Raw genomic sequence first — 54,191 nt, forward strand, 5'->3', positions numbered from 1 at the left:
GGCGCCCACGCCGCCGGCACCTGTCAAGTCCTCGGCCGGCAAGGGCCTGGGGATCGCCGCTCTGGTCATCGCCATCATCGCGTTGCTGCTCTCCGCGGTCCCGATCATCAACAACGCGGCCGCCGTACTGGGTTTCATCGCCCTGATCCTCGGCATCACCTCCCTCGTCGTGGCCGCCAAGAAGAACGGCGGCAAGGGCTTCGGCATCGCCTCCAGCATCATCGCCGTGGTGGCCATCGTGGTGGTTTTTGCCACGCAGGCCTTCTACACGGCCGCGCTCGATGAGGTGGAACGCTCCTTCAACGAGTCCATGGAGGAGGCGGAGACCGGCGTGCGGGATGCGGACCCAGCGGAGGTCGCCGCGGGTGCCTCGGCGGCCGCCGACGGCGATACCGCGGAAGCCGCCACTGACCAGGCGGACGTTACTCAAGAGGCGCTGACGCCAGGCGCCACCGCCGCGGTGGGCGACTACGAGGTCACCGTGGACGCGGTGAACCTCGACGCCACGGAGGACGTCGCTGCGGCCAATGAGTTCAACAGCCCCGCCGAGGGGCAATACGTGCTCACCGACCTCAGCGTCACCTACACCGGGGACGAGGAAGGCACGCCCTGGCTTGACCTCAACCTCGAGCTGGTCGGCTCGGACGCGCGCATCTATTCGACCACCACGTGCGTGGCGGTGCTGGAGAACAGTGCGATCGACCAGCCGAACCTCTCGGCCGGCGGCTCCTCCAGCTATCAGGCCTGCTTCGACGTCCCGGCGGAGGCCACGGAGGGCGCGCAGGTGCGCGTCGGGTCCACCTTCGACTTCTCGGGTGAGGACTTTAAGGTCTGGGCCGCGCAGTAGCGCAGCCGCTCAATCCATGTGGCGTCGTCGCGTGGTCCTTCCCACCGCGCGGCGGCGCCCTCAGCGCGAGCCCTCCGGCACCCGCCTCCTCTCACCAGAACGACCAAGATACCCCGTGGGGTATTATGGTGAGCAGTTATCCGCCACTCGACGACGGACAGTCATCAAACCTGAGGAGGCCTCATGTGCCGAGGAGTCACGTGCACAGAATGCGGAAAAACGACGTGGGCCGGCTGCGGTCAACACGTGGATTCCGTCAAGTCCGGCGTCCCCGCCAGCCAGTGGTGCGCCGGCCACCCTACCGCGCAGAAGAAGGGGTTCCTCGCGCGCCTGCTCGGGCGCTAAACCCTGAGGCGTGCGCCGCGCCGGAGCGCGGCGTCAGGCCGGGAACAGTGGCAGTAGCCCACCGAGGCTGACCACCACGCCCACCACCGTTCCGGCCAAGACCTGGCCTGGCGTGTGATGGCCGATGCGCACGCGGCTCCATCCGACGAGCGCGACCACGATCACCGCGAGGTGCGCCCCCAGCGGCAGCAGCAACACGCAGTACAGCGCGGCGAATGAGGCGACGGCCGCGTGAATGGAAAGCTTCCAGAACAGATTGACCGTGCCGACGATCAGCAGGCCGAGCAGGAAGAGGCCCACCTCGGCGACGACGACGGCGGGCGCCGCCGTCGCGGTCAAGACCCCGAGCCCGGTCAGGATGGACCCGAAGGCGATCAGCAGTAGCGGCCAGCGCTGCTCGCGCCGGGTGACATGCATGTCGCTCACCCGGCCGGACCAGCGCATCGCTACGAGCGCCAGCCACGGGATGGCCATCGTGAACGCGACGGCCACCAGGGTGGCAGGCCACGCCGTCTCAGGATGGCGCAGGGGGATGCTGACCAGAACCAGCGTGCCGAGGAGCGCCGGAGAGAACACGTGGGAAAGCAGCGTCGCCATCGCCGCCGCCCAGCGACCCCGCGCAGCCTGATGCGCCGGCTGCACACGGTGTGACTCAAGGCCCGGCGTCGCACTCATTCCCACAGCCTAGCGGCAGCGGACCGGACACCTCCGGGCAGGTCCACGGGCCGCCCGGTTGCGCCGGTCTTGACGTTCGGCCGCCGCACCAGCGAAGGCGCGGCGCACCCCTCACCCCGCTGCGCCCGTGAGCGGCGCGGGTTCGGCACTACACGCCGGGGCGCCCTCCAGCAGCCCCAGCAGGTGCCGAGCCGGCGCCTCCGCGCGCTCCGGCCCGGCCGTGACCACCGAGACCGTCCACTCGGGCGTCCCGGACCGCGGCAGCGCCAGCATCATGAGCCCTTGGGCCTGCGGCTTCATGGCCACGTGGCGCGGCACCACGGCCACCCCGAGGCGCCGGGCCACCAAATCCAGCAGCGTGTGCACGTCGTTGACCGTGCACCGCACCCGCCGGTGCACCCCGTTGAACTCGAACGCCGCGTCGGTCAACTCACGAATCCCCCACGACGGGCCGAAATCGACAAACTCCCGGTCCGCCAGATCCGCCCATTGCACGGCCTGCGCCTCCCGCGCACCGACCCCTTGGGCCGGGCCCGCCGGTACCGGCCGCCGCCCGGACAGCAGCTCGTGCCCCTCGTGAGCCAGGAAGACCAGCGGCTCCCGCCCGAGCTCGCGGTGGGTCAGGGACCCAAAGTGCCCGCGGGTGGCCACCAGCGCCACGTCCAGCTCGCCGTCGCGCACCATGGACATCAGCTCCTGCGATCCCCGCTGCGCAAAGTGCGTCTCCACGGCCGGGTGCCGCCGATGAAACCGCTCGAGCAGCGGGTTGATGTCCACGACGCCGAGGCACTGTTCGGACCCGATCCGCAGCGTGCCGGCGACGGCCTGGCTGGCCTGCACGACGGCGTCGCGCGCCGACGCCGCTTGCTGCAGCATGGCCCGCGCGTGCGGCAAGAGCGCCAGCCCCGCCTCGGTGGCCTCCACCCGCCGCGTCGTCCGGCGGAAGAGCTGCGCGCCCATCTCCTCCTCGAGCGTGCGGATGGCCGCCGAGAAACCGGACTGGGAGATCCGCGTGAGCTCGGCCGCGCGCGTGAAGTTCCGCTCCTCGGCGAGCGCCACGAGGTACTCCATCTGCCGCAGATCCATTGATCGCTCCTACTGCTCAGTGTTATCCATCAAAACTGTTGGACTTCTAAATGCCTGCTTTCTAGAGTGACACACGGCACTAGAACCCACCACGCGAGGAGTACCCGTGCACCACAGGACACTGCCCACCCGCCGGATCGGAGACCGCACCGTCTCGGCCCTCGGCCTCGGCGGCATGCCCCTGTCCATCGAGGGCCGCCCGGACACCGCGCAGTCCGTAGCGACCATCCACGCCGCGCTGGACGCCGGGGTCACCTTGATCGACACCGCGGACGCGTACCACCGGGACACTCGCGAGGTCGGGCACAACGAGGAGCTCATCGCCCGCGCCTTGCGCGAGTACGGCCCCGGGGCCGACGACGTCTTGGTCGCCACCAAGGGCGGTCACCTGCGCCCGGGCGACGGCTCGTGGACCAAGAACGGCCGCCCCGAGTACCTCAAGGAAGCCGCCAAGGCCTCGGCGCAGCGGCTCGGCGTCGAGGCGATCGGCCTCTACCAGTTCCACCGGCCGGACCCGGAGGTTCCCTACGAGGATTCGATCGGCGCGATCCGCGAGCTGCTGGACGAGGGCGTGATCGCTCTGGCGGGGATCTCCAACGCGAACATCGAGCAGATCGAGACGGCCGACGCGATCCTCGGCGGCCGGCTGGCCTCGGTCCAAAACCAGTTCAGCCCGCGCTTCCGCTCCTCCGAGGAGGAGTTGCGTCACTGCGCGGCCAAGTCCATCGCGTTCCTGCCGTGGAGCCCGCTGGGCGGCATCGCCCGGGCTGGAGAGCTGGCCCGCGACCACGCGGCCTTCGCGGAGGTTGCGGCCGAGCTGGAGGTCAGCGTGTATCAGGTGACGCTGGCGTGGGAGCTGGCGCTCGCACCCGTCGTCGTTCCCATCCCCGGCGCCTCACGCGCCGCCAGCATTCAGGACTCGGCCCAGGCCGCGCACCTGCAGCTCACGGAGGATCAGATGAACCGCCTCAGCGCCACCACCTCAGGAGAGAAATGAAGACCACGTCACTGCCCGGCGTCACCCTGCCGGCGCCCAACCTCATTCAGGGCCTGATGCGCATTCAGGACAAGTCCGACGATCAGGTGCGCGAACTGGTGCGCGCGGCCCGCGAGGCCGGGATCACGTTCTTCGATCATGCCGACATCTACGGCGTGGACACCCACGGCTGCGAGCGCCGGTTTGCCGAAGCCATGCAGCTCAGCGCCGCCGAGCGGGACCAGTACACGCTGCAGTCCAAGGCGGGAATTGTCCGCTCGGGACCCTACTTCGACTTCTCCTACGAACACCTGACCCGGCAGGTCGAGGGCTCGCTGCGGGCGCTCGGCACGGACTACCTGGACATCCTGCTGCTGCACCGCCCGGACGCCCTCATGGAGCCGGAGGAGGTGGCCCGCGCGTTTGATGACCTGCACGCCGCCGGGAAGGTCCATGCGTTTGGCGTCTCCAACCACACGCCCGGGCAGATCGAGTTGCTGCGCCAGCACGTACGGCAGCCGATCATCGTCAATCAGCTGCAGCTGTCCATCGCGCACGCGCCGCTCGTGACCCAGGGCCTGGCCGCCAACATGGCCCACCTCGAGCAGTCCGCCTCGCGGGACAGTGGGGTGCTGGATTACTGCCGGCTGCACGGAATCACGGTGCAGGCGTGGTCCCCGTTCCAGTCCGGCACGGCGGCGGGGCCGTTCCTCGGTTCACCGGCCTTTCCCGAGCTGAACGCGGTGATCGACCGCCTGGCCGCGAAGTACCAGGTGGCGCCGATCGCCATCGCCACCGCGTGGATCACGCGCCACCCGGCCGGGATGCAGGTGGTCCTCGGCACCACCACGCCAGAGCGCATCACGGCCGCCGCGGAAGGGTCCGAACTGCCCCTGACCCGGCCCGAGTGGTACGAGCTGGTCCGCGCCGCCGGCTACACGGTCCCGTAGAACCCATCAGCTACGCCGGGGCGCTCACCCGAGCCTAGAGCCCGGCGAGCAGCTCGCGGGCGGCCGCGGCCGGATCGGCCGCCTCGGTGATGGCGCGCACGACGACGATCCGCTCGGCCCCCGCCTCACGCACCTCGGGCAGACGCTGCGCGTCGATCCCGCCGATGGCGAACCACGGCTTCTTCGCCACGGCGGAGGCATAACCCAGTAGGTCCAGCCCGACGGCGGCCCGGCCCGGCTTGGTGGGCGTCTCCCACACCGGCCCCACGCAGAAGTAGTCGATGCCCGGGTCCTGATTGGCCGCGTTGATTTGATTGAGCGAGTGCGTGCTGCGGCCGATCAGCACCTCCGGGCCCACCAGCGTGCGCGTCTGCATGGTGGACAAGTCCCCCTGCCCCAGGTGCAGCACATCGGCGCCGGTCAGCACGGCAATGTCCGCGCGGTCGTTGACCGAGAATAGGGCGCCCGCCTCCCGCGCCACGCGCCCCAGGAGGTTCACGCGCTCGATCTCCGCGGCGGCCTCCATGGACTTGTCCCGCAGCTGGATGATGTCCACCCCGCCGGCGTACGCGGCACCCAGGAAGTCCTCGAGGTCCGCCTGCTCGGTGCGCGCGTTGGTGCACACGTACAGGCGGGCCGCGGTCAACCGCTCCAGCCGCTCCGTCCGCGTCAGCCCGCCCGGGGTCGCGCCGAAGCCGTCCGTCATGAGTGCCTCATCGATCTCAGCCATGTGTCTACAATAGGCGCGTTCCGTGGGAGCCCGAACCGGGCTGAGAGGGCGCCGAGGCAGGTAGGCGCCGACCACCACACCTGATGCGGGTCATGCCGCCGTAGGGAGGAAAATGCCGCACGTCGTCGTCGCGGGTGCCGGGATCATCGGCCTCGCCACCGCCGCCGAACTGCTACCCCGTGGGTGGGCCGTCACGGTGTGTGACCCGGCCCCGGCCTCGGGCGCCAGCCACGCCGCCGCGGGCATGCTGGCACCCGCCGCGGAAATGGTGTGGGGACAGAACGCGCTGTACCCGCTCATGATCGCCTCCGGGCGGATGTACCCGGACTTCTTGGCCCGCCTCGGCCACGCAGACGGCGACGCCGCCGATCTGGGTCACGTGCGTAACGGCACCCTCGTGGTCGGGGCCGACGCCGCGGACCGGGCCGCACTGGCGGACCTGACGGCCATCCAGCGCGCGGCCGGCCTGCCCGTGGAAACGGCCACCACCCGGCAGCTCCGCCGGCTCGAGCCCGCCCTCTCCCCCGCGATCTCCGGCGGCGTCCTCCTCCCCGAGGACCACCACGTCGACCCGCGCCGACTCACCGCGGCCCTGCTCCGGCACCTCGAGGCCCACCCCCGCGCCGAACTCATCCGCCGGGGCGTGTCCGCCCTCACGGGCACCACCACGGACGCCGGGCGGGCGACGGACGGCGTCGTCCTCTCCGACGGGCGGCGCCTGGCCGCCGACCAGGTGGTGCTGGCCACCGGCCTCGCCGCGCGCGAGCTGGCCGACCTTCCGCTGCGGCCCATTCACGGGGACATCCTGCGCCTGAAGCTGCCAGCGTCCAACCACCCGCTCATCACCCGGACGGTGCGTGCGCTGGTCAACGGGCGGCCCGTCTACGCGGTGCCGCGGGGGGACGGGATTGTCCTTGGCGCCTCCAGCCGCGAGGATTCCGGCGCGGGCGTACGCACCGAGTCCGTCCACGAACTCCTCGACTCCGCCCACCGCATCCTGCCCGGCGTGCTGGATTCCACGCTAGAGGAGGCCACTGCGCGGGCCCGCCCGGGCACCCCGGATGACGTCCCCCTCATCGGCCGCCGGGATCCCGGCCTCGTGGTCTCCACCGGATACTCGCGCCACGGGATCCTGCTGGCGCCGCTGGGGGCGCGGCTCACCGCGGACCTGGTCGCCGGCTCCCCGCCGCCGTCGACGGGGCACGACGACGCAGCGGGCCCGTCCCTCCTCCCCCTGACCGCCGAGGCGAACGTGGCGGCCCTGCTGGCCGCCGTCGCACCAGACCGCTTTCCCGCAACCGTGACCGCTAGGAGCACCCCATGAGCACCCCCCACCCACCGGAAACGGACGTGACCTTCACCCTGAACGGCGCCGAGCGCACCGCCGCGCCCGGCGCCACCCTGCGGGAGGTGATCGCCGCGGAGATCGGCCGCGAGGTGGGCGACGACGGCCGCCTGCCGGGCGGGCAGGGCACCGGTGTGGCCGCCGCCGTCGACGGCGAGGTCGTCCCGCGGGCCCGCTGGGTCACCACCGGCGTCGGCGGCGCCCGAATCGAGCTCGTCACGGCAACGCAGGGAGGCTGACATGAGCCAGCAACAGAACCTCATCATCGACGGCGTGGAACTTTCCAGCCGCCTCATCATGGGCACCGGCGGGGCCACGAGCCTGTCCACGCTAGAGGACGCCCTCGTGGCGTCCGGCACGGAGCTGACCACGGTGGCCATGCGCCGGTTCTCCGCGGAGACGGGCTCCAGCGTCTTCGCGATGCTGCAGCGCCTCGGCGTGCGGCCGCTGCCCAACACGGCCGGGTGCTACACGGCCCGGGACGCCGTGCTCACCGCGCAGATGGCGCGGGAGGCCCTGGAGACTCACTGGGTGAAGCTCGAGGTCATCGCGGACGAGGACACGCTGCTACCAGACCCCGTGGAGACGCTGGAGGCCGCGGAGATCCTCATCAATGACGGTTTCACCGTGCTCGCCTACACCAACGATGACCCGGTGACGGCCAAGCGGCTGGAGGACGTCGGCGTCGCGGCCGTCATGCCGGCGGGCTCGCCCATCGGCACCGGCCAGGGCGTGCTAAACCCCTTCAACCTCGAGACCATCGTGGCGCGGGCCTCCGTGCCAGTGATTCTGGACGCGGGCATCGGCACGGCCTCGGATGCGGTGCAGGCGATGGAGCTCGGTTGCGAGGCCGTGCTGCTGGCCAGCGCGGTGACCCGGGCGCACGACGCCGTCGCCATGGCTCACGCCATGCGCCTCGCCGTCGAGGCGGGCCGGCTGGCACGCGGGGCGGGCCGCATCCCGAAGCGGACGCTGGCCCACGCCTCCTCCCCGAGGGACGGGATGATCGCCATGGCGGGCAACCTGTTCGCCTAGGTGCGACCCACGGCCGACTCGCCATCCACAGCAAGTTTCACTGCGCCGTCGGTCCACAGCAACGCGGTCCACGCTGTCGCCCCCAAAACACCGGGCATAGCCTAACTGGATGACACTCGTCCCCCGCCACATCCAGGCTCCCGAATTCAATGTCAGACATCGGTACTACAATGGGGATATGAAGTCGATCAGCAAGAGAGACTTGAACCAGAAGACCGCCAAGGTGCTCGACCGGATCTCCGCGGAAAACGAGCCCGTTCTCATCACGGAACGTGGGAGGCCGCGCTGGCGGATCGAACCCGTCGACGGCCAAACGGACCTGTGGGAGAGGCTGCGCACCGAAGGCCGCCTCACGAGGCCCAAAACGGGCGAAGTCCTGTGGCCGACCGAAAATCCGGGCGACTACACGCAGGCAGAGGTTGGCATTCTCCTCGATTGGGCGAAGGGCGAGCACTGATGCGCTGGTACCTCGACTCTTCCGTGGCGCTCGACGTGGTGCTGCGTCCGCTTGGCCGCTCGGCCTCATGGATGAAGTCCAATCTGACACGAGGTGACGAGTTCGCTTCCTCGTCGCTGTTAAAACTCGAAGCTGCCCGTGTTCTACGCCGAGAGAACCTAGCCCTACAGTCCGCGGATCACGTGCTGCGCAACGCATCGTTTTTCGGCATCGACGACGGCGTCCTCCGGTTCGCCGCCGCCATCGAGCCGCACGTCAAGTCCCTCGACGCCATCCACCTGGCGACCTGCTCGCTGCTCGGTTCCACCGTGACCATGGCCAGCCATGATCGACAGATGCTGGCCGTCGCGGAAGAGCTCGGTCTCGACGTGCACGATCCGCGCACCCCTTCTTGACCTCGTATGAGCACCCGGATGCGCATTTCGTGGGAGGGCACCGATAGCCTGAACCCGTGTCCACGGTCCGCGCAGCCCTCACCGTGCTCCGGCTGCTTCAGGAGAGCCCGGCGTCGGCCCTGCTGCGCACCGACACCGCGCCGAGGGACGGAATGATCACCATGGCGGGCAGCCTGTTCAGCTAAGCCGCTTGCCAGAACGTGGTCCAGCCCACTCTTCCTTGCTCCACGTGAGCGAGGTACTGTGACGCATATCAACACTCAGTGCGCGCCCGTGGACGCGCTCGGCCGTGAGGATCACGATGAATTTGCCAGCCCTTCCCACCCGGCTTCTTGCTGAATTCCTAGGAACCTTCGTCCTCGTCTTTGGCGGCTGCGGCAGCGCCATCTTTGCCGCCCAAGTGATGGACACGGACGCCGGCGTCAACCTCGGCATCGGGTTCGTCGGCGTGGCCCTCGCGTTCGGCCTCACCGTGCTGGTGATGGCCTACGCCGTGGGGCACATCTCCGGCGGGCATTTCAATCCCGCGGTGACGTTGGGCGCCGTTCTCGCCGGCCGCGCCGAGGCCAAGGAAATCTTCCCCTATTGGGTGGCCCAGCTGGTCGGGGGCACGTTGGCCGGAGCCCTGCTGCTCCTCGTCGCCATGGGCAAGGAGGGCTTTGACCCGGTGGCCTCCGGGTTCGCCACCAACGGCTACGCCGAACGCTCCCCGGACGGCTACTCCCTCGTGGCCGTCCTGTTGGCGGAAATCATCCTGACGGCGGTGTTCCTCTACGTCATCCTGGGCGCCACGGACCGCCGCGCACCGGCCGGGTTCGCGCCCATCGCCATCGGCCTGGCCCTGACACTGATCCACCTGATCTCCATTCCCATCAGCAACACCTCCGTGAACCCGGCGCGCTCGCTCAGCGTCGCGTGGTTCGCCGGGCCGGATGCGCTCGGCCAAGTCTGGGTGTTCATCGTGGCCCCACTCATCGGCGCGGCGATCGCCGGAATCACCTACCGGATGCTCTTCCCGGACCAGCACGAGGTCTCCTGAGCGGGCGCTGGCCGGGCACCAGTGTTCCTCCGGCCACAGACGGCTGACGGCACCGCGCGGCAGGAGTAAGGTGCGAGGCACAGGGGCTCACGCCCTTTTCTCGTACCGAAAGGTTCAACATGGTCACGGTTGCAGAGAACATGGTTGCCACGCTGCGCACCAACGGCGTCGAGCGCGTTTACGGGCTCCCCGGCGATTCGCTGAACGGCTTCACGGACGCGCTGCGCAAGGACGGCACCATCGACTGGGTGCAGGTCCGGCACGAGGAAGCGGCGGCCTTCGCGGCCGCTGCGGAGGCGGAAATGACCGGGGACCTCGCGGTCTGCGCCGGCTCCTGCGGCCCCGGCAATCTGCACCTGATCAATGGACTGTTCGACGCGCAGCGCTCCCGCGTCCCGGTCCTCGCGATCGCCGCACACATCCCCACCCCGGAGATCGGCACCACCTACTTTCAGGAGACGCACCCGCAGGAACTCTTCCGCGAATGTAGCGTCTACGTGGAGTACGTGGCACACCCCTCCCAGATGCCGCGGCTGATGGAAATCGCCCTGCGCGCCGCGATCGAGCAGCGCGGGGTCGCCGTGCTCGTCATCCCCGGCGACGTCGCGCTGGCGGAAGCCCAGAGCACCCGCACCACCCAGATCAGCCGGGCCCGCCCCGTCGTCGTCCCGTCCGAGCAGGAGCTGGACCGGGCCGCGGAACTGCTCAACGACGGCGGAAACACCACCATTTTGGCCGGTGCCGGCGTGGCCGGCGCCCACACCGAGCTCGTCGCGATTGCCGAGCGGCTCGGCGCTCCCGTGGTGCACGCACTGCGCGGCAAGGAACACATCGAGTATGACAACCCGTACGACGTCGGCATGACCGGCCTGCTGGGGTTCTCCTCCGGGTACCGGGCCATGGAGAACGCGGACACCCTGCTGATGGTCGGCACCGATTTCCCGTACCCGCAGTTCTTTCCCGATCACACGCGGACCCTCCAGATTGACCTGCGCGGCACCCAACTGGGCCGGCGGCATCCCGTGGACCTGGGGCTCGTCGGGGACAGCCGGGCCACGCTGGAGGCGCTGCTGCCCCGGCTGACGGAGCGCACTGGGCGCAAGCACCTCGAGGACGCCCGCCAGCACTACGCCAAGACGCGGGAGCGGCTCGACGATTTGGCCGTGCCCCGGCGCGGCAAGGCCGCCATCCACCCGCAATACCTGGCCCGGCTGCTGGATGAGCACGCGGCACAGGACGCCGTTTTCATCCCGGACGTGGGCTCGCCGGTGGTGTGGGCCTCCCGCTACCTGAGCATGAACGGCCGGCGCCGGCTGATCGGCTCCTTTGCCCACGGCAGTATGGCCAACGCCCTGCCGCAGGCCATTGGCGCGCAATCCAACGAGCCGGCCCGCCAGGTGATCGCCCTCTCCGGCGATGGCGGGCTGAGCATGCTGTTCGGCGAGCTCATCACGCTGGTGCAGAACCAGCTGCCGGTGAAGGTGGTGGTCTTCAACAACTCCTCCCTGAATTTTGTGGAGCTGGAGATGAAGGCCGCCGGTTTTGTCACGTACGGGACGGACCTGGAGAACCCGGATTTCTCCGCCGTGGCCAACGCCTTGGGCATCTGGGGCAAGCGCGTGGACTCCTCGCGCAAGCTGCCGCAGGCCATCAAGGAGTTCTTGGCCGTGGACGGGCCCGCACTCTTGGATGTGCGGACCGAGCGTCAGGAGCTCTCGATGCCGCCGAACATCACGGCCGAGCAGGTCAAGGGCTTCACCCTGTACGCCCTGCGGACCGTCATGAATGGGCGCGGGGACGAGCTGCTGGACCTCGCCAAAACGAACCTACGCCAGCTGTTCTAGTCCGCCGGCGCCCGCCTCACCGACGGCTCGGCGCGGCGTGACGCGCCGGCGTCCGGGGAGGCAGCGCCGGCCGCCCAGCTGGCCAAGAGCGTGAACTTCTCCGTGGTCGCGCTGGAGGCCTCCGCCGTATAGGTGGTGATGGACAGGTCCGGCTCACCGGGCAGTTCCAGCACGTCGTAGGTGGCCACCAGCGTGCCCACCTGCGGGTGATGGAAGGTCTTTTCCCCGGTGCGGTGCTCGTGCACGTCCCGCTGCGCCCAGTGGTTCCGGAACTGGGGACTGCGGGTGGAGAGCTCGCCCACCAGCTCCGTGAGCGCCGCGTCGAGCGGGTTGCGCCCGGCCTCGAAGCGCAGCATCGCCGCGGTGAGGCTGCAGGCCAGCTCCCAATCATCGAAGAACGTTTGCGCCCGCGAATCCAGAAAGACGTACCGGGCGAGGTTGGGCCGCTCCGCTTCAAAGTGCTGGCAGAACATAGCCCGGCCCAACACGTTGGCCGCCACGAGGTCCTGATGCCGGTTGTAGACGATGGCCGGGACGGTCATGCTCTCCAGCATGCGCGTCAGGGACGGCCGGACGGTGGAGGGTGGCGCCGGGCGCTCGGCCGCCGGGCGGCCCGTCGCCCGAGCCACATCGTGCAGGTGGGCCCGTTCGACGTCGTTCAGCTGCAGTGCGTCCGCAATCGCGTCGAGGACGGACTGGGACGCGTTGCGGATCTTCCCCCGCTCCAGCTTGGTGTAGTAGTCCACGCTGACGCCGGCCAGAATGGCCACCTCTTCCCGGCGCAATCCGGGCACGCGCCGCTGTCCGTACCCCGCGGGCAGGCCCGCCTGTTCAGGCGTGAGCTGGGCACGGCGGGAGATGAGGAACTCGCGCACGTCGTCGGATGTACTCATGATGCTTCCTAGGATAAGTCCGGCCTTCGGTGGCGTCGCCGCCGGGCGGGCACGGGCACCCGGCCCGCCCGGCGACGTCGTTCGCCCATCCGTCGCGCCGGGGCCGCCTAAACGGTGAGCAGGACCTTGGTGGCGCGGCGCTCGTCCATGGCCTGGTAGCCCTCGGCGGCCTGCTCCAGCGGCAGGGTCAGGTCAAAGACTTTGCCCGGATCGATCTCCCGATCCCAGATCAGCTGAATGAGCTCCGGCAGGAAGCGGCGCACCGGTGCCGGGCCGCCCAAGGTGTGGATACCGGCGAAGAACAGCTGGATGCCCGGGATCTGGACGTCGTGATTCACGCCGACGTAGCCGAGGTGCCCGCCACCGCGCGTGGCGCCCACGGCCTGCATGAAGGACTCTTGGGTGCCCACGGCCTCGATCACCGAATGCGCGCCCAGCCCGCCGGTGAGCTCCTTGATCTTGGCGACGCCGGCCTCGCCGCGCTCCTCGACGATGTCCGTGGCGCCGTAGTAGCGGGCCAACTCCTGGCGTTCGGGGTGCCGGGACATGGCGATGATGCGTTCGGCGCCCAGCCGCTTGGCGGCCAAGACGCCCATGAGCCCGACGGCGCCGTCGCCGACCACGGCGACCGTTTTGCCCGGGCCCGCTTCCGCGGCGACGGCGGCAAACCAGCCGGTGCCCAGCACGTCGGACGCGGCGAGCAAGGCCGGGATGATCTCCGGGTCCGGCTCCCCCGGCGTCTTGACCAGGGTGCCGTCCGCGTGGGGGATGCGGGCCTTCTCCGCCTGGGTGCCGATCCCGCCGGCCACGAACTCGGCGTGAACGCACTTGGACTGGAAGCCGGCCCGGCAGATCTCGCACTCGTTACAGGAAATCACGAAGGATCCGACGACGAAGTCGCCCGGGACCACGGTGGTCACGGCGGAGCCGACCTGCTCGACGACGCCGACGTACTCGTGCCCCATGGCGGTGTGGTCCACGGGCTCAATCCCGCGGTAGGGCCAGAGATCGGACCCGCAGATGCAGGTGGCGGTCAGCTTGATGATGGCGTCCGTCGGTTCCAGGATCTCTGGATCCGCACGGTCCTCGACGCGCACGTCTCCGGGGGTGTGCATAACTACTCCGCGCACTGAAAACTCCTCATGATGAAACTCGGGCGAAAAGCGGATCACTCAACGCTCCCGTCCATCCAACCGCGCGCGCCAGCGGCGTGGGAGGCCTTGTTAGACCCCCTCAGATCACTCGCCGGAGGCGGCGTCCACCCCGAGGTCCGCGGCGTGGCCGCTGATCAGCTGCGCCAGGTCGATGTCGCGGCTGGTCACACCGCCGACGTCGTGGCTGGTGAGCGTGACGGCGACCTCGGGGTAGGTCAGCGTGAGGTCCGGGTGATGATTGGCGTCCTCGGCGGATGCGCCAATGCGGTTGACCAGCTCCAGACCGGTGGCGAAGTCTCCGGTGGCGAACCGCGCGACGAGGGTGGCGTCCTGGGCGGCCCAGTCAGCCAACCCGGCCTCGTGAATGTCGGCGGGCGTGAGGATGCGCTGCGAATCAGTCATGGGGCCATCATCGCGCGCTTGGCCCTCCGCGGCTAGGGGGTGACGATGCGGCGCTTGGTAAGGTGCCCGCATGGACCCCTTCAGTGCGATTGCCCTGACCGCCGTCTTCGTCGCGGTACTCTTCTACATCCTGTGGGGCGTGGTGAAATCAGCGGTCAAGCAGGGCCTCAAGGAGGATCGCGAGGAGCAGCGGCGCCTCGCCGAGCGCGCGGCCGGGCCAGAGGGCACGTCTTCCCCCACCCAGAAATAGCTGGAACACAACAAAGGCCCGGACCGAAGTCCGGGCCTTTGTCACTTTGGTGGGCCGGGGCGGACTCCAACCACATGAGTGGAGGGGCGTCGAGCGGCCGGAAGCCGTGTGGGAACTGGCGAAGCGGGGTCTAAGCTCATCGGGCTCCACGGCTGATTCTAGGCTAGCCGAGGCGGTGACGGAACAAACGAGACGGAGTCGAACACCTCTGACGGCCAAGCAGATAGACGCGATTCAAACTGCCGGCGACAGCGGCGAGAACACCATATCGATCGCACGACGTTTCGAGGCGAGCCGGATGACGGTGTGGAAGAAGACGAGGTGACGTCGTTTAGGCTGGGACGGGTGCCGTCCATCGTTCTAGCTGATCGGTAACGTTGGGCGCGTCGCGAACGAGGGTAGTTTTCCATGAAATTAGACGATCGTTCTGGAGCCTGCCGATCAACGTGATTGGGTGCACGCCCAAGGCGTCCGCCTCCGTCTGCGCCCAGGTCACGCTTGGCCGTTCCGGAACTACGGGGAGCGGTCCCGAGATAGCCAGTTCTCCAGCAAGTTGATCGGCTTCCGTTTCCTCGTCTTGGCTCTCTTCAGATAGGTCGTCAATGATGACCCCACCGTCCTCTGTGAGGTGGCCAAGCATAACGTGGGCGGTTTCGTGGAGGATTGTGAAGAGCACTTTGTCTAGCCGCTTCCATCGGCCGGAGATGCCAATTACGGGGGTCCCATCGACGATCAGTGCGCACCCATCGAGCTTCCCTCCGGGGAACGCTTCAACGTAGATCAGCTTCACTCCGACTTCCGCGAAAGACGCTTGGAAGGCGGCAAACTCCTCCGGATTGCGTGCCCTTTCCGAGAGTTGCTCGGCCAACTCTCGAAGTCGATCACTGGAGTATGGCGGAACCTGCAGCTCACGCGCACTGGCCTTGACGCACGCGACCCAGGCTTGCTGGAGCACTGTCACTGCCTCGTCCGTGTTACTTCGCCTAGCGGCGAATCTGACCGTCAACTCCTCATCAAGGCTCTGCATCCCAAAGAGGTGAAGGACCTCTTTCAATTGCCCATCTGGATCAGAAGCGGTGATGAAGCCACGCTTTCTCAGCAAGGCGACCGGCGCTAACTCACGCAACCTGGCGCGGGTCTTCACGGCGTCAAGGCTCTCTCTGGTGCGCGAATCCTGTGCTTGCTTCCAGAGGAGATAAGAGTCTTGAACCTTGAGCCAGAACTCTGCGCTTGTTCCGAGCGCAGCCGCGATCTGCGCGGCGGACTCGCGAGTGATCTCTTTCTTGCCGGAAATGATCTCGGAGACGAACTGTGCCGGTCGTCCCAGAATCTCCGCAAAGTCGGCCTGAGTCCAGCCGCGCGCGTCGAGTTCGTCAGCCAGGTGTTCCCCGGCCGGGAACACCTCGGCAGCCATCGGCGTACTCATGATCGTCACTCTCCTTCAGTGGTAATCAACCATCTCGATGACGATGGCCAACCGGCCATCGTCATCCGTTTCGAACTTGATGATGAGCCTGAACTGGTCATTCAGGCGGATGGATGAGGTTCCGGCCCGGTTACCCTTGAGCTGCTCCAACCGGAGGGACCGCATCGCATATAGGTCTCGTTCGTCAGTGGCCGCGCGCAGTACCTGGATCTTCTTCCGGTATGCCTTAATGATGTCTGCACCCCGGCGCCGTGGCGCATAGGACGCATCTTCGGCCAGACGCCGAAGATCGTCATCCTCGAAGACGACACGCAAGCACTCCACCTCACCTCGAACAACACGACCAGGTCTAAGCTATCGCACCCTCTTATCGATATACTCATCATGGGTTCATCACCCCTTGACTGAAGTATGATACCTTAGTATCATCGATTCCGCAAGCACAGCAGTGCATAGGATCGACCGCCCTCAGTGGCGGGGACTTGAACCACGAGGAGGTTTAGATGCCCGGATATGCCAAGATCCCTAGCTTCATCAACGACTTGGTTGCTCGTTGCTCAACGGACACCTTCTACGTGAGCAAGGCGAGGACTTATTCGCTCTCGGACCTGGCGTCCGGTGCTCTTGAGCACCTTGGGATCACTTCAGACGGAACGTCTGTGCAACACACTGAAGCCGTGGTGCCCGAAGCCACCAACGGCAGGTGGTCTCGGTACAACACCGACGGCAGGCTCGTCGTCCGCAAGGACCTCCCTAAGGTCGAGAAGGTTATTGGCGGATGGGAAGTCCCCAACTTCGGAGACAGGAAGCGCGGCAGCCATGTGCACTACTCCACGCGTCAGGTATTCCGGAGGGAGGTCTGGTATGCGAATCAGCTGCCTATCCTTATTCGTGTCGGGGGCGCTGCGAACGGACAGGTCACTATCGGCTTCCGCGTTGATCGCGTGTTCGACCGCACGGAACTCGATGAGCGCGGCCTTCACCTGGCAGCCTCACTCCTGAGGGAGAACCTCAACGCTCACGTTTCTATCGTTTCCTCGACGCTCTCAGTCGCTGATTGGCTGGACGACCAACAAGTGACATGGGAACTTCTCCCAAGGGGTGAAGCCAACTTCATCAAGGTTCTGAAGCATTTGAAGCGCAGCCCGGGAAGTCCGCGCTTGAAGACCATGCAGAACAGATTCGAAGCTGTGGAGCGGTTCCACCCGGGAGCGGTCATCGTAGGAGTAGGAGAATTCTCTCACTACTTCGGATTCAAGTTTCGTGAGGACCTTGTCGTCCTGGAAAACCTCGACTACGGGAACGCACTGTATGTGATGTACGAGGACTGGACCACACTCAGCCGCCGCAGCCGAATCGACCTTCTCTCAAATCCAGAAGCTGGCTACGACCGGATCATCCACAAAGAGGGATGGGAGAACCGTCTCAAGGCTGTACTCGCCCTCAAGGGTCATGACGTCACCGGCGGAAAGGAGAGCGGCCGTGGGCAGTCCGAGTGATAGCCGGGCCGTCTTTGTCGTACATGGCCGCAACGAGGCCCTTCGCAAGGCGATATTCGACTTCCTCCGCGGTATCAACCTGTCGCCAATGCAGTGAACGACCACCGTCGGACTAAGAGGCGAGAGCTTGCCGTACATCGGACAGGTGCTCGACGCTGCGTTCACGCACGCCCCAGCCATCATCGTGCTCGTGACCCCAGACGAGGTCGCACGTCTGCAACCGCGCTACGGCCACGGTAATGGTGATGTCGAGATCCAGCCTTCCGCGCAAGCTCGGCCTAATGTTCTCTTCGAAGCAGGGATGCCGCTCGGCCGAGATACAAAGCGCACGATGCTCGTCGAGGTCGGACAAGTGCGTCCGTTCAGCGATGTGGCCGGTCGTCATTCGAGCCGACTGGGCAACTCTGCGGCCAGCCGCCAGGCACTCGCAACCAGGCTCAGCACTGCGGGCTGCGACGTCGATCTGACTGGCACATCACAGGGGCACAGAAACTGTCTGGGTTGACGACATACGTCCCAGTTGATAGGTCTCTGGTGAGTCGCGTCATGCGTCACAGTCTGTGGCATGACTCAGTCACGTGTAGCGGTCTTGAAAGTCATTAATGGAGAGCTGTCTGTCACCGCAGCGGCCGATACCTACGGCTACTCACGTCGGCACTTGCACCGGCTTCTGGCCCGGTACCGGGAAAAAGGCCTAGACGGGCTTGAGCCTGGCTCGAGGCGCCCGCGCTCAAACTCACGACAAACCCCACCGAAACTGCGCGCGCGAATCGTGGAACTACGCCGCCAGCTCACCGCCGAGGGACATGACGCTGGCCCGGTGACCATTGCATGGCATCTCGCCGAACAGGGGCTTCACGTCCCGTCCACCTCGATGATCCGTCGCACCCTGCACGAAGCCGGCCTGATCACCCCGGAACCACGTAAACGCCCCAAAAGTTCCTACCTACGCTTCGAAGCCGACCAGCCAAACGAGACCTGGCAGTCAGACTTCACCCATGCCCGCCTCGCCGACGGCACCGACGTTGAGATCCTCACCTGGCTTGATGACCACTCCCGCTACCTCATCTCCTGCACCGCGCACCAACCCGTCACCGGCGATACCGTCGTGAACACGTTCCTCACCGCCATCGAGCAGCACGGGTGTCCCGCCTCCACGCTGACCGACAACGGCCGCGTATACACCGCACGATTCGGCGGCGGACGCAACGCCTTCGAATATCTCCTACCAACGCTCGGAGTCACCCAAAAGAACGGATCTCCCTGGCACCCACAGACGCAGGGAAAGGTCGAACGCTTCCAGCAAACCCTCAAACGCTGGCTCGCCAAACAGCCGCAACCACCGACCTTAGCTGTCCTCCAAGAACTTCTTGATCGCTTCCGGGAGTACTACAACAACAGCCGACCCCACCGCTCACTGGACCGAACTACACCCGCCAAAGCCTACGCAGCCACACCCAAAGCACTCCCAGCCACCGCCCGGGAACAAAACCACTACCGGATCCGCTACGACCGAGTCGATCAAGCAGGACGCATCACACTCCGCCGCGCCAGCAAGCTCCACCACCTGCACATCGGAGCCCAACACCGAGGCACGCGAATCCTCGCCATCATCGACGACACCACCGTCACCGTCACCGCGCTCGAAACCGGCGAAATCCTCGCCACCAACACCATCGACCCGAACCGCAACTACTGGCGCAACACAAGAAAACCCCCGGGCCGATGGCCCGGGGGTTCCCAGTGACATATGTCGCGACTCATCTGAGACATATGTCCCGACTCATCACATTGGTGGAGGTAAGGGGATTCGAACCCCTGACCTTCTGCATGCCATGCAGACGCGCTACCAACTGCGCCATACCCCCGCAGGTTGATTCTCCGCCGCGAAGCGGTGAACCGGATAAAGACTATACCGGACGGCCGCGCGCAACACCTAATCGCTCATCCGCGGCGGCCGACCCTAGCCACGACGGCGCCTCCAGCCGGCCGCACACTCAACACCCGGCCGAAAATCAGGGCGTTACCTGACCCCATTGTGCCGGGGCACGTCATTAGACTGACAAGCATGACTGGTGATTCTGCCGCTTCTAGCCCCGCCGCGGAGGGCGCCGCTGCCAGCGGCACCCCGGGGGCCGCCGTCGTGCCCGATGCCGCGGAGCACACGGCACGCACCATGTGGCCGCGCATCGCGCTGATCGCCGTCACTATCACGGGCATCGCCTTGCTGATGTACTTCGTCCAGGGCGCCCGGGACATCGTGGCCCCGATCTTCCTCGGCTTGAACCTCATGATCGTGGCCTTCCCCATCCAGCGCGCCCTCGTGGCCCGCCGCGTGCCGCGCTATTTGGCCGCCGCGGCCACCCTGATCGCGGTCCTCGCGCTGGTGATCCTCTTCTTCGGATCCACCGGCTGGGCGGTGGGCGAGCTGTTGCGGGAGCTGCCGGAATACAACCGCGAGTTCAATGAGCTGTGGGTGGATATTTCGGCGGGGCTGTCCCAGCTGGGCATCAGCCAAACCATGATCCTGGATCAGTTCCGCGGCGTCGGCGCCGGGAGCATCCTCAGCCTGCTCACCCCGCTGATCACCAACGTCACCGCGGTCCTCTCCGTACTGGCCACGCTGGTGATGGCGGTGTTCTTCCTCGCGATGGATTCGGCGGGATTCCCCCGCCGCCTCGACATGGTGATGCGCGCTCGCCCCCGCATGCACACGGCCCTGACCAGCTTTGCCCAGGGGGTCCGGCGCTACTGGGTGGTCACTACCGTGTTCGGCCTAATTGTGGCCCTACTGGACGTCTTCGCGTTGACCCTGATCGACGTGCCGCTGGTGTGGGTGTGGGGCGTGCTGGCGTTCCTGACCAACTACATTCCCAACATCGGATTTGTGATCGGGCTCGTCCCGCCGGCCCTGCTGGCGCTGCTGGACTCCGGACCCGGCCCGGCGATCGCGGTGCTGATCACCTACTCCCTGTTAAACTTCACGGTTCAGGCCATCATCCAGCCGAAGTTCACCGGCCAGTCCGTGGGCGTGACGCCGATGATCTCCTTCCTCTCCCTCATGTTCTGGTACTGGGTTCTCGGCTGGCTGGGTGCGCTGTTGGCGCTGCCGGCGACGTTGCTGCTCAAGGCGCTGCTGATCGACGCGGACCCGTCCGCGCGCTGGATCAACGCGCTCATCTCCTCCAATCCCGACGCCGAGGTCCCCGCCCACATGCTGGAAAAGGATCCTCGTCCCGCCGCGGCTGGGGTACCGGAGGGCGCGGTCGAGGCCGAGCCTGGCGATAAGGGTTCCGCTCAGGGCGCGAGCGCGCAACAATAAGCTCGAGGGTGACCCGCCCTCGCCCCACCTGCGCGAAAGGCACCCCTCATGACGATTGGACTTACCCCCTACCTACAGTTCTCCGGCAATGCCAAAGAAGCGCTGGAGTTTTATCACGCCGCCTTGGGTGGCGAGCTGGGCATGATGACCTACGCCGAAGGCATGGGCGCCGACGCGGCGGGCGACGCCGGGGGCCAGATCATGCACGGCTCCCTCTACGTGGACCGCGGCGTCCACCTCATGGCCTCCGACCTTCCGGAAGGGATGGACGGGAACGGGTTCGGCACCGTATCCCTGTCCTCCAGCGGGGACAGCACCGCAGACGCCGCGACGCTGGAATCCTGGTGGGAGAAGCTCCAGGACGGCGGCACCGTGGTACTGCCGCTGGAAACGGCCCCGTGGGGGGACAAATTCGGCCAGCTGATCGACAAGTTTGGCGTGGCGTGGATGGTCAACATCACCGCCACGGCGAGCTAAGCCGGCGCAACAGAGCGGGCGGTGGGGTGCCGACTCAAGCAGTCGGCACCCCATCGCCCGCTCGCGTCAATCTACCGCCGCGGCGGGTGAGTCATGAGACGGGCTGGTGCGACGGCGTCGTACTGGCCAATTCCGCCGCGACGCGGCGGCGCGCCTTACGCCGATGCCACAACCCCGAGATCAGCGCGAGCACCAGGCCGGCGACGGCGAGGAGCGCCCCGACGTAGGCCGTGGATTCGTAGCCCCAGCCTAGGGAGATCACGGCGCCGCCGAGTGCCGCGCCAATGGCGTTGGCGATGTTCAGCGCCGAGTGGTTCAGCGAGGCGGCCAAGGACTGGGCCTTCGGCGCCGAATCCATGAGGAGGGACTGCAGCCCCGGTGCCAGCAGGGATCCAACGCCGCCCATAATGAACACGAACACCAGGGTCAGCCACGGCACCGAGGACACCAGGCCGAAGAGCACCATGGTGATGATCAAAGAGACCATGGAAATGTAAATGCTGCCGAGCACGGACCAGTCCGCCAGGCGGCCACCCACCAAGTTGCCGACCACCATGCCGAGGCCATAAAGGCCCAGCACCAGCGGGACCACCTCGATCGGCAGGCCCGTGACGTCGGTCAGGATGGGGCTGATGTAGGAGTAGACGGCGAAGAAGCCGCCGAAACCGACGATTCCGGTGAAGAGTGCGAGCCAGACCGAAGCGCTTTTCAGCGCCGTGAGCTCCCGCCGGATACTCGCCTCTGCGTGGGCCGGGGCGTAGGGCACGAAGGCCAGGATGGACACGATCGTCAGCACGCCGATCACGGCGACGGCCAGGAACATGGACCGCCAGCCCACCGCCTGGCCCAGCCAGGTGAAGGCCGGCACGCCGACCACGTTGGCCACGGCCAACCCCAGCATGATCCACGCGATCGCCATGCCGCGCTTGGTGGGCGGCACCAAGGTGCCGGCGAGGATGGCGGCCAGCCCGAAGTACGCGCCATGGGGCAGCCCGGAGAGGAAGCGGGTGACCAACATGGACTCATACGTGGGGGCCAGGAAGGAGGAGGCGTTGGCCAGCGTGAAGAAGACCATGAGCCCCAGCACCATGGTGCGCTTGGGCACGCGGGCGCCTAGCGCGGTGAGGATGGGCGCACCGACCACCACGCCGAGCGCGTAGGCCGAAATGAGCAGGCCCATCTCTGCGTGGCTCACGCCCAGATCTAGGGCGCCCTCCTGCAGCAACCCCATGATGGTGAACTCGGTGGTGCCGATGCCAAAACCGCCCATGGCAAGCGCCACCACGGCGAAGAGGAGCTTACGCCCCTCGAGGAGCGTCGAACCGGCCGCAGCCGTGCCCTGGTGTTGGGTCATCAAACCTTCCCGATACATAGGGGGAGTTGAAAAATCAGTACGACGACGGCGTCTGCCCTATTCTCTCCCATGGAACCGTACCCACGCCAAGAGTGGGCGCTGATGTCTCATGATTTGGTCAATCCACTGGTTGTTCACAGGGCTAGAAACCGGCGTTCTTGTCCACCACCACAGCGCCGGATGCTGTGCAGACTATTCCCTATCCGGCAGAATTGCGGCCATCATCACGTGCCGGCACCGGCACAGAAACAGCGCTGCCGCGCCGGCGCGGGGCGGTACCACCAGCATCGGAGAGAGGGTAGGCATGGCAGATCAGGGGGTCATCATCGGCGAGGACGGCCTCGCCCGGCCAGCGTGGGCATCCAGCGATGCCCTCATGCGTGAGTATTACGACGGCGAGTGGGGCCTGCCGGTACGGGACGAGGCCGGCGTGTATGAACGGCTGACCCTCGAGGCCTTCCAATCCGGCCTGTCCTGGGCCACCGTGCTGCGTAAGCGGGAGGCATTCCGCGCGGCCTTCGCCGGCTTTGACCCGGAGGCCGTGGCCACGTTCGGCCAGGCCGAGGTGGAGCGCCTCATGCAGGACACCGGAATCATCCGGAATCGGGCCAAGATTCTCGCGGCCATCGCCAACGCGCAGGCCACGCTGAACCTCCGCGCGGACCCCGACGCCGGGGATTTGGGCGCGTTCGTGTGGTCCTTCCAGCCGGAGTCCACGCCTGCGCCGCGCACGATGGCGGACGTTCCCACGACGTCGGCCGAGTCGGTCGCACTGGCGAAGGCGCTGAAGAAGCGCGGCTTCAAGTTTGTGGGGCCCACCACCATGTTCGCGCTCATGGAGGCCATCGGCATCGTGGACACGCACTTGGTGGACAGTCACCGGCGCGGCAGTAGCGGCGTCTGGCCCGCTAGCGCGGCCTAGTCGAGCCGGGTCGTCCCGGTGTGTTCCACGGCGGTGCGGATGCGCTCGCGCATGTGATCGGTCATCGGCGGCAGGTCGTCGAGAGCAAAGAATGCGGCCGCCGTGGATTCGTCGTCCGCCGGGTGCGGTTCGCCGCCTACGTAGCGGCACCGGAACGTGTGGTCCAGATACTGCGCCTGGTCCCCGTTGGCGTGCACCATCGGCGCCGACACACTGACCCAGGCCAAGGATTCCACCTCGGTCTCCACGCCAGCCTCCTCCAGCGTCTCCCGCACGGCGGTACTCGCGGGGTGTTCCCCTGGATCCACCACGCCGGTGATCGGCGTCCAGTGGCCGTTGTCCGCGCGGCGGACCAGCAGGACCTGCTCGGCGGCGCCCTGGGCGGCCGGGGCGCGGAGCACCACGGCGGTCGCGCCGGAGAGCCACAGCGGTGCGTGTCCAATGCTGCGGCGGAGGTTCACGATGAAGTCTGGGATAGGCACCCGCCCACCCTATCGAGCTGGCGCGCCGGGGGCAGTGCTAATCTGGGGGCAGGTTCACGAGTCACAGCTGTCGGTACCTGGCCGGCTGTGCGGCAACCCTCTCCATCGAGTGGGGTGCCCCAGGGGAAGAACCGGCCCGCGCGGAACGTCCCGCGGGCAAGTCGATGTTCGTCCAGAAAAACGCGCTCCTGCGCGCCACGCGCCCCAGAGGCGCTGCGCCCGGGGGGCCGGTTCTGGGCTGCGGAAAGGAACACCCCATGACCGTCCTCTTGGCCGACGCCGATCCACGCCTCGCGCTCGCTGCGCGCCCCGAGTGGGGAGAGATCGCGGAGTCCGAGCGCCCCTTATGGGTGCGCTACTTCAGCGCGCATCCACCGTCGCCGCAGAACTGCGGCGCCGCGACGCCCACCGCACGGGGCGTGGACCCGACGAGCGGGCGTGCTGTGCCCTCCAGCTGGGCGCGCAACGCTCGGCAGCTCAGCGCGGCAGGTTTCACGCCGCTGCAGTTCTATGTGCTGGCCCAGGTCATCGCGGAGGCGTTCGAACACGGTCAGCTCGCCCCAGGCCGGCACCGTCACTTGTTTGAACGCTGGCCCGCGGCCAATCACGGGCCGCTCGCTTTCCGGCTCTGCGCCGAGGAGTGGACGCCGTGGCTGGCTCAGGTGCGTGCCGGCTCCTCGCCCCACGCCGCGCTCGCGACCGTCTTGGCGTGAGCCGGGTCTAGTGGGCGGCGCCCTGTTCGATGAGCAGGACGCCGCCGCAGATCATCACGATCCCGAGCAACATCATGGGAGAGAGCGGCTCCTTGAAGATCAAGCGGCCGAGCACGGCGGTCAGCGCCACCCCGGATGCGGCCCACACGCCATAGGCGATCCCGAGCGGCATGCCCTCGGCGAGCGCCACACTCAGCAAGGTGAAGGCGGTGACGTAGCAGGCACCGACCGAGGCGTACCACCACCGGCTACCGCCCGTGGCCGCGCGCAGGGACAGGGTGCCACCGATCTCCGCGAGCACGGCGATCGCCAGCACCGCCCAGGCCATCAGGCTGATCGTCATCGGGTGCTCGCCCCCTGATCGTCGTACGGCAGCACGCCGGCGTTCGGGAGGGAGCGCTGGTGGCCGATTTCCACGAGGAGCACCCCGCCGATGACCAGGGCGAAGCCGCACGCCATGAGCGGGGTGATGGGCTCGCCGTAGATCAGCCAAGAAGCGACAGCGGTCAGGACCACCCCGGCCGCACTCCAGATCCCGTAGGCCACGCCGAGCGGCATGCCGGCGCGCAGAACCCGGCCCAGCAGGCCAAACGCGGCCGCATAGCCGGCCGCCACCACCGCGTAGAAGAGCGGCTGGTCGAGCGCCGCCTTCAGGCAGAGCGTGGCGGTGACCTCGGCCGCCACCGCGGTGGCGAGCAGCACCCATTTCAGCACCGCACCAGTCTAATCGCCCGCGCCCAGCGCGCGAGGGCGATGGGGCAGGGACGAGGGCGAGGTCATCATCCCGTTGCCCCGGCGGCCGGCTGCGCTAGTCTGGGCCCACGCCCCGCTCCACCGACTCAGCCACCGGCCCTCAGCAGGATGAACGCGAAAGGAGGCGGCATGACCCCCACCTCGCAGCACGAACCTGACTTCGACCTGATCGTGATCGGCGGCGGCGCCGTCGGTGAGAACATCGCCGATTACGCCACCCGAGGAGGCGCCCGCGTGGCGCTCGTCGAATCCGATCTGGTGGGCGGGGAGTGTTCCTACTGGGCCTGCATGCCCTCTAAGGCCCTGCTCCGCTCCGGCCATGCCGTGCGCGCGGCCTGGCGGGTCGGTGGTGCCCGCGCGGCCATCACCGGGGAGCTCGATGCCGACGCCGTGCTGAGCCGGCGCACCTCCTTCACCAGCGGGTGGGACGACTCCGGGCAGGCGGACTGGGTGGACTCGGCAGGCATCACGCTACTGCGGGGGCACGCCCGGCTCTCCGGGCGGGGCCGGGTGCAGGTGGGCACGGACACCCTGACGGCGCACGCCGTGGCGCTGGCCACCGGCTCCGTTCCCGTCCTGCCGCCCATCGCCGGGCTGGCTGAGGCGGCCCCGTGGGGTACCCGGGAGGCGACGTCGGCGGACACGGTGCCGCCGCGCCTGATCGTGATCGGCGGCGGCGTGGCCGGCTGTGAACTGGCCTTCGCGTGGGCCTCCCTCGGCTCTCACGTCACGCTGCTGGCCCGCGGTGGCCTGGTGGAGCGGGAGGAATCGTTCGCGGGCGAGCGCGTGGCCGCCGGGCTGACCGGCGAGGGAGTGGACGTGCGCACGGGAACGACGACGTCGCGGGTCGACCGCGCCGCGGACGGCACGGTGACGGCCCGGCTGGACAGCGGCGAGGAGATCACCGCGGACGAGGTGCTCGTGGCCACCGGGCGGCGCCCCGCGCTCGATGACGTCGGGTTGGAGACGGCCGGTGTCGGCGAGGACTTCACGGTGGAGGACTCCATGCTCGTGACCGGCACCGACTGGCTGTACGCCGTCGGGGACGTCAATGGCCGGGCCCCGCTGACCCACCAGGGCAAGTATCAGGCCCGCGCCGCGGGGGCGGCGATCGCCGCGCGGTTGCGGGGCGCGCCGGCAGCCGACGAGCCGTGGGGCGCGCACGTGGCCACCGCGGACCACACGGCGGTGCCGCGGGTGATTTTTACGGATCCGGAGGTCGCCGCCGTCGGACTGACCGCAGCCGAGGCGCGCGAGCGCGGACTGCGCGTCCGCGCCGTCGACGTCGACCTCGGGCAGGTCGCGGGCGCCAGCCTGCACGCGGATGATTACACGGGCCAGGCCCGGTTGGTGGTGGACGAGGACCGGCGCGTGGTGGTCGGTGCGACGTTCGTGGGTCAGGACGTCGCCGAGCTGGTCCACGCGGCCACGATCGCCATCGTCGGCGAGGTGGGCCTCGACCGGCTGTGGCACGCGGTTCCGGCCTACCCGACGATGAGCGAAATCTGGCTGCGGCTCCTCGAAACCTACGCGCACCCGTAGACTGCCCATAACCGCACGTCAAAGGCCCGACTCAACCTACCGCCACCACTCAAGGGAGCGATCCGTGATCGAGTTCCGTGACATTGCCAAGCAGTACCCGGACGGGACGACGGCCGTGGAGCGCTTCAGCCTCACCCTGCCCGCCCGGAAGACCACGGTCTTTGTGGGCTCCTCCGGCTCCGGGAAGACCACGTTGCTGCGGATGATCAACCGCATGGTGGACCCCACGGACGGGGTGGTGGAGATCGACGGCGAGGACGTTCAGGGCCGGGACCCCGTGGCCCTGCGCCGCGGCATTGGGTACATCATGCAGAGCGGCGGGCTGCTCCCCCACGTCAGCGTGGCCGGGAACATCGCCACCGTCTTACACCTGACCGGCACCTCCAAGAAGGCCGCGCGGGCGCGGGCGGAAGAACTGCTCGACGTCGTCGGGCTGGACCGTGCGCTAGCGGACCGGTACCCCAGCCAGCTCTCCGGAGGCCAGCAGCAGCGCGTGGGCGTGGCCCGCGGGTTGGCCGCGGATCCGAACATCTTGTTGATGGATGAGCCGTTCGGCGCCGTGGACCCGATTGTGCGCGCGGAGCTGCAGCAAGAAATCATCCGGCTGCAGCGCGAATTCCACAAGACCATCGTGTTTGTTACCCACGACATCGATGAGGCGTTCCTGCTCGGCGACCAGGTGGTGATCCTCGAAAAGCACGCCCGCGTCGCCCAAGTCGGCAGCCCCAGCGAGATCATCGAAAACCCGGCCTCTGACTTCGTCGCCCGGTTCATCGGCGCCGAGCGGGGCCGCCGCGCGCTACACCTGAAGGACACCCCGCACGGCACCGTGGTGGTCGACGGCCAGGGGCGCACGCAGGGCCGCCTGCACGAGCCGCAGGAACAGGGGGCATCCTCGGCATGAGCTGGACCCTGAATAATCTGCCGCTGATCGGTGAGCTGGCCCTCGTGCACGTGCGGCACAGCGTGGTGCCCCTGCTGTTGGCGTTCGTGTTGTCCCTGCCGCTGGGCTGGCTGGCCTGGCGGTTCACGGCGGTGCGGGGGCTGATCGTCTCCGGCACCGGCCTGCTCTACACGATCCCCTCGCTCGCGCTGCTGTTCGTGCTGCCCACGCTGTTGGGCATCAGCGCGCTCAGCGAAGTGAACCTGATCATCGCGCTGACGCTCTACGGGTTGGCGCTGCTGGTGCGCGCGGTGGTGGACGGGCTGGATTCGGTGGACGCGGAGACCCGCCTGGCCGCCAACGCCATGGGCTACGGTCCGCTGCGCCGGCTGATCGCCGTGGACTTCCCGCTGGCCGGGCCGGTGATCCTCGCGGGTGTGCGGGTCGCCTCGGTGAGCACCATTGCCCTGGCCACGGTGGGCATCCTCGTCGGCGTCTCTAACCTCGGGTACCTCTTCACCAATGGGTTCCAGCGCCGGATCGTGGAGGAGATTCTGGCCGGCCTCGGCGCCGTGGCGCTCATCGCCGTCGTCGTGGACCTCCTCCTCGTGACGGCCGGGCGGTTGCTGCTGCCGTGGACCCGCCTGACGGCCGCCAAGGGGGCGTCCGCATGAACCTCATCCTCGATGCGGTGCAGTGGATCCTCGCCGGCGCCCCGGGCGCCGCGTTTGGCACCATCACCGACGCCGTGCTCCAACACCTCCTGTACACGGTGGTGGCGCTGGTCGTGGCCGCGCTGGTGGCCGTGCCGCTGGGCTGGTGGATCGGGCACACCGGGCGCGGGCGGGACGTCGCCGTCGCCATCTCCGGGGCGGCGCGCGCGGTCCCCTCCTTCGGTTTGCTGTTGCTGCTGGTCCTGGTGATGGGCGTGACGCAGCGGCCGGAGGCGGCCACCATCACCTTCGTGGTGCTGGCCATCCCGTCGATTTTGGCGGGCGCCTACTCCGGGTTCGAGTCGATTGACCGCACCGTGCTCGACGCCGGCCGCGCCTCCGGCATGACCGGGTGGCAGTTGCTGTGGCAGATCGAGGTGCCCCTGGGCCTGCCCCTGCTCGTGGCGGGCCTGCGCGCGGCCACGCTGCAGGTGGTCGCCACCGTCACCATTGCCGCCTACGTCAACTTGGGCGGGCTGGGGCAATACATCATCACCGGGCTGCCGCTGCGGCGCTTCGACATGGTGCTCGGCGGGGCCATCTTGGTGGCCGTATTTGCCCTAGTGCTCGACGCCGTCTTTGCCCTGCTCCAGCGCGCCTCCGTCCCGCGTGGCGTGCGCGTGAGCACCTAAAACTTCCCTTGATTCGCACCTGACAGAAAGGCAACATCATGCCACGCACCACTCACCGCACCTTGGCCGCCCTCGGCCTCATCGGTTCCCTGGCTCTGGCCGGCTGCTCCTCCAGCAACCCGCTCGAGGAGGAATCGGGCTCCGCGCCGGCCGCCGAATCCGGCGCCATTGTGGTCGGCTCGCAGGACTACTACTCGAACGAGGTCATCGCGGAGATCTACGCCCAGGCGCTAGAGGCCGCGGACTTCGAGGTGGAGCGCAACTTCACCATCGGCCAGCGGGACGCCTACCTGCCGTCCGTGGAGAGCGGGGAAATCAACCTGTTCCCGGAGTACTCCGGCAACCTCCTGCAGCACTATGAGCCGGACACGGAGGCCCGCAGCCCGGAGGACGTCTACGCCGCCCTCGGCGAGGCCCTGCCGGAATCGCTGGCCGTCCTTGAGCAGTCGACGGCGTCCGATCAGGATTCCTACACGGTCACCGCGGCGTTTGCCGAGGAGAACAACCTGACCTCCATCGCGGACCTGTCCACCGTGGACGGGGAGCTGACGCTCGGCGGCCCACCGGAGCTGGCCGAGCGCCCGTACGGCCCGCAGGGGCTGGCGGACACGTACGGCATCGAGGTGGGCTTCGAAGCGACGGGCCCCACCACGGTGGAGGACTTGCTCGCCGGCACCATCAATGTGGCCAACGTGTACACCGCGGACCCGCGGATCTCCACCGAGGACCTGATGGTCTTGGAGGATCCGGAATCGCTGTTCCTCGCCTCCAACGTGGTGCCGCTGGTCTCGGCCGACGTGGCCGAGGAGATCGCGGACGTCATCGACCCGGTCAGCGCCGCGCTCACGCCGGAGGACCTGGTGGAACTGAACGTGCAGTCCTCCGTGGAGCAGCGCTCTAGCGAGGAGATCGCCACCGAATGGCTCACCGAGCAGGGACTGAACTAACCCCGCCCGGCCCATGCGTCAGGGGCTGCGTCCTCGCTTCGGCCAGGACGCAGCCCCTTGCGCGGTCTTTGGCGCGTTCTGCGGTGTGCCGCGCTCCCCTGCGCGGCGATGCCAGCCGCTGGCCGCGGCGCAAGCCGGGAGCCGGTCCCACCGGGACCTCCTCTGAACTACGAAACCCCCGGGCCGATGGCCCGGGGGTTTCGTGACGGATGTCGCGACTCATCTGGGATCTATGTCCCGACTCATCACATTGTGGAGCTTAGGGGAATCGAACCCCTGACCTTTTCATTGCGAACGAAACGCTCTACCAACTGAGCTAAAGCCCCGCTGCAGGATAGAGTAGCGCCGCCGCGCCGCCTGCCCCAAATCGTGCGTTAGGCGTCCAGTTCGACGTCGTTCTCTTCCCGGTACTTGGCCGCGGCCGCCTGCGCGGCCTCCCGCTGGCGTTGGATGTACTGCTCAAAGTCCTCCCGCTCAACGCGCCACATGCCGCGGCCACCCACCTGGATCGCCGGCAGCTCCCCCGTTTTCACCAGATTCCGCACCAGCGAGACGGTGACGCCCAGCTCCTCCGCCACGTCATCAAGCCGCATAAATCTCATACAAGAAAATCTACCGCTCCCAAACAGCATCATCCACCTCTGCCGGCCGGGTGTGGACAACAAGTGCGGACGCAACACATTCGGCGGATCACCCCCGCTGGCTCTAGCGTGGAGTCGATACCCACGCGTAAGGATCACCATGACCTCTGCGAGCCATCAGCTCGATTCGACGGACCGCCGCATCATCGCCGCCTTGGACGATGATCCGCGCGTGCCCATCATGATGCTCGCCCAACAATTGGGCCTGGCCCGCGGCACGGTGCAGTCCCGCCTCGAAAAACTCACCGCCGCCGGCGTCCTGCGCGCCAACAGCACCCGCGTGCGGCCGGACGCGCTCGGCTACCCCGTGCACGCTTCCGTGGACGCGCAGGTGGAGCAATCCCGCCTCCTGGAGGCCGTGTCCGCGCTGGAGGAGATCGACGAGGTCCTCGAATGCCTGGCTCCGGCCGGCGATACGGACCTGCGCCTCCGCGTCGCCGCGAAGGACACGGACGACCTGTACCGGGTGAGCGAAAAGATCCGCCTGTGCCCCGGCATCACCCGCACCTCCACCACGCTCTTCCTGCGCCAGCTCATCCCCTACCGCACCACCGGGCTGCTCGACGCCGACTAACGACACCGCCGCTCAGGCGGTGCTGAAGTGCCAGATCACGCCGATCACCCACAGGGACGTGGCGAAGGCCGCACAGCCGAACTCGATCAGAATGCCGATCCCGGCCGCCTTCAGGGCGGAACCGGACGCGGCGAAGGCCTGCCGTAGGTCCCGCCGCCGCGCGTACTCGGAGCCGAGCAATCCGACGCCGAACCCAATGAACAGACCCACCACGGGGATCACGAACATGCCGATCACCGCGGCGACGATGGCGGTCAGGATGGAGCCGCGGGGAATCCTCTGCTGCTTGAGGTTCCGCCCAGTCAGGACGGCGGAGGCGGACCAGCCGACGGCCACGATCAGCATCGCGATCACCCCCATGGTCCACGAGGCCGGCGAGCCCAGAATCCACGCCCAAGCGAGCAGGGTGCCCAGGGCCAGCCAGCTGCCCGGCAGGATGGGGTACACCGTTCCCAAGCAGGCCACCAGCAAGGCGAGGCCGGCCACCACGGTGGCGATGATCGTTGCGTCCATGCCAGCAGTCTGACACGGACCGCGCTGCCGGACGCGCCGAGCCCCGGGACCGTCCGTGTGGACCGACCCGGGGCTCAGTGCGCGTGGAAAGTTCAACTCGCTCCCGGTCGGGCGGCGCGGTCCGGACCGGGTGAAGGGGGTTTACTGAATGGCGGCCTCCATTTCTGCGTGCATCTGCTCCGCGGCTTGGGCCGGGCTCAGCCGGCCGAACAGGACTTCCTGGTCATAGCGCAGGTGGATGTTCTGGAAGTCGGAGGAGCCCTCCGGCGGGATCGGGACCGTGTCCCCCAGCTCGTCCTCGATGTCGAAGATGTAGTCGGCCACCTGCTTTTCCGTGTCCGTCAGTTGCTCGCGAATGTGCTCCACGGAGGCCTGATTGGCCAGCATGCCGCGTTCCGTGCCCGCGATCTCCGCGGCCTCCGGCGAGTTGATGAGGAAGTCGATGAACTGCTTGGCTTCCTCCGGGTGATCCGTGCCGGAGTAGGCGGAGAAGAACATGGACGTCTTGTACCAAAGCTCGGCGTCATCCGAGTTGCCCGTCATGCTCGGCATGCGCAGCAGCTCAAAGTCATCCCCGGACGCGGCCTGCACGGCGGAGAGCTGGGTGCTCCACCAGGTGGCCATGCCGGTCTGATTGCGGGCGGTCAACGTCTGGTCCAGCGCGGGCAGCTGGTCCTCCGCCACCACGGAGGCCTGCGGCAGCGCACCGTCGTCGAGCAGTGACTTGTAGTAGTCGTAGTACTCCTCGGCGTCCGCCGGCTCCCAACCCAGCTGCCCCTCCTCCGTGACAAACTGCTTGCCCTTCTGGCGCAGCCACAGCTCAAAGGTCATGGTGGCCTGCAGGTTGGTCAGGCCGTACGCGTCCGAGGCCTCGTCCAGCTCAATCGCCTTGTCCTTGAAGTCCTCCCACGTCCACGTGGTGTCATCCGGCAGCTCCACGCCGGCCTCATCAAAGATGGTCTTGTTGGCGTACACCGAGTAGGCGGTCACGCCGTGCGGGATGCCCCAGATGCCCTCATCGGTGGCGCCGGCGTCCTGCAGGTTTTCCGGGATCTCGGACATATCGACGTCGGACAAGTCCAGCAGCACGCCGTTCTCCGCGTACTCGCGGATGTACATGAGGTCCATCTGCATGATGTCCGGGGTGTCCCCCGCCGCCGTCTGCGTGGCCAGTTTGTCCCAGTAGCCGGACCAGTCGCCGTACTCCGGCTCAATGTTGATGTTCGGGTTGGCCTCTTCGAAGACGTCGATCATCTCCTGCGTCTTCTGGTGACGGGCATCCGAGCCCCACCACACAAACCGGAGCGTGACGTCGCCATCGCCGCCACCGCTGGATTCGGCCTCACTACTGCCGCCACACGCGGTCAGGGCCAAGGCAGCGACCGAGAGGACGGCGGCACCGCGGAGGGCCGAACGCCGGGGCGTGCTGGTGTTGGACGCGCCGCGGCGGCGCGATCCTGGGAACAAACGAAAGGTCATGACGGCTCCACTTCTCAAGCTGCGCCGGAACGGCACAGGCGATTCATTAGCCGCCACGAAAGAGGGCGCACGCTCAGCCTAGGGGTGAGCTAAATCACAAGTCAAGAGTTTTCGGAATGCGCTTTCTCAGACGCGGGTCCGGCGCTCTCCCGCCAGATCAGCCGGTTAATGGGAGCCTCCGCGAACTCGGGCTCCTCGCCGCGCACCAGCGCGATCAGCCGGCGCATGGCCGCCCGGCCCTGTGCCCGCCGGTCCACCGCCACCGTGGAGAGGCTCGGGCTCATATACCGGCCCATCTCCCGGTCATCCCATCCGACGATGCTGACGTCCTCCGGCACCCGCGCCCCGCGCTCGGCGAGCGCGCGCAGGGCCCCGGAGGCCACGACGTCGTTGGCCGCGATGATCGCGGTGAAGTCCAGCCGCTCGCGGGAGGCGACGCCGTCGTACCCCGACGCCGCGCCCCAGTCCCCGGGGACGACGCCGGCGCTCGCCAGCCCCGGGAAGTCCGCCGCGCGCTCGGCGAGGGTGGCCTCAAACATGTCCTGGCGCGCCCGCGCCGAGGAGAAGTCTGACGGGCCGGCCAGATGCAGGAAGCGGCGGTGCCCCAGTTGCGCCAAGTGCACGATCGCCTCCGCCACGGGCGTGGCATCCGCGAGCTGACCGACGCCGCGCAGCTGATCGTCGAAGTGCCCGAACGTGACGAAGGCACCGCGCCCGAGGCCGGTGGGCTCGCCGCCGTCGGGCAGGTCACCCAGGAAGAGGACGCCTTCGCTGCGTCCCGAGGCCAGCAACTCCACGGCGCGCTCGGCACGCACCTGGGACGTGCCGGCCACCACGGCGACTTCCATGTAATACCCGGCGGCATGCGCCTCCTCGGCCGCGGCCGCCAGCGTCGGCGTGGGAAAGGCCGTGACGGACCCCGGCAGGATGGCCGTCAGCACGCCCGAACGGCCGGTGCGCAGCGTGCGGGCCGCGAGGTCGGGGCGGTAGTCCAGCGCCTTGACCGCCTCCTGCAGGCGCTCCACCGTGGCCGGCTTCATGCCCGGGTCCCCGCGGAGGAATCGGGAGACCGTTTGGTGGGAGACGCCCGCGCGCTCGGCGACTTGGCGCACCGTGGGGCGGCGCCCCGCTGGCCGTGGCGCCTGGGGGTGGTGACTGGGCATTCGTGACTCCTCGCTGCGTTGAAAGCGACCCTAGCTGACGCCGCCGACGCGCGGCGAGCGACTTTGGATCAACCTGTTGACACGGGTCAAGGCCAGCGCCTACTGTGCATTACATCACGTTTAGTGATCGATCACATTCCATCGCCGCGAAAGAGGGCGCACCACTTTCACGCAAAAAGTGATCGATCACAAACCGTGATCTCTAAACCCCGCACATCGACCCCGCCGCCCGGACGCATCCCCCGCGATCTCACCCGGCCGGCGGACCAGCAGGAGCTGCCTTCATGGATTCCCCCGCGCACCCGCCACCGCCGAACCGTTCCCTGCCCGCCTTCCCCGGAGGCACCTCCCTCTCCCACCTCTCCGTCTACGACTGGGACGCCGCGGACGGCTGCGCCGGCGGCACACCGCACCTGCACACCGTCTCCACCGAGGCCTACGTGGTCACCGGCGGTTCCGGCGAGGTGCACACCATCAGCGCCGAGGGCCCGCGGCAGGACCCACTCGAGGCCGGCACCCTGCTTTGGTTCACGCCCGGCACGGTGCACCGCCTGGTCAATCACGGGGACCTGCAGTTGAACGTCATCATGAGCAACGCCGGCCTGCCGGAGGCGGGCGACGCCGTCATGCTGTTCCCGGACGAAATCCTCGCCGATCCGGAGGCCTACCGCCGCGCGGCCACCCTCCCCGGCGAGGAAACCGCCCGCGCCGAGGCCGCACGCCGCCGTCGTGACCTAGCCATCGTGGGCTACGGCGAGCTGCTCGCCGCCGTCGAGGCCCACGGGCCGTCCGCGCTGGAGCGCGTCTACGCCCGCGCCGTCGACTTGGTCCGGCCCAAGACCAGCGACTGGGAGCGCATCTTCGCCGCCAACGTCGAAGAATCCGTCGCCCGCACCCGCACCCAGCTCGACGCCCTCGCCCGCGGCAACGGCTCCCACCTGGGGCAGGCCACCGTCATCCGCGGGAACCCCCGGCCCGGCCCCAAGCTGTGGGGCATGTGCGGCCGCCTCCAGACCTGGACCGGGGATCAGGTCCCCGACGGCGACCCCACGCCCTGACCACCGGCCCACACGGCCGCCCACACACCATCACGCACCAGCACAGGAGGATCGCGTGCTTAAAGTTGCCATCATCGGATCCGGAAGCATTTCCGCCCTACACCTCGAGGCCTACACCCGTTTTGCCGAGCGCTGCGAGGTGGTGGCGTTCGTGGACATCTCCGCCCACCACGCCGAGGCCCGGCGGGACGAGTTCGGCCTCACCGAGGCCCGCATCTACCCCACCGTGGAGGAGATGCTGGCCGCCGAAACCATTGACCTGGTCAGCATCTGCACCCCGCCCTCCACGCACGAGGCGCTGTCCGTGACCTGCCTCAACGCGGGCGTGAACGTCTTGTGCGAGAAGCCGATGGCGCCGTCCCTCGCCGCGTGCGATGCGATTCTGCGGGCCGAACAGGCCAGCGGCGCCATCTTCGCGTCCGTGGCGCAGAACCGTTACCGAGACGACGTCGCGCAGCTGCGCGCCACCGTCGAATCCGGGCTGCTCGGGGACGTCTCCCGCGTGGTGGTGGACTCCTCGTGGTGGCGCGGGCTGCCCTACTACGACTTGTGGTGGCGCGGCACGTGGGAGAAGGAGGGCGGCGGCTGCACGCTCAACCACGCGGTGCACCACATTGACCTGCTGCTGTGGATGCTCGGCCGCCCCGAGGCCGTCACCGCCGTGCTGGCCAACGTGGCGCACGAGAACGCGGAGGTCGAGGACCTCTCCGTGGCGGTGCTGCAGTACCAGCGCGCCCTCGCGACCGTCACGAGCTCCGTCGTGGACCACGGCGAGCCGGCCGGCATCACCGTCCAGGGGCGCCACGCCAGCGCGTCCTTGGCCGGGGAGGTCGTGGCGGACCTGTCCCTGCCCAACGGCTTCCGTGTTCCCGAGGGGGACCCGGAGCGCGTGGAGCAAATCCGTGCGTTCACCGCGGACCTGCCGCCGCTGAAGTACACGGGCCACACGGGCCAAATCGACGACTTCCTCACCGCGCTAGAAACCGGCACCCGCCCCGCGATTGACGGCCATGATGGCCGCCTGACGATCGAGGTCATCACGGCCATTTACGAGGCCGGCATCGAGCGCCGCGCCGTCGACCTCCCGCTGGCCGCCGAGAACCCGTTCACTCAGGACGGGACGCTGCTGGAGCGCGCCCCGCGCTTCTACGCCAAGAGCGCCTCCGTGCAGGATTTCGCCGAGGCCCCCGCCACGCAGACCGCGGACGCGGAGAAGGCAGGTGCTGCGCGATGAACCACACACACGTCGATTTCACACCGGCGCCCCGGCCGGAACCCGTGGTCGCTGACGGCGAGTTCGTGATCGCCGCCGTGGGCCTGAACCACCCTCACATCTACGGGATGTGTGAAGAGCTCATCAACGCGGGCGCCACCCTGAAGTGGGTGTACGACGCCGACGCGGCCCTGGTGGACGCCTTCACCCGAAAGTTCCCGCAGGTCAGCGTGGCGTCCTCCGAGGAGCAGATCCTCGAGGACCCGGCCGTGCATCTGGTGGCCAGCGCGGCCATCACCTCGGATCGCTGCGCGATCGGCATCCGCGCCATGGAAGCGGGCAAGGACTACTTTGCGGACAAGGCGCCCCTGACCACACTGGACCAGCTCGCCGAGGCGCGCGACGCCGTCGTACGGACCGGCCGCAAGTACGCGGTGTACTACTCGGAACGCGTGCACGTGGAGACGGCCGTGTTCGCCGAGCAGCTCATTGAGCAGGGTGCGATCGGCCGCGTGGTGCAGGTGGTGGGCTTCGGCCCGCACCGCCTCAACGCAGCCAACCGGCCGGACTGGTTCTGGACCAAGGAACAGTACGGCGGCATCCTGACGGACATCGGTAGCCACAACGTGGACCAGATCCTGCACTACACCGGCGCCACGGACGCCACCGTGACCAGCAGCGCCATCGCCAACTACGCCAATCCGGAGCACCCGGGGCTGGACGACTTCGGCGAGGCCAGCTTCGTGACCAACACCGGCGCGTCCGGCTACGTGCGCTGCGACTGGTTCACCCCGGATGGCCTGCAGACGTGGGGCGACGGGCGGACGTTCATCCTCGGCACCGAGGGGTTCATTGAGCAGCGCAAGTACATGAACCTGGGGGCCGACGACGGCGGGGGCCACCTGTTATTGGCCAACAAGGGCGGGGAGCGGCACTTTCAGGTCACCGGGCAGGTGGGTTACCCCTACTTCGGCCGGCTGATCCTCGATTGCCTCAACCGGACGGAGCACGCCATGACGCAGGAGCATGCGTTCAAGGCGATCGAGTTGGCCATCATCGCGCAGAACCAGGCCACCGAGCTGACCGGGCGGGCGCAGTTGCAGGCCGCCGTTTCCTAGCAGCATGACTCATCCGCCGCGGGCGGCACCGGCAGACGGGTGCCGCCCGCGGCGCCTCGAGGCCCGCCCGGACGGCGTCGCTCGTTAAGCGTGCTCGTAGGTCAGGCAGTCGGCGTTATCCGCTCCCGGCCCCACGCGCACGGCCTCCGCCGTGCAGAGCAAGTCATTGTTGTGGGTACATTCGGAGCGCTGGCAGGCGCCGATTGAGGCCACCATCTTGGGCAGGCCGCCGTGCTCGCCGATGTCGACGAACGTGGCGCATTCGGCATGATCGGCACCGCCACCAATCGTGATGCCCGCGGCGTGACAGTTGGAGTGGTCGTTATAGGAGCAAGAGGTCACCGAGCAGTCGGCAACCGGGGCCGTGACAGTCATGGAACTACCCCCGTAGCACCGGGCCTCAGCGGGCCGATCCCGCACTCAAAAGCCCGGTATCTCTCCACCGTACGCCCGGGTTGCCGAATCTTTTAGTGCTGATTTCTGCACGTAATTGGACCGGCGCAGCGGCGAGGCGGCCCGGCGGCCGGGCTGCAGCGGACCGGCCGCCGGGTCCGGCCCACGGACTTCCGAACTAAAGAGGAGCACCGCATAACTCGCTCCGGGTCAGTTCCGAACGAAGATTAGTGCCGTAGCGCCCGCATCACTCCGATGCGGGCACCCCACTTCTGGAGTGCGACTACTTTGGGCCCTTGGCCTGCCGGAGCTTCTTAGCTTTCGCCGAGCTATCCGCGATCGCTCCCCAAGAGCATCCCACCACAGCCAACGCCGCGACGATGTTCCACCAAATCTCCTGGTGAGGTGCCGCAGTCAAAAACAGCACCACCGCTAGAACCACCAGGAGAATCAATGTGACTGGCACTCCTCCACGACGTTCAGGCTTCATACGTATCTCCTCATCCATCACTTTAGTCAAAACACGCATTTTTAACGGCGTCAATTCCTATAATTTCTGCCGCCGTTCCGCCAACGGCGTTGCGAACCGCAGCCCATTTACCCGCAGTATTGGTTGAGGAATTCCACGCGCGAACCATTATTTGCATTGTTCGCCTAATACTCCCGAATCGCTGGATGACCTTATATAGCTTGGCGGCCACAAAGGCATTTCCGGCAACTTCAGCCGTCACTGTCGCAACACACACCGTCCACCCCCAAGCACTACTGGGGTCTGCAACGATCGGAAAGGCCGAATTTTCCGCGAATTTTACATGCTGAATCAGCTTGTCGCCGACAACCTCGAACCATGTTTCGACCTCGTCGCCGTGAGCGTCAAACGCCCAAGGAGCGAAATAGCGCCCAACTTCTCTGTCCGCTGCATCCACTATGATGACCGATCCATCAGAGTCAAGCGAAGCAGAAGCACCATCTGGTAACTCGAGATCGAACTCGTAGCTACGGGCTGCACTGGCGCTGGGGATTTCAATCAAAGTCTGATTACCGGCAGCCGTAGCATAAGAACTAATAATCGACTCACCGTACTCAGTACTAACTAGGGGATCATCGCTCGACTCAAGCACCTCAAGCGGAACTGTGCTTTTATTGACCGATTCGCTCGTTCGCTCCCCCGGGAGACTCATGGAGGCTACGAACGTATCAGCGACGAGGGTTTCAACTTCGTTGACGTTGGAATGTGAAACCCTGCTCGCCACGTGCGCGCTCTGAGAATGCGCAGGCGGGCCAACTTCCTGCGTCTCCGAAGGCGGACTCGCCACTGAAGGCCCAGCGACCCCCATGATGAGGCCCAAAGAAACTAGGCCCGCCAGTGTCGCTCGAATTCCCACCCTACTTTTCACAATGCCCCTCAACTCTTCCACGTGCGGCACTGCATGAAGTGTCGACTATTTCATTGGGCGTCAGATGGTTGCAAATTTTAGAGTAAAAATTGACGCATCAATCAATACTTACACCCAGGGGCCGCCCGGGAGGTGGTCAAAGACCAGCGAGGTCTGCGTGGATGCCACGGCAGGATTGGCGGAGAGGTGGTCAAGGACGAACTGCCGGACGTCGTGGGAATCGCGGACCGCCAGGTGGATCACGAAGTCATCCGTACCGCCGAGGAAGAACAACTGCGTGACACCGCGCAGCCCACGAATCTCCGAACTAAAGGTGGACATCGTGTGCCGCGCTCCAGGCCGAATCCGGACGAAGATCAGGGCCTGCAGCGCCCGGCCGATACGCTCCGGATTGACATCCACCGTGTAGCGCCGGATGACGCCCGTCTCCCGCAACCGGTTCACGCGCGCGAGGCACGTCGAGGGCGCGATGGCCAGCTCGGCCGCCATCGAATTATTGGTGCGGCGCGCGTTTTCCGCCAGCATTCGCAGCAGCTTCTTGTCGATCTCATCGAGCTCCACCGGCTCGCTTCGAACATCATTCGCCGTCGACCCCACTACACCCTCCAGAACTGTGATTTTCGGCCACTTTCCCGAATCATAGCGAATTCTGTTCGATCAACTCTTGTTCTCACCGAATTGATCCCTAATCTGGTGGCAAGAAGTCATCAGAACGAGCAGGAGGCCTACCGTGATCATCGGAGTCCCCAAGGAAATCAAGAACAACGAGTTCCGCGTCGCCATGACCCCGGCCGGCGTCTCAGAGTTCATCGCCGCTGGCCACGACGTCGTTGTCGAAACCACGGCCGGCGTCGGCTCAGGCAACGCCGACGCCGACTACGTGGCTGCCGGCGCCCGCATTGGCGCGGACGCCGACGCCGTGTGGGCCGAGGCGGACATGATCATGAAGGTCAAGGAGCCCATCGCCGCGGAATACCACCGCATGCGCGAGGGCCAGCTCCTGTTCACGTACCTGCACCTCGCCGCATCCCGCGAGTGCACGGACGCGATCGTCAACGCCGGCACCACCGCCATCGCCTACGAGACGGTGACGGCCGGCCGCACCCTGCCCCTGCTGGCTCCGATGTCCGAGGTCGCTGGCCGCCTGGCCGCACAGATCGGCTCCGTCCAGCTGCAGCAGCCCAACGGCGGCTCCGGCGTGCTCATGGGCGGCGTCCCGGGCACCCGCCCCGCCAAGGTTGTGGTCATCGGTGGCGGCGTCGCCGGTACCCACGCCGCCCGCATCGCCTCCGGCATGGGCGCAGATGTCACCATCATCGACATCAACCTGCCCCGCCTGAAGGAGATCGATGAGGCGTTCGGCGGCCGCATCAAGACCTTGGCCTCCAACAAGCTGACCATCGCCGAGCAGGTCGCGGACGCGGATCTGGTCATTGGCTCGGTGCTCATCCCGGGCGCCGCGGCTCCGAAGCTGGTCACCAAGGACATGGTGGCCAACATGCGCCCAGGCTCCGTGTTGGTGGACATCGCCATTGATCAGGGCGGCTGCTTCGAGGGATCTGTCCCGACCACGCACGCTGATCCAACCTTCACCGTCCACGACGCCGTGTACTACTGCGTGGCGAACATGCCGGGCGCCGTCCCGCAGACCTCCACCGCCGCGCTGACCAACGCCACCCTGCCGTACGCCTTGCGCATCGCGAACAAGGGCTGGAAGCAGGCGCTGCGCGACGACGCTGGCCTCGCGAACGGCCTCAACGTCCACGCTGGTCAGGTCACCTTCGGATCGGTGGCGGAGGAGTTCAACCTGCCGTACCTGCCCACGGCCGAGGCCTTGGCCAACTAGTTCAACCACGCACCCGCCGAAGCGGGCCCGGCATTCTCCTTGCGGGCCGGCTTCGGCCGCGGTTGTCGGCGCCGGTGGGGTGCCCGCGCGAAGTGAAGCACGCGCAGGCACCCCACCGGCGTTTTTGTGTGCCGCGGGGCCACTCTGGATGCAGATGGCCCCGTTCTAGCCCCACAGCGGCCCGCCGAACCGCGCAATTGCAGGACCACAGCGGGCGAGAACGGGGCGAAATGATGTGTGCGATGACTCGGACGACGCCCCGACGCTACGGGACCGACTTGATCCGGTAGACCAGCGCCGCCGCCATGAGGCCGATCACCGCGGCGAGGACGAACAGCGCCGGGTACCCGCCCAGCTGAGTCACCGCGATGAATGCGAGCGAGGGCGCCACGATCTGCGGCAGCGTCGCCGCAATGTTGACGACGCCGAGGTCCTTGCCGCGCGCGGCCGCGGACGGCAACACCTGCGTGATGAGCGCAAAGTCCACCGCTAGGTAGGCGCCGAATCCGATCCCCAGCAGCGCGGCTCCGAGCAGCGCCCCGGCCCACGTCGGGAAGAACGCGAGCACCAGCGCGGCCAGCGCAATCACCGCGGAGGACCCGGCCACGAAGACCTTCCGCCGCCCGCCCGCGGCGTCACTGATCCGCCCCGCCACCACGGCAGCGATGAGCACCATGACCGAATACAGGCCGGTCAACACCAGCACTCCCCCGGCCGGGTTGGGGTGCCGGATCTCGTCCTGCAGGAAGAACAGCAGGTACACGATCGTCAATTGGTTGCCCACGAACATGAGGAACCGCGTGAACCACGCCCACGCGAAGTCCGGATGCCGGCGCGGGCTCACCCAAAATCCGCGCAGAAACTCACCCACCCGGAACGGCTCCAAGGCCCCGCGCGGAAGCACCCTGTCCTGCGAACGTAGCAGGTATGGGATCACGCACACGACGAACAGGCCCGCGCACAGCGCGTACCCGAGCCCCAGGTTCGCGCCGACCACGAACCCGATCGCGGCACCGCACAAAATCCCCGCGGTTTGCCCCATGGCACCCAGGCCACCGACGGACGCGCGCTGGCCCACAGGCGTCACGTCCGGAACGGCGGCCGCGATGGTCGAATAGGCCCCGTTCACCCCGGCTTGCACAAGGCACCAGCCCAGTGCCAGGGCGAGGATGGCGGCGGTTCCGCCCAGCACTCCCTCGGCCACGCCGAGGGAGACGGCCGCCAGCCCACCGAGGGAAACAGCCGCGACGACGGCGCCCCAGGCGACCCACGGCACGCGCCGGCCAAACCTCGAGGTCGTGCGGTCACTCAGCGCTCCCGTCAGCGGATTGGCCACCAGGGCGACCGCCGCACCGCACGCCGTGATGAAGGAGAGGATGCCTTCCTTGGCCCCCGGGTCCACGGCTTCCGCCTGCAGTCCGAGCAGCACGTTGATCGGCGCGTAGAGCACCGCATTGATCCCGAGGTTCACAAGGACGACGCCGGCAATCCACCGGGCGCGCACCGGCACCGTTGGCTCGGCGAGCGCGGCGGAGCCTGCTGCCCGCGGCGAGGCGTCCGGTGCGGCGCCACGGGGCGGATCGGTGGGGGCGGGGGTATGCGGCGGCGTGCTCATGTCACCTTAAGCGTAGGCCGCTCCGCTCACGCCGCGGGCATCGCCGAGTTGGCCCGCTCCTGTTTGCGCCGCTTGCGGTAGAGCTTCTTCATGCCGTCCGCCGGGTAAATGGGTTCGGGCCACCGGGGTTCCAACGCGTCACCGAGGGTAATCCCGCGCAGGCGCCGCCCGAACATCGGCAACACCCACTGGCGCATCCACTCGGCCTCGCGGCCCACCAACTGGACCGGTCCGAGGCGCTCGCGCGGGCCGAACGGTTCGAACTCCAGCTGGTGCCGCACCCCGAGCAGGTTGAGGATTTGGATGGCCATGAAGCGGTGGCCGGCCCGGTTCATGTGCAGCTTGTCGGTATCCCACATCCGCCGGTCGTAGTAGGCCTCCCAGGTCCAGTAGTCCACCAGGCTGATGCTGTCCGGGTGCTGGCGCGCGAGGGCGCGGACGTGCTCATTGAAGACCCAGTTGCGGCGTTTGAATGGCTCCAAGAGCGGATGCAGGGGCACGTCAAAGCCCGTGAACAGGAGGATGCGAGCGCCGGATTCGGCGAGCCGCTCCACGGCACGCGTGTAGTCCTGCAGTAGCCGGCCCATGTCCTTGCGGAGCTCGAGGAGGTCGTTGCCGCCGGCGTAGAAACTCACCACGGTGGGCTCCATGGCCAGCGCGGGCTCAATCTGCTCGTGCATGATGGACCCCAGTCGGCGGCTGCGGATCGCGAGGTTCGCATACCGCCAGCCCGGGTCCGCCTTAGACAGTTGTTTGGCGACGCGGTCCGCCCACCCCCGCACGCCATTCGGCAGACGCGGGTCCCAGTCCCCCACGCCCTCCGTGAACGAATCCCCGATCGCGACGAACAGTCCTGACATGCTCGCCACCCTGCCAAGACCAAGCGACGGGTGGGAGACCTGCGGCCTACCAGCGCGTGAACATCGCGCGGGTAGGCCGCAGTTGTTAGTGCACGACGGCGTCAGCTCCGGCCCGGTTCGGCCTCCTCGTCCGTCGCCTCCGTGGGCGGGTCTCCGCCCTGATTGATGTATTCCTGCGAGGACTCGAACTCCGGCGTATCGAAGGTCTCTCCGGCCAGCGGGTCCTTCGACTCGCCGACGATGTGGATGGCCCCCGTCGCCGGGTCCACGCTGGTGACCTCCGGGTCCACGTACCGGTAGCTGATGACCTGCGTTGACGGCCCGTCGTTCGGCCCCGCGCCTTGATCTTCGGTCAGGCCAGACAGGGACGTGGTGGTGCCACCAAACCCGCGGAAGAAGCGCCGCCCGAGGGCCGGGGCCACCTCCGCCGCGTCCGTGCCAGGCGGCGTGGTGACCTCGATGAAGTTCGGCATCGAGGCGACGTCGTGCCGGAACGCCCGCGTCAAGGAGATGCAGGCGAGCACCAGCACGATCGAGAAGGGGGCCGCCGTGGATATGGACAACGTCTGCAGCGCGGTCAGCGCCACGCTGCCCCCGACGACCAGCAGGATGGCGGCCGCGGCGCCCTCCAACACCGCCCAGTAGATGCGCGTGCCGGTGGAGGTGTGCGTGCTGCCGCCGCTGGCCAGCATGTCGATCACCAGGGACCCCGAGTCCGAGGAGGTGACGAAGAAGAACACCACCACCACCATGGCGATCACGCTCAGGAGCGTGGTGAGCGGGAAGGATTCGAAGAATTGGAATAGCGCGGTGGTGCTGCTGACCGCGCCGTCGGTCACCATGTTGGCGGTGCCTTCCCGTTGGAACAGGATGGCGGTGTCGCCAAAGATCGTGAACCAGACCAAGCTGACCAGGGTCGGGGCCAGCAGCACGCCGACGATGAACTCGCGGATGGTGCGGCCGCGGGAAATGCGGGCAATAAACATGCCAACGAAGGGTGCCCAGCTAATCCACCAGCCCCAGTAGAAGATGGTCCACGCTGCCTCCCACCCGTCGGTGGAGAACGGGCCAGAGTGGAACATGGTTTCCGGCAGGATGGTCAGGTAGTTGCCTAGATTCTCCGGGAAGGCCTTGAGCAGAAACAGGGTGGGCCCCAGCAGGAAGATCACCAGTGCCAGCAGCGCGGCGACGGACATGTTGAAGTTGGACAACCACTTCAGGCCCTTGTGCACGCCGGAGACCACGGAGAAAGTGGCCACCAGCGTGATGGCGGCGACAATCGTGATGATCAGCCAATTGGACGTCTCGGCCCAGCCGAGGAATTCGAGGCCGCCGAGGATTTGGCTGACGCCAAACCCGAACGACGTCGCCACGCCGAACAGGGTGCCTACGATCGCCACCGTGTCGATCGCGTGCCCCATCCACCCCTCGACGCGCTGACGCCCGAGCAACGGCTCGAGGAGCCACCGGACGGCCAGCGGTCGGCCGCGGCGGAAGGTCATGTAGGCCAGTCCCAAGCCAACGATGGAGTAGATGGCCCACGGATGCAGGCCCCAGTGCAGCATGACCACGCCCATGGACCCGTTGATGGCCGCGTCAGATTCTGACTCGATGCCGTACGGGGGCGTGATGTAGTGGCTGAGCGGCTCAGCGACGCTGAAGAAGACGAGGCCGATGCCCATGCCAGCGCTAAAGAGCATCATGAACCATGACGCCATGCCGAACTCGGGCTGCTCGTCATCCCGCCCGAGGCGGATGCGGCCGATTTTGGAGACGGCGAAGTAGATGGCGAAAGCCAAGAAGATGTTGACGGCGATGACGTACCACCAGCCGACGCCGTCGGAAATCGCTGTGTTGAGCTGGCTGGTGGCCTCCTCCAGCGCGTCGCCAGCGGCCTGGCTGAAGATCACCGTTCCGCCGAGCAGGGCGAAGATCACGATCGAGGCCGGCCAAAAGACCGGCTTGAGAATTTTGGCCCGGGGCGCGGCGTGGGACGTGGCCCCGGAAGGTGCGGATGACATGTCAAAACCTCCTCAGTCCGGGCAGGACGTCGGCGGCACGACAGCGCCGTCTGGCGGCTCGCCCGTACCGCTGAACTTAGCAGGTTGTGACGTGAATCGCACCGGTTCCGCGCAAGATTTTCGGCCGCGTCAGCGCCCGGTTGCCCCGGCCAGGACCACGTCCACCACGCGCAGGTCCGCGTCCAGCACCACGGCGTCGGCCCGCAGGCCCGGCGCCAGATCCCCGACGTCGTCCCAGCCCACCGCGCGCGCCGGGGTGGTGGAGGTCTGCCGGACGGCGGCCAGCCACGCGGCGGCGTCGGGCTCCTCCCCAGAGTCCGCGTCGCGTCCGCCCGCCCGGGCCAGCGCGCCGCGGAAGAGCGCGTCCATCGTGGCGGTGCTGCCGGCGATCGAACCGCCGGAGGCAATCCGCGCCACCGAGTTGCGGACTTCCACCCGCATGGACCCCAAGTCGAAATCGCCGTCGCCCAGCTGGGCCGCAGCCATCGCATCGGTGATGAGGGCCAGGCGCTCGTCCCCGGCCATGGCACGAATGTGGCGCATGAGGCTCGGGTGCACGTGGACCCCGTCCGCGATCAGCTCAACCACCACGCGCGGATCCTCGAGCAGTGCCGCCACGGCGCCGGGCTCGCGGTGGTGCAGCGGCGGCATGGCATTGAAGAGGTGCGTGCCCACGGTAGCGCCTGCCGCGATGGCAGCGCGGGTGGTCTCCCAGTCCGCGTCGGTGTGGCCGACGGCGGCCACCGCTCCGGCGGCCACCACCTGGCGGATGGCGTCCAGCGCGCCTGGCAGCTCAGGGGCGATAGTGACCAGGCGAATGTGCCCGCGCCCGGCCCGCAGGACGCGTTCGACGTCGTCGGCCGTGGGCGCGCACAGGTGTTCCGGGTCGTGCGCCCCACAGCGCTGGGCGCTCAGCCACGGGCCCTCGAGGTGGATACCCCGCACCACGGACGCCTCCACGAGGTCGGCGAGGCACTCCACGGAGGCCACCAGCCGGTCCATCGGCAGCGTCACCAGGCTGGCCATCGTCGTGGTGGTGCCCTGACGCAGGTGGGTCTGGCGAGCCTGCCGGATGGAGGCCGGGTTCAGGTCAATGTAGGAGCCCCCGCCGCCGCCGTGGACGTGGATGTCCACAAATCCGGGGACGATCGTCGCCTCCCCGTAGTCGACGTCCACGCGTGGGTGCCGCCCGGAGCCGACGGCGACAACGCGCCCCTGCGCCGTCTCCACCCAGCCCGGCTCGTGCACGGCCGTAGCGGTCACCACGCGGGCGGCGGCCCGCACACACGTGGCGCTCACGGGTGCTCTCCTGGAGCGAACCGCTGCCACGCAGGCAGGTTTTCGTAGGTGTAGCGGTAGTAGTCGGCCAGTTCCAGTCGCGCGGCGGCGGCCTCGTCCAACACCACAAGCGCGTGGGGGTGCAGTTGCAGGGCGGACGCGGGGCACATGCTGCTCAGCGGCCCCTCGATCATCGCGTGCACCGCCTCCGCCTTGGCCTCACCCGTGGCCACGAGCACCAGCTCGCGCGCGTCGAGGATGGTGCCGAGCCCTTGCGTCAGGCAGTGGGTCGGGACGTCCTCCGCGGCGTCGAAAAAGCGGGCGTTGTCCGCGCGGGTGCGCGGGGCCAGCGTCTTGATCCGGGTCCGGGAGGCGAACGACGACGTGGGCTCGTTGAAGCCGATGTGCCCGTTGGCGCCGATCCCGAGGATTTGCACGTCCACGCCGGACGCGGCCCGGATCTGCGCCTCGTAGTCCGCCGCGGCGGCCTCGAGATCCGCGGCGGCGCCATCCGGGACGTGGACCAGTTCCGGGCTGAGCCCGAGCGGCTCGGTCACCGTGCGGCGAATGACGTGGTGGTAGCTCTGCGGATGGCTCGGCGCGAGGCCCACGTACTCATCGAGGGCGAAGGCGCGCACCGCGCCCACGCGCAGCCGTCCCTGCCGCACCCGCTCGGCGAGGTCTGCGTAGATTGCCAGCGGCGAGGACCCGGTGGCCAAGCCGAGGACGGCATCCGGGCGGCGCTCGATGACCTGAGCGATTTTGGCTGCGGCGGTACGCCCCACCTCGGCGGCCGAGGGCAGGATGACTACTTGCACGTGTTCTCCTTGCGACGTTCTTCGGCGAGGTCGGTGGGCATCTCCAGCCGCTGGGCGAGCCGCACCGCCCCGTGCACCGGCTCGTTCTCCAGCACCCGGACGTCCCGCAACCCGTGGGCGGCCAACCCGGAGGCGATCAGCCGCTGCAGTAACGGCTGATGCACCACGAGGCCGCCGGCGGCGACCACCGGCAGCGCCGGGGCAGGTGCGGCGTCGTCGGGCAGCGTCAGGCGGGAGGCGACGCGGGCCACCAGCTCGGTCAGGGCCGCGGCGGTGTCCGTGACGATCTGATGGGCGGCCGCGTCCCCGGACTCGGCCAGCTCGAAGACGAGGTGCGAGTGGTGCGCCCAATAGCGCCGTTCCTGGCGGACGTAGAAGTGGCCCAAGAGTTCCTCGGGGCCGCCGACCCCGCAGGCCGCGGCGAGCGCTTGGGCCAGGGCGTCCGGTGCCCGGCCCTGATCGACGAGGTCGAGGGCATGGCGCACGGCGGCACGGACCACCCAGTAGCCGCTGCCTTCATCCCCCAGCAGGTACCCCCAGCCTCCGGCCCGCGCTTCGCGGCTGGGCGCGCTCGTGCCTGCGCCGGCCGGGGAGTCTCGTCGACCCCAGGCCACGGACCCGGTGCCGGCGATGAGCGCGATGCCTTGCTCCACCCCGGCCGCGGCCAGCAGCAGCTCGGTGTCATGGACGACGTCGATGCGGGCGTGGGGAACGTGGGCGGCCAGCAGGGCGGCGAACCGGGCGCGAGCCTGCTCCGTGTCCGCCCCGGCGACCCCGGCGCAGACGCGCGCGGGGCTCGAGTGCGCCCCGGCGAGTTCGCTAAAGATGGCGCGCAACTGCAGGTCCGCGGCGTCGACCCCCACGGAGGCCAGATTGGCGCTGCCGGCCTTGACCTCCGCCACCTCGCGGCCGTCCACGGACAGGATGGCGTGAGTCTTGGATCCACCGACGTCGAGCCCGACGACCACGCGTTCGGCGGGCAAGGCGCTGCTCGCTCCAGACTCTCCGGTGTCACCGGCTCTGCCCACGGCAGCATCCTTTCGATGGGGGCGGTCCCGTCAGGGCGCCGTCAGGTTGACCTTGGTGCGCGGCTCGATCCGCGCCACACAGGTTGATCCGCACTGGAAATAAATTGGCATAGACCAATATGCTGTGTCAAGAGCGCTCCGTCCACCACCCGAGGGATCACCATGAGTCTTCCGAAGTACTACGAGCAGAAATTGCGCATCCTCGAGATCATCGCGCAGCTGCCCGTCGGCGCCATGATCCCCACCGAGCGGGAGTTGGCCGAGCGCTTCGCCACCTCACGCACCACCATTCGCACGGCCATCGCCGAGCTCGTCGTCGAGGGCCGCCTGGCTCGGACGCAAGGGCGCGGGACCTTCGTCGCCGCCCCCAAGAAAATCCACGTCCGCCAGATGACCTCCTTCAGTGAGGACATGACGGGTTATAAGACGGACAGCGTCATCTTGCACCTCGAGCGCCTCCCCGCCCCGGACGACGTCGCCGCGCACCTGAAGGTGGAGCCGGGAACCACCGTCACGGTGCTGCAGCGGCTGCGGCGCCAGGAGGGCGAGCCGCTGGCGATCGAGACGGCCCACCTGCCGGGCGAGATGCCGGGACTCGAGAGCGAATTAGCCCGCCGGGGCTCGTTGTACGCGACGCTGCGGGATGCCTACAGGATCCACCTCGCCGCCGCGGAGGACCAGGTGGAGACAGCGCTCGCAGGGGCGCACGACGCGAAGGTCCTCGGCGTCGAAACCGGGCACCCGCTGCTCCAGGTCCAGCGCACGGCCTACGACCCGGAGGGAGCCGTCGCGGAATGGACCCGCGGCTTCTTCCGCGGGGACCGGTTCCGCTTCATCGCGCGGATCAGCAACTAGGCACGGCGCGCCCTCGTCAGCCGCACGCGCGCGGTACCGTAAGCGCATGAGCACTCCGGGCACTCCCGTGGCACGCTGGGCGCCGCGCCACCGTGGGTGGAAGCTGGCCCATCACCTGCTGCCCGCGTTCGTCCTCGTCGGAGTCCTCCTCGGCGGGGCCGCGTGGTCCGCCGCCCTCGCCGAATTCCTGCTCGCCGTTCCGCTCACGGCCCTCGGCCTCGGCGTGGCCTTCTCCATCCTGCGCGAGTACCGCCGCGGTGCCGCGGACGCCCCACCCCATCCTGCCGCCGTCGACACCACCACCGGGGCGCGCGCGGCGACCCGCTTCCCCACCTCCCGCGCCTCCGCCGCCACCGCCGGACTCACGGTGGGCGTCGCCGTCGTTACGCTCATTTGCGCCCTCGCCTTGGGCGCGGACACCGCCACCGAGTTCGACGGCGCCGCGGATTCCCTCCCGCTCATCGCGGCGGTCCTCCTGCTGGCGGTCGGCGTCTCCGTCCTGGTGGAGGGGGTGCGGATGCTCAAGCTCGCCGTGGACCAGCCACCGGGCGTGTACCTGACCCGCAGCCGGATCGTCACCGTGGGCCAGCAGGCGACGCAGGAGGTGTTTTGGAAGGACGTGGTGAGCGTCGACGCCGAGGACCCGCCGCGGCACCGCTACCTCGGCCAGCGTCAGCCCCTCGGCGAGCGCGGGCCCAGCCGGATCGTCGTCCGTCACCGCGCGGGCGATGCCGCCGGCCCACCGGAGCGGATGGTCATTCTGGTGCAGTACCTCACGTGCGATCCCAACCAGCTGCTCAGCACGCTCGAGCACTTTGCCGCCCACCCGGGAGATCGCCCGCGACTCGGCACCGAGACCGCACTCACGGACGGCGCGCCGGGCGCCGACCCGCCAGCGGGCCGCCGTTTCTGAAAGAAACCATTCACATCGCCGCGGGCAACGGCTAGGCTCACTCGCAACACCAAGTACAATCGCTCACGTTGCATTAACCCGCCCGCAATGTTGGCGCGCTTGGATAGAGCTTGCCGTTTCAACCATTCGACGGGGGAAAACCATGTCTCAGTCCGCCCGAGCGCGCTCGCCGCGCTCGCCCATCACCCGCACAGCGTGCGCCGCCGCGGTGACCGTCCTCGGCACCTCGCTGCTTGCTCCGGCCGCCTTTGCGGAGCCCGCGGAGCCGGGCACCACCACGATCGACCTCTACGGGATCAACGATTTTCACGGCCGCATTTCCGAGGATCTGTACAACGGCTCCGTAGGCGTCGCCTCCATGGCCTCCGCCTTCGCGGCCCTGCAGGCCGAGAATGAGAACTCGCTCTTCGTCTCGGCTGGAGACAACATCGGCGCCTCCACCTTCGAGTCGATGTCCCAGCAGGACAACCCCACCATCGACGCGCTGGGCCTCGCGGGCCTGAGTGTCTCCGCGGTGGGCAACCACGAATTTGACCGCGGCATGACGGACCTGACGGACCGCGTCATCCCCCGCTGGGCGGATGCCACCGGTGAGGAGGGCGCCGACTTGGCGCTCGGCGCCAACGTGTACGACGCAGAAGGTAACCCCGCGCTGAAGGAGTACGCCCTCCGGGACATGGGCGGCGTGACGGTCGGCTTCGTCGGCACCGTGACGGAGAAGACCTCCACGCTCGTCTCCCCCGATGGCATCGCGGGCCTGACCTTCGGCAATCAGGTCGAGGCCGTCAACCGCGTCTCGGCTCAGCTCTCCGACGGCAACGCGGACAACGGCGAGGCCGACGTCGTGGTGGTCTTGGCCCACGACGGTTCGGAGACCACGGAGTGTTCCGCGATCGCCTCCGAAGGCTCGGGCTACGCGAACTTGGTGAACAATGCCTCCGCGGACGTGGACGCCATCTTCTCCGGCCACACCCACCTCGGCTACGCCTGCGAGCTCAACGGCCGCCCCGTGGTCCAGGGCCACCAGTACGGCACCGCCTTCGCCAAGGTGAGCTTCGAGGTGGACGCCGAGGGCCAGATCGTCGACTCCCACCAGGCCCTCATGACGCTCACCGATGACGAGGGCAAGGCGATCTACGCGCAGGATCCCGACGTGCAGAACATCGTCGACGCGGCGGTCGCCGAAGCCGACGTCGTGGGGTCCGAGCCGCTCGGCACCATCACCGATGACATCCTGCGCGGTGGCGCCGAGCCGGGCAGCGACCGCGGCGTCGAGTCCACCCTCGGCAACCTCGTCGCGGACATCCAGCTGTGGGCCACTTCCAACGACTCCTATGCCGGAGTCCCCGCGGAGATCGCCTTCATGAACCCGGGCGGCCTTCGCGCCGACCTCACCTACGCGGACAGCGATGGCGAGGGCGACGGCGTCGTCACGTTCAAGGAAGCCGCGGACGTGCAGCCGTTTGCTAACACGCTGGTGACCATGGACCTCACCGGTGCGGACCTGAAGAACCTGCTCGAGAAGCAGTGGCAGCCGGAGGGCTCCTCCCGCGCCAAGCTGCACCTCGGCATCTCCGAGGGCTTTTCCTACGAATACGATCCGGAGGCCGCCACCGGCGAGCACATCACCTACCTCGAATTCAACGGCGAGGAAGTGGACCCGGCCGCCACCTACCGCGTGGTGACCAACTCCTTCCTCGCCGCCGGCGGGGACAACTTCGCCACGTTCCTTGAGGGCACCGACGTCGCCGACTCCGGTCAGGTGGACATCGACGCCACCGTGAACTTCTTCGCCGCGCACGACGACGTCGCCCCGGCCCCGCTGGGCCGCGCAGCCGTCGCGTCGGTCGAGGAGCCCGTCGACGTCCCGTTCACGGATGTGGAGGGGACCTCGTTTGAGGAGTCGATTCAGTGGTTGTATGGCTCGGGGGTCACGGCGGGTTATACCGATGGGACGTTCCGTCCGCAGCAGTATGTGAAGCGGTTGGAAATGGCGGGCTTCTTGTACCGGTATGCGGGTGAGGAGTTTGAGGCCGGTTCCGGGGACGTCTTTACGGATATTCCGGCCGGGCATAGCTGGGCTGAGGAAGTCGGTTGGGCCAAGGCGAACGGGATCACCTCCGGGTACACCGATGGCCGGTTCGGGTCTCAGGAGATGATTACCCGCGGCCAGATGGCGGCGTTCCTGCAGTCCTATGCACAGAACGTGTACGGGGTGGGGATGGATTTCCAGGCCCCGGCCGAGTCGCCGTTTGCGGATGTCGCTGCCGGCGGTGCGTTCTATGGGCCGATTACGTGGCTGGAGTCCACGGGCATCACCGGTGGTTTCGGTGATGAGACGTTCCGGGCCAGCAAGTCCACCACGCGTGGTGAGATGGCGGCGTTCCTGGAGCGCCTCGATGCCTACCTCGCGGAGCAGGCCAGCTAAGCGCTGAGCATCAAGTCGCCGGCGCCCCCGCACCAGCGGGCGGCGCCGGCGGTGCGCTTTAATGGGGGCGTACCGCCAACCGCCACGGGAAGGACCGCATGGACTCCGACGAGAACGAGCGCGGCTGGCTCGCCCGGCGGCTCCTGCCCGGCGGCACCGAGCCGGACCCCCGGTTCACCCTGGCGAACGAGCGCACCTTCCTGGCCTGGATCCGCACGTCCCTCGCCTTCCTCGCGGGCGGCGTGGCGCTGGAGGCCTTCGCCGCGGACCTGTTTGCGGACACCCTCCGCCGCGGGCTGGCCGCGTTCATCATCTCGATCGGCCTGCTCATTGCCGTGGGCGCCGGCTTCCGGTGGCTGCGCGTGGAACAACGGATGCGTCAGCGACGCCCGCTCCCCTTGCCGCTGATCGTCCCGCTGCTGGGGCTCGGGGCCTCCTGCGCCACCGTTTTCGTCCTCGTCATCCTGGCCATGGAATAGCCGTGGCCCGGACGCCTCGCCGCGAACCCGCCTACCACGGAGACCCGGGCCTGCAGCCGGAACGCACCGCGCTGGCCTGGGGCCGCACCATGCTCTCCATCGCCGTCGTCGGCGCCGTCTTCCTGCGCTGGCTGCCGCACTACGGCGGGTGGATGGTCGCCCTCGCGGGCGGCAGCGCCGTCGTCGCCCTCTGGATCTACCTGACGCAGCGGCACCGTTACCACCGGCAGTCCGGCGGGGTGCGTCAGGAGGCGCTCCGCGCCGACGTCGCCGCGGTGGCGAGCACGACGGCGGCCGTCGGCCTCCTCGGCCTGCTCGGCATCTTCGCGGTCCTGACCGCCCGGGCGTAGCCGCTGGTCCCGCCGCGGCGTCTAGGCGGGCGGGATCCGCGCGTCGTTGATCATGACGATCCC

General features: G+C 67.9%; 61 protein-coding genes, 2 tRNA genes and 2 riboswitches (2 of these 65 cut by a window edge). Of the genes, 34 read left to right on the forward strand and 29 right to left on the reverse strand.

What is annotated here, in order from left to right; genetic code table 11:
* On the forward strand, positions 1 to 847 hold the 3' portion of the coding sequence (locus IW252_RS06045) for a DUF4352 domain-containing protein (protein ID WP_196835739.1). Its footprint begins 20 nt before the window's first position; the window shows 847 of its 867 coding nt (coding positions 21-867); its start codon lies off the left edge, out of view; its stop codon occupies positions 845 to 847.
* 378 nt (positions 848 to 1,225) lie between these two features.
* Here the strand turns inward: IW252_RS06045 and IW252_RS06050 are convergent, their stop codons facing one another.
* Together IW252_RS06050 and IW252_RS06055 are read right to left on the reverse strand one after the other, a co-directional pair.
* Positions 1,226 to 1,867, reverse strand: a complete 642-nt coding sequence (locus IW252_RS06050) for a phosphatase PAP2 family protein (protein WP_196835740.1) — start codon at positions 1,865 to 1,867, stop codon at positions 1,226 to 1,228.
* A gap of 111 nt (positions 1,868 to 1,978) precedes the next feature.
* Positions 1,979 to 2,953, reverse strand: coding sequence for a LysR family transcriptional regulator (locus tag IW252_RS06055; RefSeq protein WP_231365927.1), 975 nt, complete (start codon positions 2,951 to 2,953; stop codon positions 1,979 to 1,981).
* Between the two features lie 121 nt (positions 2,954 to 3,074).
* Here IW252_RS06055 and IW252_RS06060 point away from each other — a divergent pair, with 121 nt between their 5' ends.
* Positions 3,075 to 3,950, forward strand: a complete 876-nt coding sequence (locus IW252_RS06060; protein ID WP_196837140.1) for an aldo/keto reductase — start codon at positions 3,075 to 3,077, stop codon at positions 3,948 to 3,950.
* A complete protein-coding gene (locus tag IW252_RS06065) occupies positions 3,947 to 4,879 on the forward strand; it encodes an aldo/keto reductase (protein WP_196835741.1) in 933 nt (310 codons plus the stop codon). Before IW252_RS06060 ends, IW252_RS06065 begins: the two co-directional genes overlap by 4 nt.
* Before the next feature lie 34 nt (positions 4,880 to 4,913).
* On the opposite strand, the gene thiE is transcribed toward IW252_RS06065, so the two are convergent.
* Positions 4,914 to 5,585 (reverse strand): thiamine phosphate synthase, encoded by a 672-nt coding sequence (gene thiE, locus IW252_RS06070; protein ID WP_196837141.1) that lies wholly within the window; start codon positions 5,583 to 5,585, stop codon positions 4,914 to 4,916.
* A gap of 36 nt (positions 5,586 to 5,621) precedes the next feature.
* Positions 5,622 to 5,733, forward strand: a riboswitch (TPP riboswitch).
* Here thiE and thiO point away from each other — a divergent pair.
* From thiO to poxB, 8 genes are all read left to right on the forward strand, one after another.
* Positions 5,722 to 6,933 carry a glycine oxidase ThiO gene (gene thiO, locus IW252_RS06075; RefSeq protein ID WP_196835742.1) on the forward strand — a complete coding sequence of 404 codons (1,212 nt, stop codon included), beginning with the start codon at positions 5,722 to 5,724 and terminating at the stop codon, positions 6,931 to 6,933. It overlaps the preceding riboswitch by 12 nt.
* Positions 6,930 to 7,193: a sulfur carrier protein ThiS gene (gene thiS, locus IW252_RS06080; protein WP_196835743.1), complete on the forward strand. Its 264-nt coding sequence runs from the start codon at positions 6,930 to 6,932 to the stop codon at positions 7,191 to 7,193. Before thiO ends, thiS begins: the two co-directional genes overlap by 4 nt.
* A gap of 1 nt (position 7,194) precedes the next feature.
* Complete coding sequence (locus IW252_RS06085; RefSeq protein WP_196835744.1) at positions 7,195 to 7,989, forward strand: thiazole synthase; 795 nt, start codon at positions 7,195 to 7,197, stop codon at positions 7,987 to 7,989.
* Between the two features lie 178 nt (positions 7,990 to 8,167).
* On the forward strand, positions 8,168 to 8,446 hold the full coding sequence (locus IW252_RS06090) for a type II toxin-antitoxin system Phd/YefM family antitoxin (protein ID WP_196835745.1): 279 nt from the start codon (positions 8,168 to 8,170) through the stop codon (positions 8,444 to 8,446).
* On the forward strand, positions 8,446 to 8,841 hold the full coding sequence (locus IW252_RS06095) for a PIN domain-containing protein (protein WP_196835746.1): 396 nt from the start codon (positions 8,446 to 8,448) through the stop codon (positions 8,839 to 8,841). Before IW252_RS06090 ends, IW252_RS06095 begins: the two co-directional genes overlap by 1 nt.
* Positions 8,842 to 8,897: 56 nt before the next feature.
* Positions 8,898 to 9,026, forward strand: a complete 129-nt coding sequence (locus tag IW252_RS13645) for a hypothetical protein (protein WP_269208233.1) — start codon at positions 8,898 to 8,900, stop codon at positions 9,024 to 9,026.
* A gap of 116 nt (positions 9,027 to 9,142) precedes the next feature.
* Positions 9,143 to 9,880: an aquaporin Z gene (gene aqpZ, locus IW252_RS06100; protein WP_196835747.1), complete on the forward strand. Its 738-nt coding sequence runs from the start codon at positions 9,143 to 9,145 to the stop codon at positions 9,878 to 9,880.
* Positions 9,881 to 9,999: 119 nt separating this feature from the next.
* Positions 10,000 to 11,724, forward strand: coding sequence for a ubiquinone-dependent pyruvate dehydrogenase (poxB, locus tag IW252_RS06105; protein ID WP_196835748.1), 1,725 nt, complete (start codon positions 10,000 to 10,002; stop codon positions 11,722 to 11,724).
* On the opposite strand, the gene IW252_RS06110 is transcribed toward poxB, so the two are convergent.
* The 3 genes from IW252_RS06110 to IW252_RS06120 all read right to left on the reverse strand — a co-directional run bounded on the left by IW252_RS06110 (position 11,721) and on the right by IW252_RS06120 (position 14,173).
* Complete coding sequence (locus IW252_RS06110; RefSeq protein ID WP_196835749.1) at positions 11,721 to 12,617, reverse strand: helix-turn-helix transcriptional regulator; 897 nt, start codon at positions 12,615 to 12,617, stop codon at positions 11,721 to 11,723. The two genes, poxB and IW252_RS06110, sit on opposite strands and share 4 nt — an antisense overlap.
* A gap of 107 nt (positions 12,618 to 12,724) precedes the next feature.
* Positions 12,725 to 13,747: a zinc-dependent alcohol dehydrogenase family protein gene (locus IW252_RS06115; protein ID WP_196835750.1), complete on the reverse strand. Its 1,023-nt coding sequence runs from the start codon at positions 13,745 to 13,747 to the stop codon at positions 12,725 to 12,727.
* Positions 13,748 to 13,855: 108 nt separating this feature from the next.
* Positions 13,856 to 14,173, reverse strand: a complete 318-nt coding sequence (locus tag IW252_RS06120) for a 4a-hydroxytetrahydrobiopterin dehydratase (RefSeq protein WP_196835751.1) — start codon at positions 14,171 to 14,173, stop codon at positions 13,856 to 13,858.
* 70 nt (positions 14,174 to 14,243) lie between these two features.
* Between IW252_RS06120 and IW252_RS06125 the strand changes: the two genes are divergently transcribed.
* On the forward strand, positions 14,244 to 14,423 hold the full coding sequence (locus tag IW252_RS06125) for a hypothetical protein (protein WP_196835752.1): 180 nt from the start codon (positions 14,244 to 14,246) through the stop codon (positions 14,421 to 14,423).
* A 331-nt stretch (positions 14,424 to 14,754) separates the two neighbouring features.
* Here IW252_RS06125 and IW252_RS06130 read toward each other — a convergent pair whose 3' ends face one another.
* Both IW252_RS06130 and IW252_RS06135 read right to left on the reverse strand, forming a co-directional pair.
* The gene (locus IW252_RS06130; RefSeq protein ID WP_231365929.1) at positions 14,755 to 15,849 is read right to left on the reverse strand and encodes a HigA family addiction module antitoxin; all 1,095 of its coding nucleotides are present in this window, start codon (positions 15,847 to 15,849) and stop codon (positions 14,755 to 14,757) included.
* 15 nt (positions 15,850 to 15,864) lie between these two features.
* Positions 15,865 to 16,164: a type II toxin-antitoxin system RelE/ParE family toxin gene (locus tag IW252_RS06135; protein WP_196835753.1), complete on the reverse strand. Its 300-nt coding sequence runs from the start codon at positions 16,162 to 16,164 to the stop codon at positions 15,865 to 15,867.
* Positions 16,165 to 16,352: 188 nt separating this feature from the next.
* On the opposite strand from IW252_RS06135, the gene IW252_RS06140 reads away from it, so the two are divergent.
* From IW252_RS06140 to IW252_RS06150, 3 genes are all read left to right on the forward strand, one after another.
* A complete protein-coding gene (locus IW252_RS06140; RefSeq protein ID WP_196835754.1) occupies positions 16,353 to 17,348 on the forward strand; it encodes a hypothetical protein in 996 nt (331 codons plus the stop codon).
* Between the two features lie 190 nt (positions 17,349 to 17,538).
* Positions 17,539 to 17,853 (forward strand): TIR domain-containing protein, encoded by a 315-nt coding sequence (locus IW252_RS13780; protein WP_408065783.1) that lies wholly within the window; start codon positions 17,539 to 17,541, stop codon positions 17,851 to 17,853.
* A 60-nt stretch (positions 17,854 to 17,913) separates the two neighbouring features.
* Positions 17,914 to 19,095 carry an IS481 family transposase gene (locus IW252_RS06150; protein WP_196835756.1) on the forward strand — a complete coding sequence of 394 codons (1,182 nt, stop codon included), beginning with the start codon at positions 17,914 to 17,916 and terminating at the stop codon, positions 19,093 to 19,095.
* A gap of 45 nt (positions 19,096 to 19,140) precedes the next feature.
* Here IW252_RS06150 and IW252_RS06155 read toward each other — a convergent pair.
* Positions 19,141 to 19,216, reverse strand: a tRNA-Ala gene (locus tag IW252_RS06155).
* A gap of 200 nt (positions 19,217 to 19,416) precedes the next feature.
* On the opposite strand from IW252_RS06155, the gene IW252_RS06160 reads away from it, so the two are divergent.
* On the forward strand, positions 19,417 to 20,670 hold the full coding sequence (locus IW252_RS06160) for an AI-2E family transporter (RefSeq protein ID WP_196835757.1): 1,254 nt from the start codon (positions 19,417 to 19,419) through the stop codon (positions 20,668 to 20,670).
* A 48-nt stretch (positions 20,671 to 20,718) separates the two neighbouring features.
* On the forward strand, positions 20,719 to 21,147 hold the full coding sequence (locus tag IW252_RS06165) for a VOC family protein (protein WP_196835758.1): 429 nt from the start codon (positions 20,719 to 20,721) through the stop codon (positions 21,145 to 21,147).
* A 91-nt stretch (positions 21,148 to 21,238) separates the two neighbouring features.
* Here IW252_RS06165 and IW252_RS06170 read toward each other — a convergent pair whose 3' ends face one another.
* The gene (locus IW252_RS06170) at positions 21,239 to 22,501 is read right to left on the reverse strand and encodes an MFS transporter (protein WP_196835759.1); all 1,263 of its coding nucleotides are present in this window, start codon (positions 22,499 to 22,501) and stop codon (positions 21,239 to 21,241) included.
* 304 nt (positions 22,502 to 22,805) lie between these two features.
* Here IW252_RS06170 and IW252_RS06175 point away from each other — a divergent pair, with 304 nt between their 5' ends.
* Positions 22,806 to 23,423, forward strand: a complete 618-nt coding sequence (locus IW252_RS06175) for a DNA-3-methyladenine glycosylase I (protein WP_196835760.1) — start codon at positions 22,806 to 22,808, stop codon at positions 23,421 to 23,423.
* Here the strand turns inward: IW252_RS06175 and IW252_RS06180 are convergent.
* On the reverse strand, positions 23,420 to 23,905 hold the full coding sequence (locus tag IW252_RS06180; protein ID WP_196835761.1) for an NUDIX hydrolase: 486 nt from the start codon (positions 23,903 to 23,905) through the stop codon (positions 23,420 to 23,422). The genes IW252_RS06175 and IW252_RS06180 overlap by 4 nt on opposite strands.
* Positions 23,906 to 23,957: 52 nt before the next feature.
* Positions 23,958 to 24,074, forward strand: a riboswitch (SAM riboswitch).
* An 88-nt stretch (positions 24,075 to 24,162) separates the two neighbouring features.
* Between IW252_RS06180 and IW252_RS06185 the strand changes: the two genes are divergently transcribed.
* Complete coding sequence (locus tag IW252_RS06185; protein ID WP_196835762.1) at positions 24,163 to 24,618, forward strand: hypothetical protein; 456 nt, start codon at positions 24,163 to 24,165, stop codon at positions 24,616 to 24,618.
* Between the two features lie 7 nt (positions 24,619 to 24,625).
* Here IW252_RS06185 and IW252_RS06190 read toward each other — a convergent pair whose 3' ends face one another.
* Both IW252_RS06190 and IW252_RS06195 read right to left on the reverse strand, forming a co-directional pair.
* Complete coding sequence (locus tag IW252_RS06190) at positions 24,626 to 24,946, reverse strand: DMT family transporter (RefSeq protein WP_196837143.1); 321 nt, start codon at positions 24,944 to 24,946, stop codon at positions 24,626 to 24,628.
* 11 nt (positions 24,947 to 24,957) lie between these two features.
* A complete protein-coding gene (locus IW252_RS06195; RefSeq protein ID WP_331271462.1) occupies positions 24,958 to 25,332 on the reverse strand; it encodes a DMT family transporter in 375 nt (124 codons plus the stop codon).
* A 168-nt stretch (positions 25,333 to 25,500) separates the two neighbouring features.
* On the opposite strand from IW252_RS06195, the gene IW252_RS06200 reads away from it, so the two are divergent.
* From IW252_RS06200 to IW252_RS06220, 5 genes are all read left to right on the forward strand, one after another.
* Positions 25,501 to 26,913: a dihydrolipoyl dehydrogenase family protein gene (locus IW252_RS06200; protein ID WP_196835763.1), complete on the forward strand. Its 1,413-nt coding sequence runs from the start codon at positions 25,501 to 25,503 to the stop codon at positions 26,911 to 26,913.
* 64 nt (positions 26,914 to 26,977) lie between these two features.
* Positions 26,978 to 27,817 carry an ABC transporter ATP-binding protein gene (locus IW252_RS06205; RefSeq protein ID WP_196835764.1) on the forward strand — a complete coding sequence of 280 codons (840 nt, stop codon included), beginning with the start codon at positions 26,978 to 26,980 and terminating at the stop codon, positions 27,815 to 27,817.
* Positions 27,814 to 28,470 carry an ABC transporter permease gene (locus IW252_RS06210; protein WP_196835765.1) on the forward strand — a complete coding sequence of 219 codons (657 nt, stop codon included), beginning with the start codon at positions 27,814 to 27,816 and terminating at the stop codon, positions 28,468 to 28,470. Before IW252_RS06205 ends, IW252_RS06210 begins: the two co-directional genes overlap by 4 nt.
* Positions 28,467 to 29,141: an ABC transporter permease gene (locus tag IW252_RS06215; RefSeq protein WP_196835766.1), complete on the forward strand. Its 675-nt coding sequence runs from the start codon at positions 28,467 to 28,469 to the stop codon at positions 29,139 to 29,141. Before IW252_RS06210 ends, IW252_RS06215 begins: the two co-directional genes overlap by 4 nt.
* Positions 29,142 to 29,179: 38 nt before the next feature.
* On the forward strand, positions 29,180 to 30,088 hold the full coding sequence (locus tag IW252_RS06220; RefSeq protein WP_196835767.1) for an ABC transporter substrate-binding protein: 909 nt from the start codon (positions 29,180 to 29,182) through the stop codon (positions 30,086 to 30,088).
* A gap of 253 nt (positions 30,089 to 30,341) precedes the next feature.
* Here the strand turns inward: IW252_RS06220 and IW252_RS06225 are convergent.
* Positions 30,342 to 30,414, reverse strand: a tRNA-Ala gene (locus IW252_RS06225).
* 48 nt (positions 30,415 to 30,462) lie between these two features.
* On the reverse strand, positions 30,463 to 30,690 hold the full coding sequence (locus IW252_RS06230; RefSeq protein ID WP_231365932.1) for a helix-turn-helix domain-containing protein: 228 nt from the start codon (positions 30,688 to 30,690) through the stop codon (positions 30,463 to 30,465).
* 139 nt (positions 30,691 to 30,829) lie between these two features.
* On the opposite strand from IW252_RS06230, the gene IW252_RS06235 reads away from it, so the two are divergent.
* Positions 30,830 to 31,303, forward strand: a complete 474-nt coding sequence (locus IW252_RS06235) for an Lrp/AsnC family transcriptional regulator (RefSeq protein WP_196835768.1) — start codon at positions 30,830 to 30,832, stop codon at positions 31,301 to 31,303.
* A gap of 12 nt (positions 31,304 to 31,315) precedes the next feature.
* Here IW252_RS06235 and IW252_RS06240 read toward each other — a convergent pair whose 3' ends face one another.
* The 3 genes from IW252_RS06240 to IW252_RS06250 all read right to left on the reverse strand — a co-directional run bounded on the left by IW252_RS06240 (position 31,316) and on the right by IW252_RS06250 (position 34,458).
* The gene (locus tag IW252_RS06240; protein ID WP_196835769.1) at positions 31,316 to 31,816 is read right to left on the reverse strand and encodes a DUF456 domain-containing protein; all 501 of its coding nucleotides are present in this window, start codon (positions 31,814 to 31,816) and stop codon (positions 31,316 to 31,318) included.
* Positions 31,817 to 31,957: 141 nt separating this feature from the next.
* Positions 31,958 to 33,295: an ABC transporter substrate-binding protein gene (locus IW252_RS06245; protein ID WP_196835770.1), complete on the reverse strand. Its 1,338-nt coding sequence runs from the start codon at positions 33,293 to 33,295 to the stop codon at positions 31,958 to 31,960.
* Between the two features lie 101 nt (positions 33,296 to 33,396).
* A complete protein-coding gene (locus IW252_RS06250) occupies positions 33,397 to 34,458 on the reverse strand; it encodes a LacI family DNA-binding transcriptional regulator (protein ID WP_196835771.1) in 1,062 nt (353 codons plus the stop codon).
* A gap of 284 nt (positions 34,459 to 34,742) precedes the next feature.
* On the opposite strand from IW252_RS06250, the gene IW252_RS06255 reads away from it, so the two are divergent.
* The 3 genes from IW252_RS06255 to IW252_RS06265 are packed head-to-tail and all read left to right on the forward strand — an operon-like array spanning position 34,743 to position 37,847.
* The gene (locus IW252_RS06255; protein WP_196835772.1) at positions 34,743 to 35,516 is read left to right on the forward strand and encodes a cupin domain-containing protein; all 774 of its coding nucleotides are present in this window, start codon (positions 34,743 to 34,745) and stop codon (positions 35,514 to 35,516) included.
* Positions 35,517 to 35,571: 55 nt separating this feature from the next.
* Complete coding sequence (locus IW252_RS06260; RefSeq protein ID WP_196835773.1) at positions 35,572 to 36,750, forward strand: Gfo/Idh/MocA family protein; 1,179 nt, start codon at positions 35,572 to 35,574, stop codon at positions 36,748 to 36,750.
* Entirely contained in the window at positions 36,747 to 37,847 is a 1,101-nt protein-coding gene (locus IW252_RS06265) for a Gfo/Idh/MocA family protein (RefSeq protein ID WP_196835774.1), read from the forward strand. The genes IW252_RS06260 and IW252_RS06265 overlap by 4 nt, the downstream gene beginning before the upstream one ends.
* 84 nt (positions 37,848 to 37,931) lie before the next feature.
* Here the strand turns inward: IW252_RS06265 and IW252_RS06270 are convergent, their stop codons facing one another.
* The 4 genes from IW252_RS06270 to IW252_RS06280 form a co-directional block, all read right to left on the reverse strand.
* The gene (locus IW252_RS06270) at positions 37,932 to 38,222 is read right to left on the reverse strand and encodes a DUF1540 domain-containing protein (RefSeq protein WP_196835775.1); all 291 of its coding nucleotides are present in this window, start codon (positions 38,220 to 38,222) and stop codon (positions 37,932 to 37,934) included.
* A gap of 301 nt (positions 38,223 to 38,523) precedes the next feature.
* Complete coding sequence (locus tag IW252_RS13515; RefSeq protein WP_231365933.1) at positions 38,524 to 38,748, reverse strand: hypothetical protein; 225 nt, start codon at positions 38,746 to 38,748, stop codon at positions 38,524 to 38,526.
* A 4-nt stretch (positions 38,749 to 38,752) separates the two neighbouring features.
* Positions 38,753 to 39,493 carry a hypothetical protein gene (locus IW252_RS06275; protein ID WP_196835776.1) on the reverse strand — a complete coding sequence of 247 codons (741 nt, stop codon included), beginning with the start codon at positions 39,491 to 39,493 and terminating at the stop codon, positions 38,753 to 38,755.
* A 252-nt stretch (positions 39,494 to 39,745) separates the two neighbouring features.
* Complete coding sequence (locus IW252_RS06280) at positions 39,746 to 40,234, reverse strand: Lrp/AsnC family transcriptional regulator (protein ID WP_331271463.1); 489 nt, start codon at positions 40,232 to 40,234, stop codon at positions 39,746 to 39,748.
* Positions 40,235 to 40,367: 133 nt separating this feature from the next.
* Between IW252_RS06280 and ald the strand changes: the two genes are divergently transcribed.
* Positions 40,368 to 41,483: an alanine dehydrogenase gene (gene ald / locus IW252_RS06285; RefSeq protein WP_196835777.1), complete on the forward strand. Its 1,116-nt coding sequence runs from the start codon at positions 40,368 to 40,370 to the stop codon at positions 41,481 to 41,483.
* Positions 41,484 to 41,748: 265 nt separating this feature from the next.
* Here ald and IW252_RS06290 read toward each other — a convergent pair whose 3' ends face one another.
* From IW252_RS06290 to IW252_RS06315, 6 genes are all read right to left on the reverse strand, one after another.
* Positions 41,749 to 43,098 carry an MFS transporter gene (locus tag IW252_RS06290; RefSeq protein ID WP_196835778.1) on the reverse strand — a complete coding sequence of 450 codons (1,350 nt, stop codon included), beginning with the start codon at positions 43,096 to 43,098 and terminating at the stop codon, positions 41,749 to 41,751.
* A gap of 26 nt (positions 43,099 to 43,124) precedes the next feature.
* Entirely contained in the window at positions 43,125 to 43,958 is an 834-nt protein-coding gene (locus IW252_RS06295) for an SGNH/GDSL hydrolase family protein (protein ID WP_196835779.1), read from the reverse strand.
* Between the two features lie 101 nt (positions 43,959 to 44,059).
* Entirely contained in the window at positions 44,060 to 45,979 is a 1,920-nt protein-coding gene (locus IW252_RS06300; protein ID WP_196835780.1) for a BCCT family transporter, read from the reverse strand.
* Positions 45,980 to 46,108: 129 nt separating this feature from the next.
* Positions 46,109 to 47,278 carry an N-acetylglucosamine-6-phosphate deacetylase gene (gene nagA / locus IW252_RS06305; RefSeq protein ID WP_196835781.1) on the reverse strand — a complete coding sequence of 390 codons (1,170 nt, stop codon included), beginning with the start codon at positions 47,276 to 47,278 and terminating at the stop codon, positions 46,109 to 46,111.
* Positions 47,275 to 48,075: a glucosamine-6-phosphate deaminase gene (gene nagB, locus IW252_RS06310; protein WP_196835782.1), complete on the reverse strand. Its 801-nt coding sequence runs from the start codon at positions 48,073 to 48,075 to the stop codon at positions 47,275 to 47,277. The genes nagA and nagB overlap by 4 nt, the downstream gene beginning before the upstream one ends.
* Complete coding sequence (locus tag IW252_RS06315; protein ID WP_196835783.1) at positions 48,066 to 49,103, reverse strand: N-acetylglucosamine kinase; 1,038 nt, start codon at positions 49,101 to 49,103, stop codon at positions 48,066 to 48,068. Before IW252_RS06315 ends, nagB begins: the two co-directional genes overlap by 10 nt.
* 162 nt (positions 49,104 to 49,265) lie before the next feature.
* Between IW252_RS06315 and IW252_RS06320 the strand changes: the two genes are divergently transcribed.
* The 5 genes from IW252_RS06320 to IW252_RS06340 all read left to right on the forward strand — a co-directional run bounded on the left by IW252_RS06320 (position 49,266) and on the right by IW252_RS06340 (position 54,128).
* Positions 49,266 to 49,958, forward strand: coding sequence for a GntR family transcriptional regulator (locus tag IW252_RS06320; RefSeq protein WP_196835784.1), 693 nt, complete (start codon positions 49,266 to 49,268; stop codon positions 49,956 to 49,958).
* Between the two features lie 46 nt (positions 49,959 to 50,004).
* Positions 50,005 to 50,871 carry a hypothetical protein gene (locus IW252_RS06325; protein WP_196835785.1) on the forward strand — a complete coding sequence of 289 codons (867 nt, stop codon included), beginning with the start codon at positions 50,005 to 50,007 and terminating at the stop codon, positions 50,869 to 50,871.
* Positions 50,872 to 51,013: 142 nt separating this feature from the next.
* A complete protein-coding gene (locus IW252_RS06330) occupies positions 51,014 to 53,299 on the forward strand; it encodes a 5'-nucleotidase C-terminal domain-containing protein (RefSeq protein ID WP_196835786.1) in 2,286 nt (761 codons plus the stop codon).
* 98 nt (positions 53,300 to 53,397) lie between these two features.
* Entirely contained in the window at positions 53,398 to 53,778 is a 381-nt protein-coding gene (locus IW252_RS06335; protein ID WP_196835787.1) for a YidH family protein, read from the forward strand.
* Positions 53,779 to 53,780: 2 nt separating this feature from the next.
* On the forward strand, positions 53,781 to 54,128 hold the full coding sequence (locus IW252_RS06340; RefSeq protein WP_196835788.1) for a DUF202 domain-containing protein: 348 nt from the start codon (positions 53,781 to 53,783) through the stop codon (positions 54,126 to 54,128).
* A 21-nt stretch (positions 54,129 to 54,149) separates the two neighbouring features.
* Here the strand turns inward: IW252_RS06340 and IW252_RS06345 are convergent, their stop codons facing one another.
* Positions 54,150 to 54,191 carry the end of a hypothetical protein gene (locus IW252_RS06345; protein ID WP_196835789.1) on the reverse strand. Its footprint extends 429 nt past the window's final position, so only the last 42 of its 471 coding nucleotides appear in the window; the start codon falls outside the window, past its right edge; the stop codon is at positions 54,150 to 54,152.

The sequence above is a fragment of the Zhihengliuella flava genome (assembly GCF_015751895.1).
Classification (GTDB): Bacteria; Actinomycetota; Actinomycetes; order Actinomycetales; family Micrococcaceae; genus Zhihengliuella; species Zhihengliuella flava.

What these genes read in the sequence shown, in the direction of transcription:
- IW252_RS06050 (WP_196835740.1), bottom strand. Translation starts at nt 1,867, where the DNA reads ATGAGTGCGACGCCGGGCCTTGAGTCACACCGTGTGCAGCCGGCGCAT.
- IW252_RS06055 (WP_231365927.1), bottom strand. Translation starts at nt 2,953, where the DNA reads ATGGATCTGCGGCAGATGGAGTACCTCGTGGCGCTCGCCGAGGAGCGG.
- IW252_RS06065 (WP_196835741.1), top strand. Translation starts at nt 3,947, where the DNA reads ATGAAGACCACGTCACTGCCCGGCGTCACCCTGCCGGCGCCCAACCTC.
- thiE (WP_196837141.1), bottom strand. Translation starts at nt 5,585, where the DNA reads ATGACGGACGGCTTCGGCGCGACCCCGGGCGGGCTGACGCGGACGGAG.
- thiO (WP_196835742.1), top strand. Translation starts at nt 5,722, where the DNA reads ATGCCGCACGTCGTCGTCGCGGGTGCCGGGATCATCGGCCTCGCCACC.
- thiS (WP_196835743.1), top strand. Translation starts at nt 6,930, where the DNA reads ATGAGCACCCCCCACCCACCGGAAACGGACGTGACCTTCACCCTGAAC.
- IW252_RS06085 (WP_196835744.1), top strand. Translation starts at nt 7,195, where the DNA reads ATGAGCCAGCAACAGAACCTCATCATCGACGGCGTGGAACTTTCCAGC.
- IW252_RS06090 (WP_196835745.1), top strand. Translation starts at nt 8,168, where the DNA reads ATGAAGTCGATCAGCAAGAGAGACTTGAACCAGAAGACCGCCAAGGTG.
- IW252_RS06095 (WP_196835746.1), top strand. Translation starts at nt 8,446, where the DNA reads ATGCGCTGGTACCTCGACTCTTCCGTGGCGCTCGACGTGGTGCTGCGT.
- aqpZ (WP_196835747.1), top strand. Translation starts at nt 9,143, where the DNA reads ATGAATTTGCCAGCCCTTCCCACCCGGCTTCTTGCTGAATTCCTAGGA.
- poxB (WP_196835748.1), top strand. Translation starts at nt 10,000, where the DNA reads ATGGTCACGGTTGCAGAGAACATGGTTGCCACGCTGCGCACCAACGGC.
- IW252_RS06110 (WP_196835749.1), bottom strand. Translation starts at nt 12,617, where the DNA reads ATGAGTACATCCGACGACGTGCGCGAGTTCCTCATCTCCCGCCGTGCC.
- IW252_RS06120 (WP_196835751.1), bottom strand. Translation starts at nt 14,173, where the DNA reads ATGACTGATTCGCAGCGCATCCTCACGCCCGCCGACATTCACGAGGCC.
- IW252_RS06125 (WP_196835752.1), top strand. Translation starts at nt 14,244, where the DNA reads ATGGACCCCTTCAGTGCGATTGCCCTGACCGCCGTCTTCGTCGCGGTA.
- IW252_RS06130 (WP_231365929.1), bottom strand. Translation starts at nt 15,849, where the DNA reads ATGAGTACGCCGATGGCTGCCGAGGTGTTCCCGGCCGGGGAACACCTG.
- IW252_RS06140 (WP_196835754.1), top strand. Translation starts at nt 16,353, where the DNA reads ATGCCCGGATATGCCAAGATCCCTAGCTTCATCAACGACTTGGTTGCT.
- IW252_RS06150 (WP_196835756.1), top strand. Translation starts at nt 17,914, where the DNA reads ATGACTCAGTCACGTGTAGCGGTCTTGAAAGTCATTAATGGAGAGCTG.
- IW252_RS06160 (WP_196835757.1), top strand. Translation starts at nt 19,417, where the DNA reads ATGACTGGTGATTCTGCCGCTTCTAGCCCCGCCGCGGAGGGCGCCGCT.
- IW252_RS06165 (WP_196835758.1), top strand. Translation starts at nt 20,719, where the DNA reads ATGACGATTGGACTTACCCCCTACCTACAGTTCTCCGGCAATGCCAAA.
- IW252_RS06170 (WP_196835759.1), bottom strand. Translation starts at nt 22,501, where the DNA reads ATGACCCAACACCAGGGCACGGCTGCGGCCGGTTCGACGCTCCTCGAG.
- IW252_RS06175 (WP_196835760.1), top strand. Translation starts at nt 22,806, where the DNA reads ATGGCAGATCAGGGGGTCATCATCGGCGAGGACGGCCTCGCCCGGCCA.
- IW252_RS06185 (WP_196835762.1), top strand. Translation starts at nt 24,163, where the DNA reads ATGACCGTCCTCTTGGCCGACGCCGATCCACGCCTCGCGCTCGCTGCG.
- IW252_RS06190 (WP_196837143.1), bottom strand. Translation starts at nt 24,946, where the DNA reads ATGGCCTGGGCGGTGCTGGCGATCGCCGTGCTCGCGGAGATCGGTGGC.
- IW252_RS06200 (WP_196835763.1), top strand. Translation starts at nt 25,501, where the DNA reads ATGACCCCCACCTCGCAGCACGAACCTGACTTCGACCTGATCGTGATC.
- IW252_RS06210 (WP_196835765.1), top strand. Translation starts at nt 27,814, where the DNA reads ATGAGCTGGACCCTGAATAATCTGCCGCTGATCGGTGAGCTGGCCCTC.
- IW252_RS06215 (WP_196835766.1), top strand. Translation starts at nt 28,467, where the DNA reads ATGAACCTCATCCTCGATGCGGTGCAGTGGATCCTCGCCGGCGCCCCG.
- IW252_RS06220 (WP_196835767.1), top strand. Translation starts at nt 29,180, where the DNA reads ATGCCACGCACCACTCACCGCACCTTGGCCGCCCTCGGCCTCATCGGT.
- IW252_RS06230 (WP_231365932.1), bottom strand. Translation starts at nt 30,690, where the DNA reads ATGAGATTTATGCGGCTTGATGACGTGGCGGAGGAGCTGGGCGTCACC.
- IW252_RS06235 (WP_196835768.1), top strand. Translation starts at nt 30,830, where the DNA reads ATGACCTCTGCGAGCCATCAGCTCGATTCGACGGACCGCCGCATCATC.
- IW252_RS06240 (WP_196835769.1), bottom strand. Translation starts at nt 31,816, where the DNA reads ATGGACGCAACGATCATCGCCACCGTGGTGGCCGGCCTCGCCTTGCTG.
- IW252_RS06245 (WP_196835770.1), bottom strand. Translation starts at nt 33,295, where the DNA reads ATGACCTTTCGTTTGTTCCCAGGATCGCGCCGCCGCGGCGCGTCCAAC.
- IW252_RS06250 (WP_196835771.1), bottom strand. Translation starts at nt 34,458, where the DNA reads ATGCCCAGTCACCACCCCCAGGCGCCACGGCCAGCGGGGCGCCGCCCC.
- IW252_RS06255 (WP_196835772.1), top strand. Translation starts at nt 34,743, where the DNA reads ATGGATTCCCCCGCGCACCCGCCACCGCCGAACCGTTCCCTGCCCGCC.
- IW252_RS06265 (WP_196835774.1), top strand. Translation starts at nt 36,747, where the DNA reads ATGAACCACACACACGTCGATTTCACACCGGCGCCCCGGCCGGAACCC.
- IW252_RS06270 (WP_196835775.1), bottom strand. Translation starts at nt 38,222, where the DNA reads ATGACTGTCACGGCCCCGGTTGCCGACTGCTCGGTGACCTCTTGCTCC.
- IW252_RS13515 (WP_231365933.1), bottom strand. Translation starts at nt 38,748, where the DNA reads ATGGATGAGGAGATACGTATGAAGCCTGAACGTCGTGGAGGAGTGCCA.
- IW252_RS06290 (WP_196835778.1), bottom strand. Translation starts at nt 43,098, where the DNA reads ATGAGCACGCCGCCGCATACCCCCGCCCCCACCGATCCGCCCCGTGGC.
- IW252_RS06295 (WP_196835779.1), bottom strand. Translation starts at nt 43,958, where the DNA reads ATGTCAGGACTGTTCGTCGCGATCGGGGATTCGTTCACGGAGGGCGTG.
- IW252_RS06300 (WP_196835780.1), bottom strand. Translation starts at nt 45,979, where the DNA reads ATGTCATCCGCACCTTCCGGGGCCACGTCCCACGCCGCGCCCCGGGCC.
- IW252_RS06320 (WP_196835784.1), top strand. Translation starts at nt 49,266, where the DNA reads ATGAGTCTTCCGAAGTACTACGAGCAGAAATTGCGCATCCTCGAGATC.
- IW252_RS06325 (WP_196835785.1), top strand. Translation starts at nt 50,005, where the DNA reads ATGAGCACTCCGGGCACTCCCGTGGCACGCTGGGCGCCGCGCCACCGT.
- IW252_RS06330 (WP_196835786.1), top strand. Translation starts at nt 51,014, where the DNA reads ATGTCTCAGTCCGCCCGAGCGCGCTCGCCGCGCTCGCCCATCACCCGC.
- IW252_RS06335 (WP_196835787.1), top strand. Translation starts at nt 53,398, where the DNA reads ATGGACTCCGACGAGAACGAGCGCGGCTGGCTCGCCCGGCGGCTCCTG.